Here is a 57,671-nt window from a genome sequence, read left to right on the forward strand (position 1 = left end):
ACGATCGGCGCGAAGTGAGTTGTCCCGATGCCGCCCAGGCTGGAGATGGTGAAGCAGCCGCCCTGCATCTCGCCCGCGGTCAGCTTGCCGTCGCGCGCTTTCTTGGAGATGGTCATCAGCTCGCGAGACAGCTCGGTGATGCTCTTCTTGTTCACGTCCTTGAACACCGGAACCACCAGGCCGTTCGGGGTATCTACCGCCACGCCGATATTGATGTATTTCTTCAGCGTCAGCTTCTGACCGTCTTCGGACAGCGAGCTGTTGAAGCGCGGCATCTGCTCCAAAGCGGCAGCGACGGCTTTCATGATGAACACGACAGGCGTGAACTTCACGTCCAGCTTGCGCTTGGCCGCTTCTTCGTTCTGCTGCTTGCGGAACGCTTCCAGATCGGTGATGTCGGTTTTGTCGAAGTGAGTCACGTGCGGGATCATCACCCAGTTGCGGCTCAGGTTCGCGCCAGAGATCTTCTGGATGCGGCCCATTTCGACTTCTTCGATCTCGCCGAACTTGCTGAAGTCCACTTTCGGCCATGGCAGCATACCTGGCAGACCGCCGCCGGCAGCAGCCGGGGCCGCTTCAGCGCGTTTCACCGCGTCTTTCACGTAAGCCTGAACGTCTTCGCGCAGGATGCGGCCTTTACGACCGGTGCCTTTCACTTTCGCCAGGTTAACGCCGAATTCACGCGCCAGACGACGAATGACCGGAGTCGCGTGCACGTAGGCCGCGTTCTCGGCGAACTCGCCTTTGTCTTCAGCTTTCGCAGCCGGAGCGGCGGCTTTAGCGGCGGCCGGCGCCGGCGCAGCGTCCGCTTTAGCGGCTGGAGCGGCGGCAGCGGCAGGCGCAGCGCCTTCCACTTCGAACACCATGATCAGGGAGCCGGTTTTCACTTTGTCGCCGGTCGCGATCTTGATCTCTTTCACGGTGCCCGCGAACGGCGCTGGCACTTCCATGGAGGCCTTGTCGCCTTCCACGGTGATCAGAGACTGCTCGGCGGCAACCTTGTCGCCCACCTTGACCATCACCTCGGTCACTTCGACTTCGTCACCGCCGATATCCGGCACGGCGACGTCTTTAGCCGCAGAGGCCGCAGGCGCTGCGGCGGCAGCCGGTGCTTGCGCCGCAGCCGGGGCCGCAGCGGAAGCGGCGCCGGCCACTTCGAACACCATGATCAGGGAACCGGTTTTCACTTTGTCGCCGGTCGCGATCTTGATCTCTTTCACGGTGCCCGCGAACGGCGCAGGGACTTCCATGGAAGCCTTGTCGCCTTCCACAGTGATCAGGGACTGCTCGGCTTCCACCTTGTCGCCCACTTTCACCAGGATCTCGGTCACTTCGACTTCGTCGGCGCCGATATCCGGCACGGCAACGTCTTTGGCCGCAGCGGCAGCCGGGGCAGCTGCTGCCGCCGGTTTTTCTTCCGCTTTCGCCGCCGGTGCAGCTTCCGCTGCGCCTGCCGCTTCGAAGATCATGATCAGTTTGCCGGTTTCGGTTTTATCGCCGACCGCCACTTTAATCTCTTTCACCACGCCCGCCTGCGGGGAGGGCACTTCCATGGAAGCCTTGTCGCCTTCCACGGTGATCAGCGATTGTTCCGCTTCAACTTTATCGCCGACCTTCACCAGAATCTCGGTGATTTCGACTTCATCTGCACCGATGTCCGGTACGTTGATTTCGATAGACATTATTCAGTACCTCTTAGGCCAGACGCGGGTTAACTTTTTCCGGGTTGATGTCGAATTTCTTGATTGCATCAGCAACCACGGAAGCTTCGATCTCACCGCGTTTAGCCAGTTCACCCAGAGCAGCAACCACCACGTAGGACGCATCGACTTCGAAGTGGTGACGCAGGTTTTCGCGGCTGTCCGAACGACCGAAGCCGTCGGTGCCCAGTACGCGATAATCGCTGGCCGGCACATAAGTACGAACCTGTTCGGCGAACAGTTTCATGTAGTCGGTAGAGGCTACCGCCGGCGCTTCGTTCATCACCTGAGCGATGTAAGGCACGCGTGGCGCTTCGGTTGGGTGCAGCATGTTCCAACGCTCGCAATCCTGGCCGTCGCGCGCCAGTTCGGTGAACGAGGTCACGCTGTAGGTGTCGGAACCCACGCCGTAGTCCTTCGCCAGGATCTGCGCAGCTTCGCGCACGTGGCGCAGGATGGCGCCGGAGCCCAGCAGCTGCACCTTGCCTTTGCTGCCTTCCAGCGTTTCCAGCTTGTAGATACCCTTGCGGATACCTTCTTCCGCACCCTGCGGCATCGCAGGCATGTGGTAGTTTTCGTTCAGCGTGGTCAGGTAGTAGTACACGTTTTCCGGGTTGTCGCCATACATGCGCACCAGACCATCGTGCATGATGACCGCCACTTCGTACGCGTAAGCCGGATCGTAAGAGATGCAGTTAGGGATGGTCAGAGACTGGATGTGGCTGTGGCCATCTTCGTGCTGCAGACCTTCGCCGTTCAGGGTAGTACGGCCCGAGGTCCCGCCGATCAGGAAGCCGCGCGCCTGTTGGTCGCCCGCTGCCCAGCACAGGTCGCCGATGCGTTGGAAACCGAACATCGAGTAGTAGATGTAGAACGGAATCATCGGCAGATCGTTGGTGCTGTAGGAGGTCGCTGCGGCAAGCCAGGAAGAGGCTGCGCCCAGTTCGTTGATGCCTTCCTGCAGGATTTGGCCTTTCTCGTCTTCTTTGTAGTAAGCAACCTGCTCACGGTCCTGCGGGGTGTACTGCTGGCCGTTCGGGCTGTAGATACCGATCTGACGGAACAGACCTTCCATACCGAAGGTACGCGCTTCGTCGGCGATGATTGGCACCAGGCGATCTTTGATCGACTTGTTCTTCAGCATCACGTTCAGGGCACGCACGAAGGCGATAGTGGTGGAGATCTCTTTGTTCTGTTCTTCCAGCAGCGAGCTGAAATCTTCCAGCGCCGGCATTTCCAGCTTCTGGGTGAACTCCGGCAGACGGGTAGGCACGTAGCCTTTCAGCGCCTGGCGACGTTCGTGCAGGTATTTGTACTCTTCGGAATCTTTCTCGAAGGTGATGTACGGCAGTTTTTCGATGTCAGCATCGGCAACCGGCACGTTGAAACGATCGCGGAAGTGGTGAACCCCTTCCATGTTCATTTTCTTCACCTGGTGAGCGATGTTTTTACCTTCCGCGGTTTCACCCATGCCGTAACCTTTGATGGTGTGGGCCAGGATAACGGTCGGTTTGCCTTTGGTGTCCTGCGCTTTTTTCAGTGCAGCGAAGATTTTCTTCGGATCGTGACCACCACGGTTCAGCGCCCAGATTTCGTCGTCGGTCATGTCTTTGACCAGCGCCGCGGTTTCCGGGTAACGGCCGAAGAAGTGCTCGCGCACGTAAGCGCCGTCTTTGGATTTGAAGGTCTGGTAGTCGCCGTCCAGGGTCTCGTTCATCAGCTGAACCAGTTTACCGCTGGTGTCTTTGCGCAGCAGCTCGTCCCAACGGCCGCCCCAGATCACTTTCAGCACTTGCCAGCCTGCGCCGGAGAAGATGCCTTCCAGTTCGTTGATGATCTTGCCGTTACCGGTGACCGGGCCGTCCAGGCGCTGCAGGTTGCAGTTGATGACGAACACCAGGTTGTCCAGCTTCTCGCGGGTGGCGATGGTGATGGCGCCTTTGGATTCCGGCTCATCCATCTCGCCGTCGCCCAGGAAGGCGTAAACGGTCTGCTCAGAGGTGTCTTTCAGGCCGCGGTGTTCCAGGTATTTCAGGAACTTCGCCTGATAGATGGCGCTGATTGGGCCCAGGCCCATGGATACGGTCGGGAACTGCCAGAATTCCGGCATCAGCTTAGGATGCGGGTAAGAGGACAGGCCGTTGCCGTGCACTTCCTGACGGAAGTTGTTCATCTGTTCTTCGGTCAGGCGGCCTTCAAGGAAGGCGCGCGCGTAAACGCCCGGAGAGATGTGGCCCTGGAAGTAGACCAGGTCGCCGCCGTCTTTCTCGTTGCGTGCGCGGAAGAAGTGGTTAAAGCAGACTTCATAGAAGGTCGCGGAAGACTGGAAGGAAGCCATGTGGCCGCCCAGCTCCAGGTCTTTCTTGGATGCGCGCAGAACGGTCATGATCGCGTTCCAACGGATCGCAGAGCGAATGCGGCGTTCCAGATCCAGGTTGCCTGGGTAAGCCGGTTCGTCTTCTACCGCGATGGTGTTGACGTAGTTGTGCGCTGCAGCACCGGCCGCAACGTTAACGCCGCCTTTGCGGGCTTCTCCCAATACCTGATCAATCAGAAACTGAGCTCGCTCAACACCCTCTTCACGGATGACCGATTCGATCGCCTGCAGCCAGTCGCGGGTTTCGATCGGATCCACGTCATTGTTTAAACGTTCTGACATGGTGGTATTCCTTATCTGTCTAATGGTTTGTTTGGAGCCTGTCTTCCTGTGTTCTGTGCCAAAACACACGAAGACAGGCCCATCAGTTTAGTTGCCGCTTAAGTACTTAACTAAGTACCTCGAACTTAACCCCCGCAGGCTGGTGTACCCTGAAGAGGACAGCTCTTAATCCTTGCGTTGCTGGAGACGCCGCAGCGATCTCTCGCGCCGAGTATGCTCCCGGCTGAGATCCAGCAAGATTTCCTCGATAAACGCCAAGTGGCGATGCGAGGCTTCACGGGCCTTTTCCGGCTCGCGTGCCACAATCGCCTCAAAAATTCCGGCGCGGTGGCTGCTCACTTTTGCCAACATCTCACGGCGCGAGTAGAGCAATTCAAAGTTCTGACGCACGTTCTGTTCCAGCATCGGCCCCATGCAGCGTAGCAGGTGAAGTAACACAACGTTGTGAGCGGCTTCAGTCACGGCGATTTGATACTGCATGACCGCATCGGCTTCGGCGTCGAGATCGCCGCTGTCTTGAGCCTGTTGAATCACGATGTGGCAGTCGCGGATGCGCGCCAGATCTTCATCGGTGCCGCGCAGCGCCGCGTAATAGGCGGCAATGCCTTCCAGCGCGTGACGGGTTTCCAGCAGATCGAACTGTGATTCGGGATGGTCGGCCAGCAGCTCGGCCAGCGGATCGCTGAAGCTCTGCCACAGATTAGTTTGCACGAAGGTGCCGCCGCCCTGACGGCGCAGGAGCAGCCCTTTCGCTTCAAGGCGCTGAATGGCCTCTCTCAGAGAAGGACGGGAGACATCAAATTGTTTCGCCAGCTCGCGCTCCGGAGGCAGTTTTTCGCCTGGGCGCAGTGTCCCCTCGAGGATCAGGTATTCGAGCTGTTGCTCGATAACATCTGACAACTTGGGTTGGCGGATTTTGCTGTAGGCCATGAGTGAATTCTTCTCTGCGAATGGCGCGGAGTCAATTGGTAATACCAATTTCAAAAACGTGACGGTAAAGTAACAAAGTATTCACCTCCTGTCCATACGGGCCTTGATCGAAATCAGGTTACCCGCACATTTTAACACCCCGCTGAAAACCCCGCTGCAAACCGGTAACGCCGTGATGGTATTACCATTTACGCGGCGGGTTGGGGATTTAACTTTTACCAAACCTTACGCAAGGCAGAGTGCAAACTTTTTGCCCGAGTTTTATTGCATGGTTATTACGCTTTAATGAATGGCTATTTGGCGAACAGCGCAACGGCGGTTCGTTCATTATTTGAACGCGGCCCACCGTTCAGATCTACGTTATTTTTGCGCATTATGTGATTTGTTGCTTATTTCATGCACTGAATCCCCCCTGCCGTCACACAACCCGCATTTTGTTTCCTAAACTGCTGCAATCTTAATCACTCACACGACAAAGCAGGTGCAAACCGACGCGCATAACATTATTCTCTGCCAAACGGTAGCGGCGCCGTGGAATTAATAGCTATAACGCCGTAAATAAAACAAAACACACATCGTAACCACTGCTTTACAGGCAGGTGGGCATTCACAACGACAGAGGGTTAGATTGATGGATGGTCAACAGCATGGTGACCAGCTGAAGCGCGGCCTGAAAAACCGCCATATTCAGCTCATCGCCTTAGGTGGCGCAATCGGCACCGGGTTATTTCTCGGTATCGCTCAAACAATAAAAATGGCCGGCCCGTCAGTGCTCCTCGGCTACGCCATCGGCGGCTTCATCGCGTTTCTGATCATGCGCCAGCTGGGGGAAATGGTGGTGGAAGAACCGGTCGCCGGTTCCTTCAGCCACTTCGCCTACAAATACTGGGGCAACTTCGCCGGCTTCGCCTCCGGCTGGAACTATTGGGTGCTGTATGTCCTGGTGGCGATGGCGGAGCTGACGGCGGTCGGCATCTACGTACAGTACTGGTGGCCGGAGATCCCCACCTGGGTTTCCGCCGCGGTATTCTTCCTGGCGATCAATGCCATCAACCTGGCCAACGTGAAAGTTTACGGCGAGATGGAGTTCTGGTTCGCCATCATCAAAGTGGTGGCGATTATCGGCATGATCGTGTTCGGCGCCTACCTGCTGTTCAGCGGCATGGGCGGCCCGGAAGCCACCGTCACCAACCTGTGGGCGCAGGGCGGGTTCTTCCCGAACGGCGTCATGGGCCTGGTGATGGCGATGGCGGTGATCATGTTCTCCTTCGGCGGCCTCGAGCTGGTCGGCATCACCGCCGCCGAAGCCGACAACCCGCAAAAAAGCATTCCGAAAGCCACCAATCAGGTGATCTACCGCATCCTGATCTTCTATATCGGTTCGCTGGCCATTCTGCTGTCGCTGTACCCGTGGGGCAAAGTGGTTGAAGGCGGCAGCCCGTTCGTGCTGATCTTCCACGCGCTGAACAGCAACCTGGTGGCGACCGTGCTGAACATCGTGGTGCTCACCGCCGCGCTGTCGGTCTACAACAGCTGCGTCTACTGCAACAGCCGCATGCTGTACGGCTTGGCGCAGCAGGGCAACGGCCCGAAAAGCCTGCTGAAGGTCGACGGCCGCGGCGTGCCGGTGGTAGCCATCGGCATTTCCGCCCTCGCCACCGCGCTGTGCGTGCTGATTAACTACCTGATCCCGGGCCGCGCCTTCGAACTGCTGATGGCGTTAGTGGTATCGGCGCTGGTGATCAACTGGGCGATGATCAGCCTGGCGCACCTGAAATTCCGCGCCGCCAAAAACCGCGAAGGCGTGGTGCCGAAGTTCAAAGCGTTCTGGTACCCGTTCAGCAACTACCTGTGCCTGCTGTTCATGGCCGGCATCCTGGTGATCATGTACCTGACGCCGGGCATTCAAATCTCGGTGCTGCTGATCCCGGTATGGGTGGCGATCCTGGCCGTCGGTTACGCCATCAAACAGCGCAGCCAACGTGTCGACGGCGTCACCAGCCGTTGAATCCCGTGACCGCGCAATAAAATGGCCCGCAGATGCGGGCCATTTTTTTCGTCTGAACGCCGCTTACTTGCGCAGCGCTTTCACCTGCTCGGCGGTGACGTCCGCCGGCAAACCGCCCCAGGTCACCCGCAGGTAATTCACCAGTTCCGCCACTTCAGCATCGCTCAGACGCTCGCCGAAGCCCGGCATACTCTGCATGCTTTCACCGTTCGGGAACTGCTGGGCCGGCAGGCCGTCCAGCACCGACACGATCAGGTTCTTGCCGTCCGCCTGGCGCAGCGTGGCGTTATCGCGCATCGCCGGTGCCACATGCGGTTTGCCCTCACCTTCGCGCGCATGGCAACCGGCGCACTGATCCAGATAGGTCATGCGCCCGGCATCGCTGCCCTGGCCCATTTTCACCGGCACCGCCGCCGGCGGCTGCTCGCCCATCAGATACAGCGCCAGCGCCTGATGATCTTCCGGCGTCAAATGACGGGTGCTGAGATCCACCACCATATGCATCTCACTGAAGGCCGAACCCTGCGGCGCGAGGCCAGTGCCGAGGAAGCGGCTGACGTCCTGCGGCGTCCAGCCGCGCTGCGCCAAGCCGTGCGGCGTAATGTCCGGCGCCATGAAGCGGCCGAGATCGCCGCCCTGCATCGGCTTGCCGAGATCCATCTGTCCCAGCGCGCCGCGCGGCGTGTGGCATTCGCCACAGTGGCCCAGCACGTCGGCCAGATAGCGGCCGCGCTGCCATTGCGGCGAGCTGCCCTGCGAACTGGCCGGCAGCGGATCCTGGCTGCGGAACAGCAGATTCCAGCCGATCAGCGCCATGCGCTGGTTGAACGGGAACGGCATGTCGTTGGCCGGAATGGCCACGTCCACCGCCGGGCGCGTCATCAGGTAAGCGTAGATGTCATCGGCGTCCTGACGCGAAATGCCCTTGTACGAGGTGTAAGGCATCGCCGGGTACAGGTGCCGTCCGCCCGGCGCCACGCCCTGCGTCAGCGCCAGGAAGAAGTCGTCCTTGCTCCAGCGCCCGATGCCGTGGTCGGCCGACGGCGTCAGGTTGCTGCCGTAAATCGTGCCGAACGGCGTGTCCAGCGGATAGCCGCCGGCCAACGGCGCCCCGCCGCTGGCGGTATGGCAGGCGGCGCAGTCGGCGGCCTGCGCCAGATAGCGGCCGCGCGCGATCTGTTCGGCGCTGGCGGTCACCTGCTGCACCGGGCCGTCGTAACGGCGGTTTTCCCGCCACCACAACAGCGCAATCACCACGATCGCCACCAGCACAATCAACATTGCGAGACGTTTTTTCATTGCGCCGTCTCCTTCAGCAGGCCCGGCGTTTTCAGCACCACGTCGCGCACCGCTTCGTAGTAGCGCACGTAGCCGGTGCAGCGGCAGATGTGGCTGTCCAGCGCCTGCTCGATGGCGTTCTCCAGCTGATCGCGGGCGATCGGCTCACGCTTGAGCTTTTCCACGAAGATGGTGGCGGCGTTGACGAAGCCTGGCGTGCAGTAGCCGCACTGGAAGCTGTAGTGCTCCAGAAACGCCTGCTGGATCGGCGACAGCTCAACCACCTCCCCCTGTTCGTCCACCCTGGCGTGGCCTTCGACGGTGCGCACTTTCTTGCCGTTGAAGAAATGCGCGCCGGTGATGCAGGTGCGCACCTCTTCGCTGGTGCCGCTCGGGTGATCGACAATAGCCACGCAGGCGTGGCAAATGCCCTGCCCGCAGCCGAGGCGCGAACCGGTCAAATCGAGATACTCGTGCAGGAAATCGATCATCATCAAGCCTTCCGGCACCTCGATCGGGCCGTACTGTTTCTCGTTGATGGTCAGGGAAATCGGCTGGGTTTTAATGCTCATTGTAATACCTCACGAATATTTTCTGCACGAACGGGCAAATCACGGAAACGGTGGCCGGTGGCGTCGGCAATGGCGTTGACCAGTGCGGCCACGATCGGGATCATCACCACTTCCGCCATGCCTTTCGGCGGATCGGTTTCCGACAGCGCCGGCAGGATGTCGCCGCTCTGTTTCCATACCGCCACGTCGCTGGCGCGCGGCAGGTGGTAACGGTTGAAGTTCCAGGTGCCGTTGCCCGGGCCGTCTTCGTACAGCGGTAAATATTCGTGCAGCGCATGGCCGATGCCCATCGCCAGCCCGCCCTGCAGTTGGCCGGAAACCAGTTCCGGCACGATCAGGTTGCCACACTCCATGATTGAGTGGTGATTCAGCAACTCCACCTGGCCGGTGGCGATATCCACCGCCACTTCCGCCAGCGTGCCGACGGCGCTGTAGTAGGTCACCGCCGCATTGTTGCGCTGGGTCGGCGGGTAGTAGACCTGCCCGCGCGCCAGCGGTTTGAATTCGCCGCCGGCGTTGCGCAGCGCCATGCCGTCGATCGGCAGGCGTTCGCTTTTGCCGTTCAACGTGAAATCGGCCTCCGCCCACTGCCAGCGGTTGAACACATGCACCGCCGCGCCGGTGACGCCGCCCATCTGATAAGCCGTCTTGGCCAGCAGCTCGAGGCTCAGCACCGACATGCCCGCCGCCGTCAGGCCGCCTTCGACCCAACGCGCATCTTCGCGCCGCACCACCAGCGGCGCCGCCTGGCCGCCGCCGATACCAGCCTGCCACAGCGCCATCGCCGCCGGCCACAGGCCGTGATCGAAGATCAGGCGCGCCGCTTCGCGGGTGCTGTGCGAGAAGTAATAGGCCGAGTTGCTGGCGCTCGACGGCGAACAGTAGCTCGGCGTCCAGTTGGGGTTGGTTTGCAGCTTGTCCTGCTCTTCCTGCGACATCAGGTAAGGATCGCCGCTGGTGACCATCGGCAATACCGACCAGTCGGTGACCGAGAAGTGCGCTTCGTCGGCCGGTTTGCCCAGCCACTGCGCGCACAATACCGACTGCGAGGTCGACATGCCGGTGCCCATCTCCGCGCCACTGTGATGCAGGATGATGCGGCCGTCTTCGCTCAGCTCCACCCGGGCGAACGAGGTTTCCGCCCCGGTGCCGAAGTCTTTCTGCACGCAGCCGAAGCCGACGCCATAGCGCTTGCCGGGATGACGGCTCTCAAACTCGGCCTTGCGTTCGGCGCGCTTAAGCCATATCTCATGCTTCGCCGCCTTTTCCAGTACTTCATCGGCGCGGATCGCACCGGCCGGGATCGCCCCCTGGGTGTTTTTCATGCCGGATTTCAGCACGTTGCGCAGGCGGAACTCGATCGGGTCAATCTTCAGCTCGGCGGCCAACTCATCCACCATCATCTCGGTGGCGGCCATGCTCTGCAGCGTGCCGTAACCGCGCGCCGAACCAGCGTCGATGGCGCGTGAAGCCAGCCCGACCGACGACAGATCGCTTTTCGGGAAGTAGTAAATCGACTGGGCGGCGGTTGCGCCGACCATCACCACCGAAGGGGTAAAGTTGCTGCGGCCGCCGCCGTCCGCGGTCATGTCACCGAGGAACGACTGCATGACGCCGGTCTGCTTATTCACCGCGATGCGGTAGTTCATGTCGAACGCGTGGCGCTTCAACGCCGTCTGGAACTGTTCGAAGCGATCGTTGGCCAGGCGCACCGGGTGACCGTCGCCGTACATCGCCGCCACCGCGCCGTAATACGGGAAGTTGTAGTGGTCTTTCGAGCCGTAGCCCACGGTGTAGCACGGGTGCAGGATCAGCTGTTTCACCGGCGGATTGCGCTTGGCCAGCATGCGCGGCATCTCGTCGGCCACTTCCTGCGGCGACTGCGTCGGCACCACCAGATGCAGGGTTTGCGTCTGCGCGTCGAACCAGCCGTTGGCGTTGTCCGGCTCCAGCGCCGAGGTGTCTATCGACTGCGTGGTGTAGCGGCGCGACATTACCAGCCAGTCGGCCGGCGGATTCGCCAACTCGTCGGCGATCATCCCTGCATAGCGCATGCCCTCCTGATCCAGCTTGCCGCCCTCGCGCCCTTCCGGCCACACCGGCAGGTGTTTTTTCATCGACACCGGGAAGATCGGCGTGTCCTTCAGGCTGGAGAAGCGATCGTCGTCGAACGGCTGTTCTCCCCCCACCCGCACATAGCGGAAGCTGCCCCAGGGATCGCGCTCGAGCGGGCCGGTCACCGCGCCGTATTTGATGGTTTCTTCGCGGAATTTCAGCTTGTCCTTGGCGAAGCGGAAACGGGCGAAGTCGTGATAGATCAGGATCGCCACCGCCTGGCCGAGGTAGGCCGGGGTTTTGCCGCTCGGCAGCAGCATGTCATCACCGTAGAACGCCGGAAAGGCCAGGCCGTCGCGCGCCAGATCTTCCGCCGTCACCAGGCGATCCGGCTGCAGATCGTCCCCCAACAGCGACAGATCGACCCCTTCGAACAACCGGTCGGCCTTGGTCACGCGCAGAATGAAGGCGTGCGCCTGTTTCTGCGGCCAGTGCGGCATGTCCACCGCGCGGATATCGCGCGCGAACACCTTCTGCCCCATGACCTTGGCGCGGCCGTCGATACGGAAACGCACGCGCTTGGCCTGCGGATCCCAATTGGGCGACTGGAGGATTTTTTGCTCGAACAGCGCGGCGTAGGCGCGGCTGTACAGGGGCGCGAGGTACACGGATACCCCCGCAATCACGGCGCTTTTGATAAAGCGACGCCGCGACGGGTTGAAATTGCTCATAAATAAGTCCTTCACGTCTTTCTTGTAATTGGTTTTTGTTCGCGGTGTTGTTGCGCAAACGCTGACGACCTTGCCGTAGACGTCATAAGCATATGCTTATAACTAAAATTATGTGATGATTAACAGGCTGTTTTCAACAAAAAAACATTTGCAAAACACATAAGGTTTGTACGCTAATAAATAATTTGCGCAAACGCGGGCTTGAACCATGATCACGGGCATCATTATTACCGCCGCCGGACGCGGGGAGCGCTTTATTCGGGCCGGCGGCCAGGGCAACAAACTGAACGCCGGGTTTGCCGATGCGGTGGGCGAGCGGCGTTCGCTGTTCGAACACACCCTGCGCCAGGCGCTGGCTTCCGAGCTGCCGGTGCAGGTGGTGACCCGTCCGGATAATCTGCCGGTGCTGGCAGCCTGCGCCGCCAATCAGGTGCCGGTTACCCTGCTCGCCAGCGCGGGCCTCGGCGACTCGATCGCCGCAGGCGTTGCGGCCACGCCGCACTGGCAAGGCTGGCTGATTCATCTGGCCGATATGCCGTTCGTCGGCGCCGATGTCTTCCGGCAGGTGGCGAGCGCCTTACGGCAACACGCGATCGTACGCCCCAGCTATGCGCAACAGCCCGGTCACCCGGTCGGCTTTTCCGCCCTATTGCGCAAACAACTTTGCCAACTGCGCGGCGATAATGGCGCCCGTGGGCTGCTGCAAGGCGCAACGGTGCACCTGTTGCCACTTGAGCACCCCGGCGTCGTGCAGGATATTGATCTTCCATCGCAACTTCCGGCCAGCGAGTAAATTCACCTATGCAACATCTTGATGTCACCGTGGTCAGCCAGGCGATAAGCTGGCTGCAACACCAGCCGGTCTGGTTATGCACCGTCCTCAGCACCTATGGTTCTTCGCCGCGCTCGCCGGGCGCGCTGATGGCGGCGACCCGCGACGGCCGCTACAGCGGTTCGTTGTCGGGCGGGTGCGTGGAGGAGGACTTTCTGCGCCGCGTAGCCGCCGGGGAGTATCAGGCGGCCAGCCAGGTGATCCGTTACGGCGAAGGCGGTATGACGCCCAACGTGGCGCTGCCGTGCGGCGGCGTGCTGGACGTGCTGATCGAGTATCTGCCGGCGGGAGAAGCCAGCGTCGCTTACCTGCGACGCATCGCCGGCGCGCTGGAAGGGCATCACGCGTTGATCAAACGCCTGACGCTGCCCCACGCCTGCCACAGCCTCGAGCAGAGTCATTTCACCAGCGCCACCCAGGTGGAACGCCGGCTCGAACAGATTACCCTGCATATCGCGGCTGCACCGCGCCTGCTGATCGCCGGGCTGTCCAGCGTGGCGCTGTACTGCGCCGATTTCGCCGTGGCGCTGGGGTTTGAGGTGCTGGTTTGCGAGAATCGCCCGGAGGCGCTGGATAACTTCGCCGCCGAGTTAAAACCGGGCGTGACGCTGCTGCGCCAGTTTCCGGCCAAGTTCATTGAGGACGGCGGTTGCCACGCCAATACCGCCGTCGTGGCGCTGACCCACGATCCGCGTATGGACGATCTAACGCTGATGGAAGCGATCCACACTCCGGCGTTTTACATCGGCGCCATGGGATCGCTGAGAAACAGCGCGCGGCGGCGCCAGCGGTTGCAGCAGATTGCCGAATTCACGCCGCAGGAGTTGGAACGCATCCATGCGCCGATCGGCCTGCCGCTGGGCAGCAAAACGCCCGCGGAGATCGCCCTGGCGGTGATGGCGGCGATCGTGCAGCAGAAAAACCGGCGGCCGGCCGCCGACGGGATCAGTGCAGCGGCACCACCGGCACCAGATGCTGCAGCTCCAGATGCAGCTCCTCTTTCCCGCTCAGCGAATAGCTGAACACCGTCATGTCCGGCCCGTCACCGCGGGCCAGCCCCATTTCGGGCAGCACCTGCGTGTAAATTTTAATGATGTGATCATTGAGCGCCACCGGCTTGCCGGAATAGCGAAAACGGCAAAACTCGCCGTGGATCTCCGGCAGCGGCTCCAGCGCCACGCCTTCACGCAGCGGATAGTCCGTCGTCACGCCCAGGGTATAGTCGACTCTGACCCGCTCGCCGTCCGGCACCAGTTGGGTAAACGAATAGGTTTGCGTCGGGCGCTCGCCTAACAAGGTGTAAAACTGCGCCCGCAGCGCGCTGCGCTGCGGCAGATGCGACTTATCCAACCTCTCTATGTCCAGGTGGTAAGCGTACTGCTTGCCGTGAAAAGCGTATTGCCCTCTGGCGATGCTGACGCGTTCAACCTCAATATCGCCGGGCTGGCTGGCCGCGAGTGAACGCACCAGATTGCTGAAGTCCTGTTTGCGGGCATGACGATAAACGCTGGGCGACTCGGCGAAGTGTTTCTTGAAACAGCGCGAGAACGTCTGCTGATTATCGAATTGATATTCAACCGAAATGTCCAGAATGCTCTTCTGCGTGAAGCGCAAGGCGAAGGCGGCGAGGTAGAGGCGACGAGCGCGGATGTAGGAGGCTAACGATAATCCGGTCTGCTTCTTGAACATGCGCTGCAGGTACCATTTCGTATAGCCTGACTTGGCGGAAACGATATCCAACGACAGCGGATTGGTCAGGTTATCTTCAATCCAGACCAGCAATTCCCTGATGTGACTTTCCTGCGTACCCATGTGCTTGCCGAACCTTATGTTACCGATATTCCATTAGTCGAATTTTAGTGCTATCCGCGTAGGGTATACAGGTTAAAACTCGCCGTCCAGCAAGCTACAGGACTTTACACAGTCCCCCTTCACCGCCCGCGAGCGGCGAAGGGGGCAACGCTTATTTCAGGCAGCTGGCGCATTGGCCAGCCTGGATCTTCTGGAAGAAGTCATTGCCTTTGTCATCCACCAGGATAAACGCCGGGAAATCTTCCACTTCGATTTTCCAGATCGCTTCCATGCCCAATTCAGGGTACTCCACGCACTCCAGGCTCTTGATGCTCTGCTGCGCCAGCACCGCCGCCGGGCCGCCGATGCTGCCGAGGTAGAAGCCGCCGTGCTTGTGGCAGGCATCCGTCACCTGCTGGCTGCGGTTGCCTTTCGCCAGCATGATCATGCTGCCGCCGTGAGATTGCAGCAGATCGACGTAGGCATCCATACGCCCGGCGGTGGTCGGCCCCAAGGAACCGGACGCATAGCCTTCCGGCGTTTTAGCCGGGCCGGCGTAGTAGATCGGGTGATCCTTGACGTACTGCGGCAGGCCCTCACCGCGATCCAAGCGCTCTTTCAGCTTGGCGTGCGCGATATCGCGGCCAACGATGATGGTGCCGCTCAGCGACAGGCGGGTGGAAACCGGGTACTGCGACAGCTGTTTGAGGATCTCGGCCATCGGACGGTTGAGATCGACCTTGATCGCCTCGCCTTCCCCGGCCTGGCGCAGCTCCTGAGGAATGAATTTACCCGGATTGTGCTCCAGTTTTTCCAGCCAGATGCCGTCGCGGTTAATCTTGCCTTTGATGTTGCGGTCCGCCGAACAGGAAACGCCCATGCCGACCGGGCAGGAGGCGCCGTGGCGCGGCAGACGCACGACGCGGATATCGTGCGCGAAGTATTTGCCGCCGAACTGCGCGCCCAGCCCCAGGTTCTGCGCCTCTTGCAGCAATTCCGCTTCGAGTTCCAGATCGCGGAACGCCTGACCATGCTCGTTGCCTTCGGTCGGCAGGCCATCGTAATACTTGGTCGAGGCCAGTTTGACTGTTTTCAGCGTCGCTTCCGCCGAGGTGCCGCCGATGACGAACGCCACGTGGTACGGCGGGCAGGCCGCAGTGCCCAGCGTGCGCATCTTGTCGACCAGGTAGTTTTTCAGCTTGCCCGGCGACAGCAGCGCCTTGGTTTCCTGATACAGATAGGTTTTGTTGGCTGAACCGCCGCCCTTGGCGATGCACAGGAACTTGTACTCTTCGCCGTCCACGCTGTAGAGATCGATCTGCGCCGGCAGGTTGCTGCCGGTATTGACCTCTTTGTACATATCCAGCGCGGCGTTCTGCGAATAGCGCAGGTTCTCTTCGATGTAGGTGTTGTACACCCCACGCGACAACGCTTCTTCATCGCCGCCGCCGGTCCAGACGCGCTGGCCCTTTTTGCCGACGATGATCGCCGTCCCGGTGTCCTGGCAGGTCGGTAAAATACCCTTGGCGGCGATTTCTGAGTTACGCAGAAATTGCAGCGCAACGTACTTGTCGTTTTCGCTGGCGTCCGGATCTTTGAGGATATCGGCCACCTGCTGTTGGTGCGCCGGGCGCAGCATGAACGACGCGTCGTGGAACGCATGCTGGGCAAGCAGGGTTAACGCTTCAGGGGCAACTTTCAGTATTTCCTGGCCTTCAAACTCGCTCACGGAAACGTGGTCGCGGCTCAGCAGGTAATATTCGGTATCGTCTTTCTTCAGCGGGAACGGATCTTGATAGTGGAACGGTTTATTCGACATTGATCTCTCACTTGCAACATCAGCTGCGTTAAATTCACACTTGCGGCGCGCGAGGCGGCGCCTTGTCAAAAAACTGCCTTCACCTTACGTATTTTTAATCAGTCAGTTATTGCGCCAAATCGCAAAATAACCGCTCTTTGCGTAAGGGATTGCCACAGGCGGCGTTTCAACCTTGCTCGGTGAGAACTGCGGGTACAGGCTCATCATGCACGCTTTATTATCCCGCAGTTAACACATTGATTACAATCCATCGGTGGCGATCGCTTTATCAATGTGGCGAAAAAGCGCCGGATGCGATTTGCGCCGGTGCGTATTGTCAGCCGCCGCGCCATTGCTTAAGCTAGCCGCAATGAACAAACCGAGAATCCCCATCGCGCTGCAACAAGCGGTGATGCGCTGCCTGCGAGAAAAGCTGCAGTTGGCCCGCCGGCATTTTGCCGTCGAGTTCCCCGAACCCAGCATCGTCTATCAGCAACGCGGCACCAGCGCGGGCACCGCCTGGCTGCAAAGCTGGGAAATCCGCCTGAACCCGGTGCTGCTGCTGGAAAACCAACAGCCGTTTATCGATGAAGTGGTGCCGCACGAACTGGCGCACCTGCTGGTGTTTCGCCAATTCGGCCGGGTGGCGCCGCACGGCCGCGAATGGCGCTGGATGATGGAAAGCGTGCTGCTGACGCCCGCCAGCCGCACTCACCGTTTCGAAACCGCCTCGGTGCAAAGCAAGACCTTCCCCTACCGCTGCGCCTGTGGGCAGCACCAGCTCACCATTCGCCGCCATAACCGCGTGCTGCGCGGCGAAAGCGAATACCGCTGCCGCCGGTGCGGCGAAAAACTGAAATTTCTTGCTAGCGAGAACCTTTAGTTAAACGATTTATACGTTAAAACAAGCAAATATCGCCATTTGCCACTACCGGCAAGTTCCGTTACCCTGCCTGCTTTTCCAATTTTGAGCTGTTTTGGAATATGCTTCGCAGAATTTTGTTTATGGCGGTTTTCGCCGCAGGCGCCGTACAGGCGCACGGCATCAATAACTTCTCTCAGGCCAAAGCGGCGGCGGCCAAGATTAACCGGGATGCGCCGGGCAGCTTTTACTGCGGCTGCCGCATCGACTGGCAAGGCAAGAAGGGCATCCCGGATCTCGCCGGCTGCGGCTATCAGGTGCGTAAAAACGCCCAGCGCGCGCAGCGCATCGAGTGGGAACACGTGGTGCCGGCCTGGCAGTTCGGCCACCAACTGCAGTGCTGGCAAGACGGCGGACGCAAAAACTGCAATAAGGACGCCACCTATCGCCAGATAGAAACCGATCTGCACAACCTGCAGCCGGCGATCGGCGAAGTGAACGGCGACCGCAACAACTTCATGTACAGCCAATGGAACGGCGGCGCAGGCCAATACGGGCAGTGCCCAATGAAGGTGGACTTCAAGAATAAACAGGCGGAGCCGCCCGCCCGCGCCCGCGGCGCCATTGCCCGCACCTACTTCTACATGCGCGATCGCTACCAGCTGCGGCTGTCACGCCAGCAAACCCAACTGTTCGAGGTGTGGAACCGGCAATATCCGGTGAGCCAATGGGAATGTCAGCGTGAAGCACGTATCGCCAAGGTGCAGGGCAACCACAACCCCTATATTCAACAGGCTTGTCAGCAGCGGAAAAGCTAACCTACTATAGCCTTTATCTTTCATGGCGCCGCCAACCCGCGGCGCCGTTTCGTCAGGATCAGACTACCCATGCGCATACCCCGCATTTACCATCCGCAGCCGTTGACCGACCGGGCGGAGATCGCCCTCAGCGAGGACGCCGCCAACCACGTCGGGCGCGTGCTGCGCATGAGCGCCGGCCAGGCGCTGCAGCTGTTCGACGGCAGCAACCAGGTGTTCGACGCCGAGATAGTCCGGGTGGACAAAAAGAGCGTGCTGGTGCGCCTTGGCGACGCCCGCGTGGAGGACATCGAATCGCCGCTCAACCTGCATCTGGGCCAGGTGATCTCGCGCGGCGAGAAGATGGAGTTCACCATCCAGAAATCCATCGAGCTGGGCGTCAACGTCATCACCCCGCTGTTTTCCGAGCGCTGCGGCGTCAAGTTGGACGGCGAGCGTCTGGCGAAGAAAATCCAACAATGGCAGAAGATCGCCATCGCCGCCTGCGAACAGTGCGGACGCAACCGCATTCCCGAAATCCGCGAGGCGATGTCGCTGGAGGCCTGGTGCGCCGAGCAGGACGGCAGCCTGAAACTCAACCTGCACCCGCGCGCCAGCCACAGCATCAACACGCTGCCGCAGCCGGTAGACCGCGTTCGCCTGCTGATCGGCCCGGAAGGCGGTTTGTCCGCCGACGAAATCGCCATGACCACCGACCACGGATTTACTGATATTCTGCTGGGACCACGCGTTCTGCGTACCGAAACCACAGCGCTCACCGCCATTACCGCTCTGCAGGTCCGCTTCGGCGACCTGGGTTAAAGGAGAAAAGATGATTAAGCTCGGCATCGTGATGGATCCTATCGATTCCATCAACATCAAGAAAGACACCAGCTTCGCCATGCTGCTCGAAGCGCAGCGCCGCGGTTACGAATTGCACTACATGGAGATGAACGATCTCTATCTGCACGCCGGTGACGGGCGCGCCCGCACCCGCCTGCTGAGCGTGAAGGAAGACAAGGAGAGCTGGTTCAGCTTCGGCGCCGAGCAGGATCTGGCGCTGCACGATCTGGACGTGATCCTGATGCGCAAGGATCCGCCGTTCGATACCGAATACATCTACGCGACCTACATTCTGGAACGCGCCGAAGTCAAAGGCACGCTGGTGGTCAACAAGCCGCAAAGCCTGCGTGACTGCAACGAGAAGCTGTTCACCGCCTGGTTCTCGGAACTGACGCCGGATACGCTGGTCAGCCGCAGCGCCGCGCACATCCGCAAATTCCACCAGCAGCACGGCGACGTCATCCTGAAGCCGCTGGATGGCATGGGCGGCGCGTCTATCTTCCGCGTGAAGCAGGACGATCCTAACCTGTCGGTGATCATCGAAACCCTGACCGAACACGGCAGCCGTTTCTGCATGGCGCAGAACTTCCTGCCGGCGATCAAGGACGGCGACAAACGCATTCTGGTCGTCGACGGCGAGCCGGTGCCTTACTGCCTGGCGCGCATTCCGGCGCAGGGCGAGACCCGTGGCAACCTGGCGGCCGGCGGCCGCGGCGAAGCGCGTCCGCTGAGCGAGAGCGACTGGAAAATCGCCCGCGCTGTCGCGCCGACGCTGAAAGAGAAAGGGCTGATCTTCGTCGGCCTGGACGTGATCGGCGATCGCCTGACCGAAATCAACGTGACCAGCCCAACCTGCGCGCGCGAAATTGAGGCGGCATTCCCGATCTCGATTACCGGCATGCTGATGGACGCGATTGAAAAGCGCCTGGCGGCGAAGTAATGCGTCATGCGGGCGGCCTGCCGCCCGCTATCCTGCATCGCGCCCGCCAAAGCACGCCTTTGAACGCGGCTTGAAAGGCGGCGGGTATAGCCGCATACTGGCGGCTGTTTATTTTCTCACCCATTGATTACCTTATACTAACGCCATGAATTTACAGCACCATTTTCTGATCGCCATGCCAACGCTGCAGGATCCTCGCTTCAAGCGCTCGGTGATTTACATTTGCGAGCACAATGAAGAAGGCGCCATGGGTTTGGTGATCAATAAACCGGTGGAGCAGTTCACGGTAGCCACGGTGCTGAGCAAGCTGAAGATCATGCCGCCTGCGCGCGATCCGGCCATCAGCCTGGACAAGCCGGTGTTCGCCGGCGGCCCCCTGGCGGACGATCGCGGATTTATCCTGCATACGCCGCGCCACGGCTTTGGCGCCAGCATTCAAATTTCCCCCAACACCATGATCACCACCTCGAAAGACGTGCTGGAAACGCTCGGCACGCCGGAGCAACCGGACGACGTGCTGGTGGCGCTGGGTTATGCGGGTTGGGAAAAGGGCCAGTTGGAGCAGGAAGTATTGGAAAACGCCTGGCTGACCATCGAAGCCAACACCGACATTTTGTTCCGCACGCCGATCGCCAGCCGCTGGCGCGAGGCGGGGAACCTTTTGGGTATCGACATTCGCAGCATCGCCAACCACGCAGGACACGCCTGATGAGTAACCGCACCATTATCGCCTTCGACTTTGGCACCAAAAGCATCGGCGCGGCCGTCGGCCAGGAGTTGACCGGCAGCGCCCGCGCCCTGCCGGCTTTCAAAGCGCAGGACGGTTCGCCGGACTGGCTGAAAATCGAAAAACTGCTGAAGGAGTGGCAGCCGGATTTGGTGGTGGTCGGCCTACCGCTGAACATGGACGGCACCGAACAGCCCGTTACCGCCCAGGCGCGCAAGTTCGCCAACCGCCTGCACGGCCGCTTCGGCATCCAGATCGATCTGCATGACGAGCGTCTGAGCACCGTGGAGGCGCGCGCCAACCTGTTCGATCGCGGCGGCTTCCGCGCGCTTGATAAAGGCAGCGTGGATTCCGCCTCCGCGGTGGTTATCCTCGAAAGCTGGTTCGAACGGCAGCTGGGCTAAACGCCCGTTCCCTCCCCCGCGCAGTCCCCCAACACACCGGCGTCGATCCGCTGCTGCAAACCTTGCTCAAAGGTTTGCATGCCGGACTGCGCGCCGGTTTGCAACACGCTTGCCAACTGATGCGTTTTCCCTTCACGGATCAGGTTGCTGACCGCCGCCGTCGCCGTCAGCACTTCAAAGATCGCCACTCGTCCGCCGCCGGGGCGCCTCATCAGCTTTTGCGCGATCACCGCTTGCAGGCTGCCCGCCAGCTGGGCGCGCACGTAGGGTTTCTCTTCCGCCGGAAACACGTCCACCAGCCGTTCTACCGCCTGCGGCGCGCTGCGGGTATGCAGCGTCGCCAGCACCAGGTGGCCGGTCTCCGTCGCAGTGAGCGCCAGCCGGATGGTGGCGGTATCGCGCAGCTCGCCCAGCAGGATCACATCCGGATCTTCGCGCAGCGCGGCGCGCAACGCCGCATCGAAGCTGTGGCTGTCGCGGCCGATCTCCCGCTGCTGGATCAGCGATCGCCGGCTGCGGTGCAGGAACTCGATCGGATCTTCCAGCGTCAAAATATGCCGCTGCTGGTGCCGGTTGATCTCGTCGATCATCGCCGCCAGCGTGGTGGACTTGCCGCTGCCGGTGGCGCCGGTGACCAGGATCAATCCGTCGGCGCGCCGCAGCAGCGCCGGGACGATGGCCGGCGCCGCCAGCTCGGCAAGCGAAGGCGATTGCCCGGCGATACGCCGCAACGCGAGAGAAATCCCCGCGCTTTGTTGAAAAACGTTGGCGCGCAACCGCTCCCCGCTCGGCCTGTGCAACGCCAGATCGACCTGCCCCAGCCGCCGCAGGCTCTCGCGCTGCTGCGCATTCAGCAATCCATCGCAGAGGGCCTGCGCGCCTTGCGCCGTCAGCGTTTGTGCCGCCGCCAGCGGCTGCAGTTCACCGTCGATGCGCAACATCGGCGGATGACCGGCACAAAGGTGCAGATCGGAAGCATTATGCTTTACACTAAGGGCCACGAATTCATCGATATCCATATCACTCTCCCGGGTCAATAATGAGCACTATCCAACAGAACCTGCAGGATGTCAGAAACCGCATCGCGGCCGCCGCGCAAAACTGCGCGCGGACGCCGGAAGACGTTGCTCTGCTTGCAGTCAGCAAAACCAAACCTGTGGCGGCGATCGAAGAAGCCATCGCCGCCGGCCAGCGCGCCTTCGGCGAGAACTACGTGCAGGAAGGGGTAGACAAGATCCGGCATTTCGCCGAGTCGTCGCAGGGCGGTGAGTTGGTGTGGCACTTTATCGGCCCGCTGCAATCCAATAAGAGTCGGCTGGTGGCGGAACATTTCGCCTGGTGTCATACCGTGGATCGGCTGCGCATCGCCCAGCGTCTGAGCGATCAGCGCCCGGCCGACATGCCGCCGCTCAACGTGCTGATTCAAATCAACATCAGCGATGAGCAGAGCAAATCCGGCATCGCGTTGAACGAACTGCCGGCGTTGGCCGACGCGATCGCGGCGCTGCCGAATCTGGCGCTGCGCGGCCTGATGGCCATCCCGGCGCCGGAAACGGATTATCAGCGGCAGTTGGCGGTATTCAGCCGGATGAACGACGCATTTCTCGCCCTGCGTCAGCGTTATCCGCAGGCCGATACGCTGTCGATGGGCATGACGGACGACATGGCGGCGGCGATCGCCGCAGGCAGCACCCTGGTGCGCATCGGCACCGCAATTTTTGGCGCCCGCGACTACTCGCAGGCCTGACAAACAGACGAGGGATTTGATGCAACATCGCAAGATTACCTTTATCGGCGCCGGCAACATGGCGCGTGCAATCATCGCCGGCCTGGTCGCGGGCGGCTATCCAGCCAAATCCATCAGCGTCTGCGCCCCGTCGCCGAAAAACCGTGACGCGTTGGCGGCGGACTACGGCATCGTCAGCAGCGGCGACAACGTCGCCTGCGCGCGTGAAGCCGACGTCGTGGTGCTGGCGGTCAAACCGCAAATGATGGCCGACGTGTGTCAGCCGCTGCACGAACAGGTCGATTTCGGCGGCAAACTGGTGCTGTCGATCGCCGCCGGCATTCAGGTCAGCCGTTTCTATCAGTTGCTCGGCGACCAACTGGACATCGTGCGCATCATGCCCAACACCCCGTCGCTGGTCGGCAAGGGCATGAGCGGGCTGTACGCGCCGGCGCAGGTCAGCCAACAGGATCGCGACTACACCGGCGATTTAATGGCCTCGGTCGGTAAAGTTTGCTGGGTAGATGACGAAAATGGCATCAACGGCGTGATCGCCGCCGCGGGCAGCGCCCCGGCTTATTTCTTCCTGTTTATGGAAGCGATGCAAAAAGAAGCCGAACGCATGGGCTTCGACAGCCAGACCGCGCGCGATCTGGTGCAGCAGGCCGCTACCGGCGCCGCCGCGCTGGTTGAAGCCAACCCGGATACGCCGCTGGGCACGCTGCGCGAGCAGGTGACCTCCAAAGGCGGCACCACCGCCGAAGCGCTGCGGGTGTTCAACGAACGCCAACTGCCGGAAACCGTGGCGCAAGCGATGCAGGCCGCCGTTTCCCGTGCGCAAGAAATGGAAAAATTATTTTAAATAACCCCGAGTTAAGGAGAAGGACCACTTCATGCTAACGCTGACTTTCCTGGTCAAGACCGTTATTGATCTGTACGTGATGGTGCTGTTGCTGCGCATTTGGATGCAATGGACGCGCACCGATTTTTACAACCCGTTCTCGCAGTTTGTGGTGAAGATCACCCAACCGGTGGTCGGCCCGCTGCGCCGCATCATCCCAGCGCTTGGGCCTATCGACAGCGCTTCGCTGCTGCTGGCGTTCCTGCTGATGACCATCAAGTACCCGCTGCTGCTGCTGATACAAAGCCACGCGCTGTCGCTCAGCCCGTATAACCTGCTGTTCGGCCTGATCTCGCTGGTCAAGTCCGCCGGCTACCTGATCTTCTGGGTGATGATCATTCGTGCGCTGATGAGCTGGGTAAGCCAGGGCCGCAGCCCGATCGACTACGTGATGTACCAACTGACCGAACCGTTGATGGCGCCGATCCGTCGCATCATCCCGGCGATGGGCGGCATCGATTTTTCCGCCATGGTAGTGATCCTGATCCTCTATCTGATCAACTACCTGGGCATGGATGTGTTCGGCGAGATCTGGTTCCTGCTGTGAGTGCAGTCACTCCCGTGCTGGACGGGCTGGCGATCAGGCTATATATTCAGCCGAAAGCCAGCCGCGACCAAATTATCGGCTTGCATGGCGACGAGCTGAAAGTCGCCATCACCGCCCCGCCGGTCGACGGTCAAGCCAACGCCCATTTGATCAAGTTTATCGCCAAGCAGTTCAAAGTGGCGAAAAGCAACGTCACCATCGAGAAAGGCGAACTGGGGCGGCATAAACAGTTACGCATCGTGAATCCGCAACAGATCCCCGCCGTGGTCGCGGCGCTCATCGAATAATTTTCAAGGTAGTCATTATGCAAAAAGTCGTTCTTGCCACCGGTAACCCGGGCAAAGTGCGCGAACTTGCCGACCTGTTGGCCGATTTCGGCCTGGACGTGGTCGCGCAAACCGATCTGGGCGTGGAGTCCGCCGAAGAAACCGGCCTGACGTTTATCGAAAACGCCATTCTGAAAGCGCGCCATGCGGCACAGGTCACCGGCCTGCCGGCGATCGCCGACGACTCCGGTCTGGCGGTAGATGCGCTGGGCGGCGCGCCGGGCATCTACTCCGCGCGCTACGCCGGTGAAGACGCCGACGATCGGCAGAACCTCGACAAGCTGCTGGCGGCGATGAAAGACGTGGCGCCGGGCCAGCGCGGCGCGCAATTTCACTGCGTGCTGGTCTATCTGCGCCATGCGCAAGATCCGACGCCGCTGGTGTTTCACGGCAGCTGGGCCGGTGAAATCACCGAACAGGCCGCCGGTGAAGGCGGTTTCGGTTACGATCCTATCTTTTACGTGCCGGAGCTGGGCCGCACCGCCGCCGAGCTGAGCCGCGACGAGAAGCGGGCGATTTCGCACCGCGGCAAGGCGCTGAAGCTGATGTTGGAAGCCATGCGCAATGCTTAAGCTGCCCCCGCTGAGTCTCTACATCCACATCCCGTGGTGCGTGCAGAAATGCCCGTACTGCGACTTCAACTCCCATGCGCTAAAGGGTGACGTGCCGCATCAGGAGTATGTCGATCATCTGTTGGCGGATCTGGATGCCGACCTGCCGCTGGCCGGCGGCCGGGAAATCAGCACTATCTTTATCGGCGGCGGCACCCCCAGCCTGCTGAGCGCCGAGGCGATGCAAGCCTTGCTGGACGGCGTGCGGGCGCGCATTCGCGTCGCCGACGACGCCGAAATCACCATGGAAGCCAATCCCGGCACCGTGGAGGCCGATCGCTTCAGCGGCTACCAGCGCGCCGGCGTCAACCGCATCTCCATCGGGGTGCAAAGCTTCAGTGCCGAGAAGCTGAACCGTCTGGGGCGCATCCACGGCCCGGAAGAAGCCAAACGCGCGGCGACGCTGGCGACCGGCCTCGGCCTGCGCAGCTTCAACCTCGATCTGATGCACGGCCTGCCGGATCAGTCGCTGGAAGAGGCGCTGGACGATCTGCGCCAGGCTATCGCCCTCAATCCGCCGCACCTGTCGTGGTATCAGCTGACCATCGAGCCGAACACCCTGTTCAGCTCGCGCCCGCCGGTTTTGCCGGACGACGATGCGCTGTGGGACATCTTCGAGCGCGGCCACCAGTTGCTGAGCGCCGCCGGCTATCAGCAGTATGAAACCTCGGCCTACGCCAAGCCGGGCTACCAATGCCAGCACAATCTCAACTACTGGCGCTTCGGCGACTATCTGGGGATCGGCTGCGGCGCGCACGGCAAGGTGACCTTCAGCGACGGACGCATCCTGCGCACCGCCAAGACCAAGCACCCGCGCGGCTTTATGCGCGGCGACTACATGGACAAGCAGCATGAGGTGGCGGCGGCGGATCGGCCGTTCGAATTCTTCATGAACCGCTTCCGCTTGCTGGAAGCCGCGCCGCGCGCCGACTTCGCCAACTACACCGGGCTGACGGAAAGCGTCATTCGCCCGCAGCTGGACGAAGCGCTGGCCAAAGGCTATCTGGAAGAAACCGCGGAGCACTGGCAGATCACCGAGAAGGGCAAACTGTTCCTCAACTCGCTGCTGGAACTGTTCCTGGCGGACGACGAGTAAAAAAAAGCGCTGAATGATCAGCGCTTTTTTATTGGTGTTAATCCGGGTAAAACGTCTGAGACAGAATCTGCTGAGTTTCCCAGATGCCGTTTTCCGGATACACATCCAGCCCGGTTTCGGCCGTGGCGAGCGCAACGGCCTTCGACCAGACGACATCCAGCCAATCGGCATCGCTCAGTTTACCTTTTAGGCTGGGCGACTCTTTCAAGCTGTAAAGCACCTCTTTGCGCTGCGCTTTAATCGTTCTTTCCCAGCTGGTTCCGCGCCTGGCCGGCTGATATTTCCATTTAAGCAAATGTGCAATCAGCACCGTCATCCGGCTAGCAAGTTCCCTTTGCTCGCTCTTCCCCACGTCCTCAATCTCCTCGGCGATCTTTTCAATATCGATCTCAGACAATTTTCCGGAGCGCAAAAGAGCGGCCTGTTCATTTGCCCAGGCAACAACATCGGTTTCGTAACGTGTATGGCTCATAGCGTCCTCCGTAAACATCCATAAATCTGTACGTAGTTTGATCAGTCTGTCAGATAAGCTTCAGAAGGTCAAAAAACGGTCTACCAAGAAGATTCTTAAATCACTTCAACGCGTTAAGCAGATCCTTGCGCTGGGTTTCCAGTGCGGTGACGCGGTTGCACACGTCATGACCGAAGTTCTGGAAGTCCTGTTCCTGGTTGTTCCATTCGTTCTGGATCGCCTTCTGCAAGCCGCCCAAATTGCCCATGATCGCCTGCAGCGGGTTGCCGCCGCTGTTGGCGGCCTGTTTGACGCCCATCTCGTTCAGGCTGTCCTGCAGCACGCCGCCCATGCTCTGCTGCACGATGTTGCGGCCATCCTGTTCCACTTGGTCAATCGCCTTGTGGTGGAAGGTCAGGCCGTCGCTGCGGTGCTCGATGATGCGGTTCATCTGCTGTTTCAGCTGGCCATTCAGGGTGGTCAGCCGGTTGCGCACGTTGCTGTTGCTGCCCAGCTCTTTGACGATCACCTTATCCAGCGCTGCGCGGGCTTTCTCCAGGTGTTTCTGCGCGCCGTCGTCGATCCACGGCAGCTGCTTGCGCAGCGCGCTCTGGTAACTGAAGGCTTTCTGCCGCTGGCTGTCGCTCAGGCTCAGCGCCTGACCGTTGCGGATCACGTCACCATCCGGCGAAATTTGCAGGTCGCCGCTGGCGCCTTTCACCTGCACGCTCTGCGGGCTGATGATCACATCGTCCTGGGGTTTAACGCTGCATTGGTACTCGGCGTGGGCCTGCGCGGCAGTCGCCGCCAGCAGCAGTAAGGCTAACCCGGTTTTCTTCAACATAGCTTCTCCTGACTCCCATCCAGATTGGGATTAAAAAATCGAACGACCGATACGTTGAGACAACAGTTCCAGCGCCGCAGTTCCCGCCAGCGAGTTGCCGGAAGCATCCAGCTCCGGCGACCAGACGACGATCGACAATTCGCCCGGCACGATGGCCACGATGCCGCCGCCCACGCCGGACTTGCCCGGCATCCCCACCCGATAGGCGAATTCGCCGGCGCCGTCGTACATGCCGCTGGTCATCATCAGGGCGTTGATCTGCCGGGCCTGCAGCGGGCTGATCACCGTCTCGCCGTTGAGATCGCGGCCGTGATTGGCCAGATAGACGAAGCTGCGCGCCAGCTCCACGCAGCTCATGCGCAGCGCACAGTAGTGGAAATAGGTTTGCAGCACGGTGATCACGTCGTTCTCGAAGTTGCCGAACGACTTCATCAGATAGGCGATGGCCGCATTGCGATCGGAGTGTTCGAACTCGGAGCGCGCCACCCGCAGGTCATAGGCCAGGTCGTCTTCGCCGGCCAGCTGGCGCACCACCTCCAGCATGCGCTGTTTGGGGGCGCTGAGCCGGGTTTGCAGCATGTCGCACACCACCAGCGCGCCGGGGTTGATAAACGGATTGCGCGGTTTGCCCTGCTCCATCTCCAGCTGCAGCAGCGAATTGAACGGCAGGCCGGAAGGCTCTTTGCCGACGCGCCGCCAGATCTCATGCTCCTGATAGCGCGTCAGCGCCAGCGTCAGACTCAGCACTTTGGAGATCGACTGGATGGAGAAGCGCTCCGCGGCGTCGCCGGCCTGGAACAGTTCGCCATCCACCGTACACACGGCGAGCGCCAGCCGATCGGCGGGCACTTCCGCCAACGCCGGGATGTAGTCGGCCACTTTTCCCTGGCCAATCAGCGGGCGCACCTGTTGCAGGATCTCTTCCAGCAACGCGTTATCCAATGTTGTTACCACCTCGGTCACACTCCAGGCAAAACAAAGGCGCCGTTAAGGCACCTTAAATCCATCCCCGTCATACTTGAATCCGCATCTGTGTTGGCTGCGAGCGCTCACCCCAGTCACTTACTGAAGTAAGCTCCTGGGGACTCACCCTCTTGCCGCCGTGATGCGAATCCAATTATTTAGGGGGAAATAAGCGGCGCGAAGCCGCGCTCATCGGGCAAGCGCGATCAATCCCACCAGATATCGAACAGATCGCTGACCTTAACGTCGGTCAGTTTGCGCGCTTCCAGCCAGTTTTTCACCAGTTCGCGATGCTCGTCGGTGCAGTGGCCGATCTTCTGCAGGCAGATCAAACCTTCCCACTGCAGGTAGCCGCTGCCGTCAAACGCCAGACCGTTCGGCTCGATCACTTCATCGATGAAGGTATCCAGCGTGCTGTCGATATCTTCCACCGACGTGCCTTCGGCGAAGCGCCAGGCTACGGAGAAACCCAACTCCTGAAATTCTTCAATGTGCAACTTTTTACGTAAACGACGACTGCGGTTCTTAGCCATTATTCTTTCCTCTCAAACATCAAGTCCCAAACGCCATGTCCCAGGCGCTGGCCGCGTAATTCAAATTTCGTCAGTGGGCGCGAATCCGGACGCGGCACATAATCATTATCGCTGGAAAGATTACGGTAGCCTGCGACCCCGTTCATAACCTCTAACATATGTTCCGCATAAGGTTGCCAATCGGTGGCCATGTGGAAGACGCCGCCGGTCTTCAGCTTGCGCAGCACCAGTTCGACAAACGGCGTTTGCACGATGCGGCGCTTGTTGTGGCGCGCCTTGTGCCACGGATCGGGGAAGAACAGCTGCACCATGTCCAGCGAGCCGTCCGGGATCATGTTTTCCAGCACTTCAACCGCATCGTGGCACATTACGCGCAGGTTGCTCAGCTTCGCCTCATGGGCGTCGGCCAGGCAGGCGCCCACGCCCGGCGAGTGTACTTCGATCCCTAAAAAGTTCTGCTGCGGGTTGTTGCCCGCCATGGTCACCAGCGAGGCGCCCATGCCAAAACCGATCTCCAGCACCGTCGGCGCTTCGCGGCCGAACAGCGCGGCGAGATCGACAGCGTCAGCCTGATACTCCACGCCCATCACCGGCCAATAGTTCTCCAGCGCGTGCTGCTGGCCTTTGGTCAGCCGCCCCTGGCGGCGGACAAAACTGCGGATACGGCGCATCGCGCGGCCGTTCTCATCAAATTCCGGGGAGATGACGTCATTAATCATAGTGCTTTCTGTCTGTTTGGCTGCCAATTAGGGAAACGCGCATTATGCAAAGATACATTGGTTTAGCAAGTGTTCATCTTCTGTACCCGCCGTGCGGCGTCGGAAAGTTCCGGTTTACAGCATCATGACTCTATGCTGCAATCTCGCTTCATTTTCTGCCGGATAACGACTCTTCATGATGCAAGCACAACAATTCGCACAGGTGGTGCTTGACTGGTACCAGCGCTACGGCCGCAAAACCCTGCCATGGCAGCTGGAGAAAACCGCCTATCAAGTATGGCTCTCCGAAGTGATGTTGCAACAGACCCAGGTTGCCACCGTCATTCCTTATTTTCAGCGCTTTATGGCCCGTTTTCCCAACGTGCGCGCGCTGGCGGAGGGCCCGCTGGACGAAGTGCTGCATCTGTGGACCGGCCTCGGCTATTACGCCCGCGCCCGCAACCTGCACAAAGCGGCGCAGACCATTGTCGCACAGCACGGCGGCGAGTTCCCGACAACCTTCGCAGAAATCGCCGATTTACCGGGCGTCGGCCGCTCCACCGCCGGCGCGGTGCTATCGTTGGCGCTGGGCCAGCACTATCCGATCCTCGACGGCAACGTGAAGCGCGTGCTGGCCCGCTGCTACGCGGTGGAAGGCTGGCCGGGCAAAAAAGAGGTCGAAAACCGGCTGTGGAAAATCAGCGAAGAAGTCACCCCGGCCCAGGGCGTCGGCCAGTTCAACCAGGCGATGATGGATCTGGGCGCCATGGTCTGCACCCGCTCCAAGCCCAAGTGTGAGCTCTGCCCGCTCAACGTCGGCTGCCTGTCTTACGCCAACCACAGCTGGGCCAACTACCCCGGCAAGAAGCCCAAGCAGACCCTGCCGGAAAAAACCGCCTACTTCTTATTGCTGCAGCACGGCGACCGCGTGTGGCTGGAGCAGCGCCCGGCGGTGGGCCTGTGGGGCGGCCTGTTCTGCTTCCCGCAGTTCAGCGCGCGCGTGGATTTGGAACTCTGGCTGCAGCAGCGTGGTCTGAAAGGCAAGCGCCTGGAACAGCTGACCGCGTTTCGCCACACGTTCAGCCATTTCCATCTCGATATCGTGCCGATGTGGCTGTCGCTCGACGCGGCGGGCAGCGGCATGGATGAGGGCGCGGGTCTCTGGTATAACTTAGCGCAGCCGCCGTCGGTCGGGCTGGCAGCGCCGGTGGACCGCCTGTTGCAACAGCTGGCGAAGCAGCCCCCGATCCAACAAAACTTATATGGCGATAGCGCCATCGATGAGGAATTAGCATGAGCCGCACCATTTTTTGTACTTTCCTTCAACGCGACGCCGAAGGCCAGGACTTCCAGCTTTATCCCGGCGACGTCGGCAAGCGCATCTACAACGAGATCTCCAAGGAAGCCTGGGGCGAGTGGATGAAGAAGCAGACCATGCTGATCAACGAGAAGAAGCTGAACATGATGAACGTGGATGACCGCAAACTGCTGGAAGAGGAAATGATCAAATTCCTGTTCGAAGGGCACGACGTGCACATCGAAGGCTATACGCCGCCGAGCGAATAACGCTGTTGGGGCCAGGCGCTGGCCCGCTTCAATCCTCTTATACTTCTTCCAAACGGCTTTAAGATGAAGAAAATTTTAGCTTTGCTCGTAATAGCGCCTTTGCTGATCTCCTGTTCCGGCAAAAAAAGTGAAGAAATCAACGAAGCCTGGATCAAAGACACCAACGGCTTCGACATTCTGATGGGCCAATTCGCTCACAACATCGAGAACATCTGGGGTCTGAACGAAGTTCTGATCGCCGGGCCGAAAGACTACGTCAAGTACACCGACCAATACCAAACCCGCAGCCACATCAACTTCGACACCGGCGCCATCACCGTCGAGACCATCGCCACCACCGATCCGGCCGCGCACCTGCGCCAGGCGATCATCAGCACGCTGCTGATGGGTGACGATCCGGGTTCGATCGACCTCTATTCCGACGCCAACGATATCCAGATCAGCAAAGAGCCGTTCCTGTACGGCCAGGTGCTGGATAACAAAGGGGCGCCGATCCGCTGGGAATGGCGCGCGGCGCACTTCGCCGATTACCTGCTGCAGACCAAGCTGCAAAAACGCACCTCCGGCCTGCACGTCATCTACTCGGTCACCATCCAACTGGTGCCGAACCACCTGGACAAACGTGCGCATAAATATCTGCCGATGGTGCGCAAGGCGTCGGAAAAATATGGCGTGGACGAGTCGCTGATCCTGGCTATCATGCAGACCGAATCGAGCTTCAACCCGTATGCGGTGAGCGGTTCGGACGCGCTGGGCCTGATGCAGGTGGTGCAGCACACCGCCGGTAAGGATGTGTTCCAGATGCGCGGTAAATGGGGCACCCCGAGCCGCAGCTACCTGTTCGATCCGGAGAACAACATCGATACCGGCACCGCCTACCTGGCGATCCTGCAGAACAACTACCTGGGCGGCATTCAGAACCCGACCTCGCGCCGCTATGCGGTGATCACCGCTTACAACGGCGGCGCCGGCAGCGTGCTGCGGGTGTTCTCCAGCGACAGAACGCGCGCGGTGGGCATCATCAACGGCATGCAGCCGGGCGACGTGTACCAAACGCTGACCACCAAGCACCCGGCAGCCGAGTCGCGCCGCTATCTGGTGAAAGTGAATACCGCGCAGAAGAGCTACCGCAGAAAGTAGCGCTTCCCGCGTGGATAGAAGAAGGGCCGGTGCGAACCGGCCCTTTTTTCATGGCTTGATCATATAGCCGAAGATGCGCTTCCAGCCGTGATCTTTTTTCTCGATGTAGACCCCCTGCAGCTCCGGCGAGAAGCCCGGCAGGCGGTTGATGCCCTCCTCGAGCGCCAGGAAGTAGCGCTGCACCGCGCCGCCCCACACTTCGCCCGGCACCACGCACAGCACGCCCGGCGGATACGGCAGGGCCCCTTCCGCCGCGATGCGCCCTTCCGCCTGGCCGATCGGCACCAGCTCGACGTTGTCGCGGATAAACTCCACGTTGGCGTCCTGCGGGTTCATCACCACCGGCGGGAAATGATCCTGACGGAACATCTCCTTTTGCAGCTGCTTAACGTCAAAGCTGACGTACAGATCGTGCATCTCCTGGCACAGCCGGCGAATGCTGTAGCCGCGGTAACGCTGCTCGTTCTTGCGGTACACCGTCGGCAGCACCACGCTCAGCGGCGCATCCTCTTCGACATAGCGTTCGAACTGCGCCAGCATCTCCACCAGCTGTTCCATCTTGGCCGGGTTCTCCGCCGGGGTCAGCAGGAACAGGATCGAGTTGAGATCGCACTTCTCCGGCACGATGCCGTTCTCGCGTAGGAAGTTGGCCAGAATGGTGGCCGGCACGCCGAACTCGGTGTATTGGCCGGTCGCGGCGTCAATCCCCGGCGTGGTCAGCAGCAGCTTGCACGGATCGACCAAATACTGATCCTGGGCGTAACCTTCGAAGCCGTGCCACGTCTCCCCCGGTACGAAGGTGAAGAAGCGCGCGTCGTTGGCGATCAGATCGGTATCGTAATCCTGCCAGTCCTTGCCCGCCACCTGCAGCGGAATAAACGGCTTCAGCTGCGAGCAGCGCGTGAGCAGCTGTTTGCGCGTCTCGATGCCCAGCTTGACGCAGTCCATCCACATGCGGCGCCCGGCGGGGCCGGCGTGCATCTTGGCGTTGACGTCCAGCGCGGCGAACAGCGGATAGAACGGGCTGGTCGACGCATGCAGCATGAACGCATTGTTCAGATGCTTATGGTTGCAGTGGCGCTTTTGCCCTTTGATATGGTCGTCTTTCTTATGGATCTGCGACGTCTGCGAGAACCCCGCCTGCTGTTTATGCACCGACTGGGTGACGAAGATGCCCGGATCGTGCTCGTCCAGCTCAAGCAGCAGCGGCGAACACTCTTTCAGCATCGGGATAAAACCTTCGTAGCCCACCCAGGCGGAGTCGAACAGGATGTAATCGCATAGGTGGCCGATGGTGTCGATCACCTGGCGAGCGTTGTAAATCGTGCCGTCGTAGGTGCCAAGCTGAATGATCGCCAGCCGGAACGGCCGCGCCGCCGTGGCCTTCTCCGGCGCCACCTCGCGGATCTGCTCGCGCAGGTAGCGCTCGTCGAAGCAGCGCGCATCGATGCCGCCGATAAAGCCGAACGGGTTGCGGGCGGTTTCCAGATAGACCGGCGTGGCGCCGGCCTGGATCAGCGCCCCGTGGTGGTTGGATTTGTGGTTGTTGCGATCGAACAGTACCAGATCGCCGCGGGTCAGCAGCGCGTTGGTCACCACCTTGTTGGCCGCCGAGGTGCCGTTGAGCACAAAGTAGGTTTTATCGGCGTTGAACACCCGCGCCGCATGCTTTTGCGCATCCTTGGCCGAGCCTTCGTGGATCAGCAGATCGCCCAGCTTGACGTCGGCGTTGCACATATCGGAACGGAACAGGGTTTCACCGTAGAAATCGAAGAACTGCCGGCCGGCCGGGTGTTTGCGGAAGAACTCGCCGCCCTGGTGCCCTGGGCAGGCGAAGGTCGAATTCTCCATCTCGACGTAGGTCTTCAGCGTTTTGAAGAACGGCGGCAACAGCGCCTGCTCGTAGGCGTCGGCGGCGGCCTCCAACTGCGCCATGTAGAACGGCTTGCTGGCGCCGGCCAGCAGCGCGAAAACCCCACTGACAAACGGCAGATAGTCCGGCGAGAGATGCTCATCCCCTTCCACCGCCACGAAGGTCGGAATGTCGAATCCTGTCGCCTGCAAGCGCGCCAGAATACCGGCGTTCACGTCGGCGACCGATACCACTACCGCCGCCACGTCGGTGTAGTCCGTCTGCTCTACGCGCACGATCTGGCGCAGCGTCTCAATGGTGGCGACCAGGCTGGCGCTGGTCGCGATTTTCAATTCTTTCATCATGCTGACTCTCAAACGGTGAAGGATGAGGGTGTGCCATCGGCACGGTAATGAGATAACGCGGTTATCCCGGTAAAAGCGATGCCCGGGCACGGCAGCATAAGCGGCGTACGTGACCAGCTCATGATCGGGGATCATCAGGCGGCTATCGGGGGAACTGATCATGGCAGCGTCCGACAGGCATCAGTAAAATCAGGGCCGCAGCGCTGGCTTTACGCATGCCTAACAGCGAGCATCAGGCGGCCTTACCGCATGATCGGCAGGCGTATTCGGACGGATGGCGTTCGGAGCAAGCAAAGACGGAACGGTGGCGTCAGAGGTCTGGTGCGCGACAGCGCTTGAGCGACAAAACCAGTCATGCCAATAACCCTCTGACTTATAAGAAGCGGGAACACCGTCAGGGAACGGAGAGTGCTAAAATTTGCGCAATGATTGCATGATTCGTTACGAGGTTCAAGCGAGAATCACCTGGGTTGAGCCTGCGTTAATGCAAAGGTAATGTATTGTTATTTAACAACAAAAATAAAAAACAATATTGACAAAGTGGTATAAATACACGTTTTTTATGCATATTTATTGGGTGGCGATATCGCCACAGGCTCTAGCGCTTCGGGTTCGCTGCCTGAAAATAGAGCAACCGATCGGCTTTGTGACAGAAAGCGATTGACGCCATCCGGCCAATACGGTTTAATGCGCCCCGTTGCCCGGATAGCTCAGTCGGTAGAGCAGGGGATTGAAAATCCCCGTGTCCTTGGTTCGATTCCGAGTCCGGGCACCATATTTAGAAGAACCCGCCTATGGCGGGTTTTTCGCTTTCTGAGATACGGACTCTCCATCGAACTGCGTTCGATTATTCGGCCAAAGGCCTCACCCTGCGGGCCAGCGCTAAAGCGCTGTTCAACGCGGCGCCAGCGCCGGTTGTCCGAGTCCGGTCGCCCTATTCAGAGAACCCAGCCTATGGCTGGGTTTTTGCTTTGCAGGGACAGGACTCTCCATCGAACTGCGTTCGATTATTCGGCCAAGGGCCTCACCCTACGGGCCAGCGCTAAAGCGCTGTTCAACGCGGCGCCAGCGCCGGTTGTCCGAGTCCTGGCACCATATTTAGAGAACCCAGCCTATGGCTGGGTTTTTCGCTTTCTGGGGTACGGACTCTCCATCGAACTGCGTTCGATTATTCGGCCAAGGGCCTCACCCTACGGGCCAGCTCTAAAGCGCTGTTCAACGCGGCGCCAGCGCTGAGACCTTGAATACCGAGCAGAAGTGCTCCTGTTCCTATCTCTTTAACCTAAATCTCGGCCTTTATATTCGCAGTCTTAATTGATGCTCGCCCCCTGCCCTGTGTTTACGGCACTGTATTATTTCCATTTGCGCCATAACCCAACCCTCCTTATTTTCGCCGTCATTTGAATTAATACGCAAACACGGGATACCATTAATGTTTTCATTCTGCGCCTGATAAAAACCCACAGCCACAAACCGATAAAAACATTAAATAACAATCAATTAAACAGAGCCCCATCACATAATCCCCTGCCGTTATTAAAAATAAACCAAAAATGCGGTCGGCACTCACCTTGTGATTTTTTGATAAATACCGTCCGTTGCCGCTGCTAATTTACCGACAGGCGTTCTTAAAACATCACATCGGTGAAGATCGTCATATCACCGTAATAGAACGCTTAATTTAGCCTGCTCACCCACTGATATTTTGGCCTTTTTTGGCTCTGGCATTAAACACCCGTTGAGAAAAAACATATGGAATATGGTTTATCAGACAATGGCGAACAGCCGGATCAACATGGCAAGGGCGTCAGCCGCAGAAATGTCTTGCTCGGCCTGGCGTCAACGCTTGTCGCCACCGCATTGGCCGGCGCCCCATTCCTCACGCTGGCGGAACAGCATACCGCCGCGCAAAACCCCCTGCTTTTTGCCCGTTTCTTCGCGCTCTCCCTGCAATTGACAGAACGTCAGGATATTGACCCTGGCCTTTCGGCTCGTATTTTCACTGCGTTGAGCCTCGCAAACCCGCAATTCTCATCACAGGTTGAGCGATTAAGCGCACGCGTGAAGGCCGGACAAAGCGCCCGGCAACTTCAGCAAATCGCCGGCCAACTGGGGCTCTCGGCATTGGTCTCGGCCATCGTCACCGCCTGGTATACCGGTACCGTGGGCCAGGGGGCAAACGCCAGTCTCATCGCTTATAAAGATGCCCTGATGTATCGCCCGGTTAAAGACGCCTTGATTGTGCCCACCTATTGCGGCAACGGCCCGCTTTGGTGGACCGTCGCCCCACCTGAGGTTAACGCCTTACTGCCCTCTGAGAGCTGAATCATGAAAAAACCGGTATTCACGGCTGATGGCGATGCCTCGGCCGATATTGTCATCGTCGGCTCGGGGATCGTCGGCGGCATGATGGCGGACCAGTTGGCCGGCCAAGGCTATTCCGTGCTGGTATTGGAGGCGGGCCTGCGTATCGATCGCGCGCAGGCCGTCGAAAACTGGCGCAATATGCCGTTTGATAACCGTGCGGGCTCCGATTTTCAAGGCTTGTACCCGCAATCAGCCTACGCCACCGCGCCGCTCTATTTTCCGCCAAACGATTATGTCGCGTTAAGTGGCCCAAGCGCGGACAGCTTTAAGCAGGGCTATTTACGCACCGTGGGCGGCACGACCTGGCACTGGGCGGCCTCCTGCTGGCGCCATCTGCCAAACGATTTCAAAATGAAAACGCTGTACGGGGTTGGCCGCGACTGGCCCATCGCCTATGACGATCTCGAGCCCTACTACTGCCGCGCGGAGGAGGCGATTGGCGTCGCCGGCCCAAACGATCCGGCCAAACAATCGCCTTCAGCGCGCAGCAAGCCTTATCCCATGGATATGGTGCCCTGGGCCCACGGAGATACGCGGTTCGCCGAAGTGGTCAACCCGCACGGTTACCGCTCCGTACCGATCCCCCAAGGGCGCAGCACGCGACCATGGCAGGGGCGGCCCACCTGCTGCGGCAACAATAACTGCCAACCTATCTGCCCGATTGGCGCCATGTATAACGGCATCCATCACATCGAACGCGCCGAAATGAAAGGAGCGCTCGTGCTGGCGGAAGCGGTGGCGTACAAAATCGATACCGATGGGCAAAATCAGGTTACCGCCGTGCATTGGCTGGACAACCAAAAGCGGTCGCACAAAGCCAGCGCCAGCGCGTTCGTCCTGGCATGCAATGGCATCGAAACCCCGCGCCTGCTGTTGATGGCCGCCAATGCGCAAAACCCGAATGGGATCGCCAACAGCTCCGATCAGGTTGGCCGCAATATGATGGATCACTCCGGCTTTCACTGCACCTTCCTGGCGAAAGAGCCGCTGTGGCCAGGACGCGGCCCGGCGCAGAGCAGCTGTTTGGTCGGCCCGCGCGATGGGGATTTCCGCAAGCATTACTCAGCCAACAAGATGATCCTCAATAACATCAACCGCGTTTTGCCGGCTACGCGTCATGCCCTGGCGCAGGGCCTGGTGGGGAAAGCGCTGGATGACGAGATCCGCCGCCGCGCGGCGCACGGCGTCGATTTGTCCATCAGTCTGGAACCGCTGCCCGATCCCAATAACCGTCTGACGTTGAGCGCAACGCGCAAAGACGCCCACGGTTTGCCTTGCCCGGACATTTACTATGACGTGGGGGACTATGTGCGAAAAGGGGCTGAAGCGGCGCACCGGCAGCTCAAGCATATTGGCCAATTGTTTGATGCCGATGAATTCAACATCACCACCAGCCTGAATGCCAATAATCACATTATGGGCGGCACCATCATGGGCAACGATGAGAAAAATTCCGTGGTGAACGGCGATTGCCGTGCGCACGATCATCCGAACCTGTGGCTGCCCGGCGGTGGCGCCATCCCTTCAGCCAGCGTGGTGAACAGCACGCTGACGATGGCGGCCCTGGGCCTTAAAGCGGCGGACGACATTGCCCGCAAACTGGCGGTGAAATCATGAGAAAACCTGCAAGGATAGCCTGGCTGGCGCTGCTCCTCGCGGCGGGCGGCGGCTCGGCGTTCGCCGCCGACGAAGGACCGTATTTCAGCGCCGAGCTGATTGAAAAAGGCGAGCGGCTCGCGGTGGCAGCGGACTGCCAGGCCTGCCACACCCAAACGGGAGGCGGCGAGCGATTTGCCGGCGGTTACAGCATCGCCACGCCGGTAGGCGTGATTTACACCACCAACATCACCCCCGACAAGGAAACCGGCATTGGCCGCTACAGCGAAGCGCAATTCGCCCGCGCCGTGCGTGAAGGCATTCGCGCGGACGGCACCCCGCTGTACCCGGCAATGCCTTATACGTCATACGTCAAATTGAACGACGAGGACATTCACGCGCTGTACGCCTACTTTATGAACGGCGTCGCCCCCGTCGTTCAGCACAACAGGCGAACCGAACTGCCCTTCCCCTTTAACCTGCGCTTTATCATGCCGGCCTGGAACAGTTTGTTTCTGGAAGAGGGGCATTTCAGCGCCGACAGCAGCGAAGATGCGCAATGGAACCGCGGCGCCTACCTGGTCAACGGCCCTGGACACTGCGATACCTGCCATACGCCGCGCAACGTGTTACTGGCTGAATACAGCGGGCAACCGCTTTCCGGCGCCATGGTCGGCAGTTGGTATGCGCCCAATATTACTTCCGACCCGATCAGCGGCATTGGCGGATGGAGCCAGGCTGAGCTAATCCAGTATTTGAAAACCGGGCGCGCGGCGGGAAAAAACCAGGCGGCGGGGGGCATGGCAGAAGCGATAGAAAACAGCCTGCAATATTTGTCGGACGACGATCTGGCCGCGATTGCCGCTTACCTGAAAAACAGTCCGCCGATCAGAGATCGACGCGATACGCGGCCGGCAGACAGCTTTGGCAAACCGTTCAACGTTGAACCCGAGCTGCGCGGCGCGCATCCGCCGACCGCCAACGAGACGGTGATTGACGGCGCCGCCTTGTTTAGCGGCAACTGCGCCAGCTGCCACCAACCCGACGGCAGCGGCAGTCAAAACCAGGCCTATCCATCGCTGTTCAACAACACGGCGACGGGCTCGCGCAATCCCTCCAATCTGATCTCGGCCATTTTGTTCGGCGTCGAGCGCCGCGTCGGGGATCAACATATCCTGATGCCGAATTTCGGCCCGCAATCCTATGTCAATCCCTTGAACGACCAACAGATTGCGGCGATCGGCAACTATGTCTTGCAACATTACGGCAACCCCGCGGCGCACGTCACCGCCGAAGACGTTGCGATCCTCAGACGAGGGGGCCCGGCGCCGTTGCTGGCCGAGATGCAGCCCTATATGGCACCGGGGTTGGGCGGCGGCGCGCTGGCGCTACTGGCCGCCATCGCGTGGCGGGTGCGCAAACGCCGCGGCGCGTGATTCATGCCAATTAAAGCTCCCTACGCTGGCGGCCGCAGGGAGCTTGTCTGCCGGCGCGCAAGGCTCTGATGCCATACGCCAATGATGTGCTAAAAATAGGCCCCGCCGGCGTTTTGCACTATTTTGGTTATGTCTGCCTGTTCATTCTGGGCGGTGCCTCGCTACGACGATAAACCCTGTACACCGTTCGCCTCGGTCACAAAACACAGTCAATCACGCCAGGAGCCCGACCATGAAAAACGCAACGTTCCCCAGCATCGCCAAGTTTTCCTTTCTGTCTTTATTATTGCCGGCCTGGATCACCCAGGCCGCTCCCCCGCAGCCGCAGCCGGGCAGCACCGCGCAAATCGTTTTGATTGGCACCTGGACAGGGGAAAGAGACGGCGATCGGGTTCAGCCGCCCGTTTATCCCAGCCAGGGGATGTATCGGTTGGCGCTCAACGAAGACGGCAGCCTGCTGCCATTGAATCGCATAAAAATGGACAGCCCTTCCTGGATAGTTCTGAGCAAAAATCGCCAATTTGCCTATACCACCAATGAAACTCAGCAAGGCCAAATCAGCACGCTCAAGCTCGGCAAAGGCGGCGACCCGCAACGCATCAGCGGCATCGACTCGCAGGGACAAGAGCCGACGCATGCCGCCATCAGTCCAGACGGGCGCTACTTATTGGCCGCCAATTACTCCAACGCCCCCGGGCATGCCAGCGTCATCGTGGCCCCCATTCTCCAGAACGGTGAACTCGGCGAGGTGCTGCAGCGCTTTCCCTTCACCAAGGGCTCAGAGGCCGTTGCCGAGCGGCAAGCCAGCGCCCATATTCACTCCGTCAACTTCACCCCCGACGGGCGCATGATGTACGCCGCCGATTTGGGCGGCGACATCATTCATGCCTTCTTCTACGACGCGGCAAATAAGGCCGCGCCGTTCAGGCTCGCGCCGGATTACGATTTGTCGTTTCCACCGGGCACCGGCCCGCGACATATGATCTTTTCCGCAAATGGCAGATTCGCCTACGTGATCAGCGAAATGTCGGCGAATATTTTTGCCTACCAGATTAATAACGATCGGTTGGAGAACATCCAGACATTAGCGCTGACGGAAAGCGCCCGCGCGGATGCAAAGGGCGGCGGCGGGCTGGCGTTTTCCCCTGACGGAAAATACCTCTATGCGAGCAATCGCCAAAAAACCAACGAAATCGTGGGTTATAAAATTAACCTGGAGAATGGCAAACTCACACTGATTGGCCGCACGCTTTCCGGCGGAATCGAACCGCGCGCTTTCGCCTTCGATAAAAGCGGAAAGTTTTTGCTAGTCGCCAATGTGTTTAGTAATAACGTTACCGTATTACAACGCGATCTGGATACCGGCGAATTATATGGCAACGGCGTAAGCGTCCAGATAGGTACGCCAACTGACGTTAAATTTATCCACGAGTAAATTATTGCTGCGGCAATCCGTTTGTCGCAGCGCCAACATCGATTCTCTTGCCCACGAGCGCCATACTTTACCCCATTCCCATGGCGTTTAACGCTCAGGTAATGAGAATCATCATCAGCGGCAAAGGAATTATAAAAGAGAAACGCCAAAACAATTCAAACCGGGTTGATATCATGGCGGCTACATTCAGGTAAGTTCCGGCGGCACACGGATATCCTTGCACGTCACGCCGTCGCTGAACCTAAACGAACCTAAACGTCCAACTGTCGGCCAATCGGTTTTTAATTGGCGCTTTTCCAACGCCAACAGGCGCCTCTGTATATAACATGAACATTCACTCATTGAAATTAATGCATATAGGGATAATTTCCCGCCGCACAGGCCCGCAAACAACAAAACTGGGCGCATTGGCCGATGTGAAAGCGGATACCCCCATGCCGCCCAGACGCAATAGCTCTCGCATCCAAAATATAATAACACATTGAATATAATGATGAAAATATCATCAAAACGGCCTGATTTCATAATTTCACTTTAATTTCATCTTTTCAAAAAGCGCTCAACGCCTAATATCATGTTATTTCACCTTCCCAGAATCCTTTTTAACGCTATTCTAAGCAGCGAATACCTGATTCAAGAAACACAAGCCGAACGCAGAACGGCGTATACACGTTAACAGTCAATAGTCGATGCCAATCCCATGCGGCTTATCCTCTTTGCAGAGTGTCGTTTACATGGAATGATGAACGCGGTTTCTAAGATTATTGCTTAAGAATATTAATTAAACACATACGCAAGCTTTCGCAGGGACTTTCATGGAAAGAAATACACCCGTAGCCTTTACCTGATGTGCTACCGAATTCTAAACGGGCATTTAAAAATGACGCATTTTTAACCCGCATATCTTTTAATTATTTTTAATTCATGTCGTTTACTTATAAGAAAAAGGCAGCCTGGTTGCTATAAGCCAACCCCTTTGCAGCCGTATTTCTGGGTATTATTCTCATTATACTGGAGCTTATTAATGAATCAGCGTTTCGATATCATCGGCATTGGCCTTGGCCCGTCGAATCTTAGCCTGGCGGCCTTAGGGAGCGAAATCGAGGGATTTACGGGGCAATTCCTTGAGCGCAAACCTCATTTCTCCTGGCACCCGGGCATGATTTTGGCTGACTGCAACATGCAAACCAACTTTTTAAAGGATTTGGTGAGCGCGGTTGCCCCAACCAATCCCTACAGCTTTCTCAACTATCTGGTAAAAAACCGAAAATTCTACCGTTTCCTGACGACCGAACAGCGTACCGCATCGCGTGAAGAGTTCGCCGATTACCTCACCTGGGCCGCAAGCGGGATGGGATCGTTGGCGTTCAATCAAGACGTTCAGCGAGTCGAGTTTGACGATCGGCAACGCCAGTTCGTGGTGACCACCTCACGGGAAATCTTCCACGCCAGACACGTAAGTATCGGTATTGGCAAGAAAATAAAGTTACCGGACTGCGTGACGGCGCAAAACGATCGCTGTTTCCACGCCAGCGAAATGATGCTGCGCAACCCTAATCTGGCAGGCAAACGCGTGGCGATCGTCGGCGGCGGCCAGAGCGGCGCCGATCTGTTCCTGAATATTTTTAAAGGGGAATGGGGGCAGCCAGAACAACTCGACTGGATATCGCGGCGCAACAATTACAACGCGCTTGATGAGGCGGCCTTTGCCAATGAATATTTCACGCCAGATTACGTCGAGAGTTTCTACTCACTGGACAGCGCGGCCAAGCGGCATATGCTGGCCGAACAAAAGATGACCTCAGACGGCATCACCAGCGAGTCGCTGCTGGCCATCTATCGCGCCATGTACCACCGCTTCGACGTACTGCGCGAGAAATTATGGGTGCGCCTGCTGCCCAGCCGTTCGCTGACGGCCGTAAAACACACGCTGGATAACGCCTACCAACTCGAAACGCGTCATCATCTCGATCACGGCGAGGAAACCTTCAAGGCGGACGTGGTGATCTTTGCTACCGGTTATCAATCGGCGACGCCTGAATTCCTTGCGCCTCTGGCCCACCGACTGTTGACCACGGCGGACGGCGAGTACCGCATAGCCCCGGACTTTACCTTTGAGTGGGAAGGCCCGGCGGAGAACTGCTTATTTGCGATGAACGCCAGTATGCATAATCACGGCATTGCCGATCCTCAGCTGAGCCTGATGGCGTGGCGTTCGGCCCGCATTCTTAATCGGGCGTTAGACCACCAGCCATTTGATTTGGGAACAACGCCGACAGCCATTCAATGGCGCAGTGAAGGCGCGCCACCCGCGTTTTAAATACAAGAACGTCTTAATCATTGTCACTATGCTTTGATGGAATTACGTATATGAAAAGACAAATAAACAAGTTCATTATGAATCAGTTGGCCGTATTGGCCCCCGAATTCAAGGCCAGATTGATCTACAAAAGAGCATTTGGCAAACCGCTGAACTTGCAGGCGCCATCGACCTGGAATGAAAAAATCAATCACCTTAAGTTGAATGACTACAGTAAAAATGCCTTAGTCACTCAATGCGCAGATAAATATGCGGTTAGAGAGTACATCAAGGCAAAAGGATGTGAAGAGATCCTTAATGAGCTGTACTTTGCCTGTGATTCGGTACAGGAGATCCCATGGGAAACGCTGCCTGAGAAATTTGTCATCAAGGGAAATCACGGCTCAGGATATAATTTAATTTGCCAGAATAAACAATCGTTGAACATTAAAAGCGCCTCCCAGCTGATCGATGGCTGGATGAAAGACGATTACTGGAAAACCTATGTAGAACTCAACTACAAAGGGATACAAAAAAAGATCATTGGAGAAAAGTATATCGAATCGGCCAATGGTCACGGGCCTGAAGACTACAAAATTTATTGTTTTCGCGGCGTGCCTTACTGCACCTTGCTGTGCGTCGGCAGGGATACCGGGACGCCGAAATATTACTTCTTCGACAAAGATTTCAAGTTCCTTTGCTATAGCGAGGACTGCCTGGCGTTGAGCCAGGAGGAGATAGACGCCTTCGTGAAACCGGAGGGATACGATGAGCTGTTTGAGTATGCCGCTCGTTTGTCAGCGCCCTTCGAGTTCGTACGCGTTGATTTCTACATCTCTCAGGGCCAAATCATTTTCGGTGAGCTGACCTTTACCCCCTCGGCCGGGCTGGATACGGATATTCTGCCACCGACCGATGTTTTGCTTGGCAAGATGCTGACGCTGCAACAGCACTGATTATCATCAACAAAAGGCGGCGCAATTCCCCTGCGCATCCATCAAACAGGAGATACCGGCCGGCGTTTTCGCAGGCCGCCCGCCGGCATCTCACTGTGGGGCGGCGGGCCGGCACCGCCCCGCCACCTGCGCTTTATCCACTGCGGAGTGGCTTGCACCGCCATCGGGAACGTTCCCCCTTGGGCGACATAACCCCTTGAAAAACAATGGCATTAGAACATTAATAAGAATCGTTTACATATTTATAATAAAATGTTCTATATGTATAGGAAGCTATAATATAAGATACCGGAAAGTTTCCCTGGTGTTGTTGTGTGTCTTTGCCCTATTTTATAGGGCTTTTTTTTCGCTAACACCCATTGATGATTGAGTGTTTTTGCACCCATCAGCAGATTACCCCCTCAAAAAAACATAATCATTTCTAATTAATCGTAACCCTTCTTATTCCTGACTTGCCAATAATAACAATGAGTTGCTATTAACCCTGCGAAGCATCAGGCAGCCACCGCCTGACCCCGGCCGCACTTCGCCACTGAAATACCCGCCCGAAGGAGAGGTTTTTACTGGGCGCGTACCGATGCTAATATCGGCCTTTTTCGAGGACGCTGACCCGCATGTTATTGTCTCACCGGCATTTTATCTGCACGCTTCTGGCGCTCGCCATCGGCTTTTGGTTGCCGGGGGCCGTGCAGGCCAGGCCCGATCTGGAACGCAGGATCGGCGTGACCGTCGCCGATAGCGACTCTGCGGATTACCGCTTCAGCGATCTGCGCTTCACCTCCGCCGATGGTCAACGGCGTTACCGCGTCCGTATCGCCCAGCCGCGTCGGGCGCCTGCGCCTGACGGCTATCCGACGATTTATTTCCTCGACGGCAATGCGGTGCTGATGGAGCTGAACGCCAGCTTACTGGCCAGATTGGCGACGGCGAAGCGGCCACCGGTGCTGGTGATGATCGGCTATGACAACGATCTGCGCATCGATGCCGCCGGCCGCGCCTACGACTATACGCTGCCTCTGCCGACGGGCATGAAGAAACCGCCGCAGGCGGGCGGGGGCGCGGAGGCCTTCCTGCAATTGATTGAAACGCGGATCAAACCGGCGATCGCCGCCAAACTGGCGGTCGATCAGCAGCGGCAAACGCTGTGGGGCCATTCCTACGGCGGGCTCTTCGTTCTGCATACGTTATTCGCCCATCCCGCCGCCTTCCAGCATTATATCGCCGTGGAACCCTCGCTGTGGTGGGGCAACGGCATGATCCTGCAAGAGGCGCAGCAGTGGGCGGAACGGCATCCGACGCCGGCGGCAAGGCTGCAGTTGTGGGTGGGTCTGGCGGAGCGCGAGCGCGCGGCCCCGCCCGGCGTGAAGAGCCCTGCACTGCCGGCGAACGCGGCGCAAATGCTGGCGGAACGCCTGGCAAAGCTCGACGGTCTTACCGTCGGCTATCGGGAGTGGCCCGACTTGGGACACGGCGCCATGCTGGGTGCCGCCATCGAGCCGGCACTGAGCAGCGTGGCATATGAAGACTAAAGGAGGGTATCGACCGCATTTTCATCGGCGGCTCATATCTTCTGATAAGAAGAGCGTTTAATATCTGAGACAGCGCGCAGTCATCGCGGAACGCATGCGCAAAAACAAAGTGGCTCCCCCGTCGGCAAGTTAGCTTGCTCTATCCGGTGGAGCCGTACAGTACTGCAGTTTTCCCGGTGGGGCCCTGGTGAGGCGCAAGTAGGAAAAGATGGTGTTGGCAGGGCATTTCAGCGTTTTAATACTGCCTGTTTCGCTATTTTCTTCACCCTGTGATGCTTACTATAAGCGCCCGCCTGCACGGCGGAAAAGGGTGAAAACCACCCTTGAAATACATTAATAAAAGTGATAATAGAAGCGGTTGGGGCGAAAGCGTCTAGTTCAGATTTGAATAATTAAATCAGGGAATTATATTAAAAATGAATATTAATATCACCGACAAACCCAACCCGCAGGATGAAGAGTTCGTTATCGACAGCCTCTGGGCGCACAACCATAAAACCCAGCCCGTAGACATTCACCCGCTGTTCCTGACCGTCACCGACGACAACCAGCAGATCGTCGGCGGTCTGGTCGCACGTACCTGGTGGGGCGGCCTGGAAGTACAGTATCTTTGGGTCGGCGATCAATGCCGCAAAAGCGGTTACGGTCGCCAACTGATGCAGCTAGCCGAAGAAGAAGCCCGCAAGCGCGGTTGCCATATGGCCTACGTCGATACCTTCGATTTCCAGGCCAGAGGCTTCTACGAAAAACTGGGCTACCGAGTCTATGGCGAGCTGGGTGACTATGCGCATCGCCATACCCGCCATTACCTGGCTAAAAGCCTGTAACGCGGCCTGAGCGGCGCAGAGGTGGGTATGGGTTCATCGCATAAAAATAATGAATCTTATTTCAAGGGCCTCATCACCATGATGGAGCACCTGAGCGAGCCCTGGGGCATCAAAGACCAGCTGTCCCGCCACCTCTATATGAACCGCGCCGCTTATCTCTATACCAATACGCCGCTGAATTTCGACGTCGCCGGAAAATATGACCACGAATTCCCCGCCGACTGGGCCGATTCCGCCGCCGACTTTATCGAGCATGACAAGATGACCGAAGCGGCGCGCGATCGGGTCACGGTCATCGAGACGCACTACTGGTATGGCAAAGACAGCCTGACGCCGTTTATCAGCGAAAAGCTGCCGGTCTACAACGATGACAAACAGGTGATCGGCGTGATCTGGAACGCCAAGCCGATGAACAGCCTGTCGCCGCTGAAATACATCAATCAGCAAAAACCCAGCATTTTGACCACCGAAGTTAACAACGAGCTGTTCACCCGCGCCGAGCTCGATGTCATTTTCCTTATGCTGCAGCGATTTACGGTGAAAGAGATCGCCAAAATCTATAACGTCAGCAATAAGACCATCGAAAACCGCATTTATAATATTTACCAGAAGGCCAACGTGCATACTCAGCAACAGTTTGAGGAGTATTGCAAATACGCCAACCTGGATAACTATATTCCCGATCGCCTGATAACCAAGGGCATTCAGTTTATTTGAACCGCAAGGAAGATCTCACCGTGATAAAGATCGAAGATTATCCGCTCACCCGGGTGCCGCAGGATAAAAGAGTCTCGTTTTTAAGCGTGGCCATCGTGCATATGGGCATGCTGACCGCGCTGGACCAGTTCATGCTCGGCGCCGTGCTCGGCAACTCCATGACGCTGATTGACGCCTTCACCGCCATTTTCGTCGGCAGCCTGATCTTCGGCGTGGTGACCTATGGGCTTGGGATGGCGGGCATGCGCGAAGGGATTTCCGGCAGCCTGCTGGCGCGCTGGTGCGGCTTTGGCCGCCTGGGCTCGGTGCTGATCGGCGTGGTCGTGGCCGTCAGCCTGCTGGGCTGGTTCGGCATTCAAAACGCCATTTTCGCCAAGTCGCTCGATTTCGCGCTCGGCAATAAGCTGGGCTTTGGCCTGGCCGCCGGGCTCTCGGGCACGCTGTTGACCATCCTGGTGGCATTCGGCTTCAAGGCGTTGCGCATCGCCGCCCGTATCGCGGTGCCGATGTTCATTATGCTGGTGGCCTATATTTCGGTGACCGCGCTTTCCGGCCATAACCTGCAGGAGATCATCCAGCTGGCGCCGCCGGGTGAACCATTGACCATCAGCGCCGGCATCACCATCGTCGTCGGCGGCGCCATCGTGGCCAGCCTGATGACGCCCGATCTGACCCGTTACTCCAAAAACGGCAAACACGTGCTCGGCGTTACGATCTTCACCATCGTCGCCGGCGAGTTCGTGGTGAATGGCCTGGCTATCTTGATCGCCAAAACCCTGGGCACCGCGGATGTGGTCACCATCATGTCGCAAGCGGCCGGCGGCGCCGGTTTGCTGGTGGTGGTGTTTTCCACCCTGCGCGTCAACGATCTCAACCTGTACTCCTCTTCGCTGGGCATCGTCAACGCGGTGGAAGGCATCACCGGCAAAAAGCTGAAGTACACCTACACCACGTTGGCGATCGGTATTCTGGGCACCACGCTGTCGGTGCTGGGCATTCTCGACCGCTTCGTCGACTTCCTGACGGTGCTTGGCGTGGTCTTCCCGCCCATTATCGGCATCATGCTGGTGGACTATTACCTGCTGCGCAGCCACCGCAAAATCCTGGACGAGAGCCGCCGTACGGGCCAGTTGCCGAACGAAACCCCAACCATCGGCTGGGCGGCGATCGTCGCCAGCATCGCCGGCGGCGCCGTTGGCCTGGCGACCGAATGGGGCGTACCGACCATCAACTCACTGGTGGCCGCCAGCCTGCTGTATTGGGTGCTCAAGCTGGCCTTCAGTCGGGCGCAAAAACCCCTGGCCTCGCAGAAGTCGCTCTGATTTTCGCACAGGCGTTAACGCACTCCTCCGATGACGGGGGAGTGTTTTATTGCTCGCAAAGTGCGGAGTTCAGCGCAAAGGAATAGGCCGATCGTGCAGACAAACGGCCGTGGTGATGAGGGTCCCTGGTGTCGGTAGCAAGCTATCCATTATGCTCAGAGTGCGGGAACATCCCCCTCTGAGCTTTTTATTATAAAAGTCGTTAGCTTCAGTGTTTTGATCGTAAAGAAAAACTTCAGCTTGCATGAACAGTAGCCCATGAAATCGCCTTTGGTCAACATAAAAGTGAACATAAAATTGGCTTTTGTGTTCACTTTTCCATAAGCAAAAGCTAATCAATTGATTTGCACAGCTTTATCATTTCCCCAAACCGCCTTCCGCATCCACGTCGCCCGCCCCCCGCCAAGCCGCTGACAGAAAGCAATAATTAACGAAAATAATCAGTCTGTTATCCTATTCCCTGCGCCTTTTTATCTGGACAACGCCAACGCGTAAGATATAGTGAAGCCAGCGTAATGTTTGTAAGGACAGCCTATGAAAACCCCCAACGCACAGCGCAAAATCAACATCATTAAAAATATTGAATATCTAATGCGTACCCGCGGTGAAACCAAGGCTTCCTTTTCCAACCGCAGCGGCCTGACGCGCACTACCCTATACAAAATTCTTGATGGAAGAGTGAACAACGTTCAGCAATCCACCGTTAATCGGATTTCCGATTTTTTCGGTGTCTCCTGTGAAGAGATCGAAGACTACGATCTGGAAAAACTGGAGCTGCTCAACGAAACGTTGTCCACCGAAGGCAACAAGAACCCTTCCGCCATTCCGGTGATCCCGCAGTCGCGCTATCTGGCCGTCTCGCAGCGCAAGATCGGGCAACTGGTCACCGAGTTTCCTTTGACTTATTTCTTCGGCGATGAGTCGAACATGTTGGCAATGAAAATAGAGACCGAAATTAAAGGGTCATTCATTCCGGGCGAAGTCATTATCATTAAACGTCCGCCGGTACTGATTTGCGATTCACCTTTGCTGTATCACTCGGGAAAAAGCGGCTTCTTTGTGGTTGACGACAAAGACAGCGAAAGCATGGACAAACGCCTTCAGGAGACGGTGCAATTCCTGGGTTATATCGTTGGAGAAAGGTTATAAATGGAACCGAATCAGAAGTTCAAGCTGTTGGGCTTCACCCGACATGGCACCATCGCGGCCAATGTCATGGTATTGGCCACCGGCAAAACCATTACCATGGGGCTCAATGAGCTGGCCGACAGCGAAATATCGGAAGATCTGAGCCGGCACGAGCTGCAGGCGCTGTACCGTAAACTCTACGGCGACAATCAACAAAAAACCGCCTATGAGCTCAGCGATCGCCATGAACGTTCCTGGTACGCCTACCTGATTATTACCGTGGCGCTCAGCGTGATTTATATCTTCTCGACGCTGTGCGGCGTCAAGCCGATCCAAATTCCGGTGCTGAATCTCATCACGCCGCCGGCGATCTTCATCTATCCGCTCACGTTCATTCTGGTGGACATTCTCAACGAGTTCTATGGGTTGCGGCTGGCCAGACGCACCATCATCATCTCGTTCATCGCCAACCTGACCTTCGTTCTCGGCGTCTGGGTGACGACGCTGGTGCCGAGCATTCCACAGTGGGAGTACAGCGAGACCTACAACGGCATCGTGCACAGCATCATGGCGGTGCTGGTGGCCTCTTCGGCGGCCTATCTGATCTCCGAGAACGTCAACTCCTATCTGCTTTGCAAGATCAAGGAGTTGACCAACTCCCGCTACCTGTTCGTGCGCGTGATCACCAGCACCGTAATCGCATCGGCCATCGACAGCGTGGTGTTCTGTACGCTGGCGTTCTACAACGTGCTGAGCTGGGACATCATCAAAACCATGATCCTGTCTCAGTTCCTGATCAAGGTGGTTTACGCCCTGCTGGGCGTCGGGCCGATTTACGCCACCCGCAGTCTGTTTAACCGCTACATCAATACCGAACAAGCAAAGGGCAATGAATATGCATATCCAAAAGCAAGATAAGATCACCCATCTTGGCGCGAACTCCGATTATCCGGACCAATATGCTCCCGCATTGCTCGAAGCCTTGCCGCGCGCACGCGGCCGCGATCTGATCGGCGTGGACGAACGGCAGCTGCCGTTCAGCGGCTTTGATCTGTGGACCGCCTTCGAGTTGTCGTGGCTCAACGGCAAGGGCAAACCGGTGGTGGGCATCGGCGAATTTACCTTCCCGCACTCCTCTTCCAACCTGATCGAATCCAAATCGTTCAAGCTGTATCTCAACAGCTTCAACCAAACGCGCTTCGACAGCGTGGAACAGGTGAGCGCCGCCATGCAGAAGGATCTGTCGCAGGCGGCCAATGGCCAGGTCACCGTCAAGCTCTATCCGGGTCTGGAGGGTTATCCGGCGCAGATCGATCGTCTGCCGGGCATCAACATCGACGATCTGGATATCGCGGTCGACGACTTCGCCTTCAAACCGGAATACCTGAGCGGCGCGGCCGATCAAGGGGAGCACGTAGCGGAGACGCTGTCTTCCAATCTGCTGAAATCCAACTGCCTGGTCACCAACCAGCCGGACTGGGGCAGCGTGGTGATCCGCTATGAAGGCCGCAAAATCGATCGCGAAAGCCTGCTGCGCTACCTGATCTCCTTCCGCCAGCACAACGAATTCCACGAGCAGTGCGTCGAGCGCATTTTCAACGACATCAAGCAGAGCTGCCGCCCGGAAAAACTCAGCGTGTTCGCGCGTTACACCCGCCGCGGCGGCCTGGACATCAACCCCTTCCGCAGCGATTTCGAAACGGCGCCGACGCTCGGCCGCCTGATCAGACAGTAAGCCTCATCCCCCAATGCTCCCGCCAGGGAGCATTGTTTCTCTCGCTTTCATCTCCCTGTTATTTTTCGCCATTATCGTCGTCAGCGGCTATCTTCAAAGCACACTGACGGAGATTAACGACGCATGCCTGACCTTTCTCGCAGAGACATCCTGCGGGCTGCCGCCATCGGATCGGCGTTCTCGCTGTTGCCCGCCTCGATTCGCAAAGCGCTGGCCATTCCCGCCAATAACCGCACCGGCACCCTGCGCGACGTCGAACACGTGGTGATCCTGATGCAGGAGAACCGCTCTTTCGATCACTACTTCGGCACCTTGCCGGGCGTGCGCGGCTTCAGCGATCGATTTACCATTCCACTGCCCGGCGATCGCCTGGTCTGGCAGCAACAAGGCGCCGAACGGCTGGTGCTGCCCTACCATCTGGACAGCAAACGCGGCAACGCCCAGCGCGTCACCGGCACGCCGCACTCGTGGGTGGATGAGCAAGCCGCCTGGGATCACGGCCGCATGAGCGCCTGGCCCACCTACAAAACGCCGGCCTCGATGGGCTACTTCCGCCAGCAGGAGCTGCCGTTCCAGTTCGCGCTGGCCAACGCCTTCACCCTGTGCGATGCCTATCACTGCTCCATCCACGCCGGCACCAACACCAATCGGCTGTTCCACTGGACCGGCACCAACGGCCCGTCCGCCGCCGACGTGGCGGTAGTGGTCAACGAATGGGACAGCCCCGGCCCGGCAGAGATCGGCTACCGGTGGACCACCTATCCGGAACGGCTGGAGGCGAGCGGCGTCAGTTGGAAGGTGTACCAATTCCTGCCGGACAACTTTACCGACAATCCGCTGGCGGGCTTTCGCCAATACCGCGCCGCCAGCATTCAGGTGGGCAACCCAGCTCGGCCGCCAAAAGACTTCAACGCCTTCGTGCCTTATCGCGACGAGCTCAACGCGACCGCGCCGCTGTACAAAGGCAACGGCAACACCCTGCCGGCCGCCGACGGCAACGATCTGGACACCATGCTGGCCGGATTCCGCACCGACGTGCAGCAGGGCAAACTGCCGCAGGTCAGTTGGATCATCGCGCCGGCGGCCTATTCGGAACATCCCGATCCCTCCAGCCCGGTGCAGGGCGGCTGGTTCACCCAAGAGATCCTCAACGCGCTGACCGACAACCCGGAGGTGTGGAGTAAAACCGTCCTGCTGGTCAACTACGACGAAAACGACGGCTTTTTTGACCATATGCCTTCGCCTTCCGCGCCGTCGCTGCGCGAAGACGGCAGCTTCGCCGGTAAATCGACCGTACCGTTCGACACCGAGATCTTCCAGCACGTGGCGCCGCCCGGCTCGCAGAACCAGCCGCCGCCGGACGGCCGCATCTACGGCCCCGGCCCGCGGGTGCCGATGCTGGTGCTGTCGCCCTGGAGCCGCGGCGGCTGGGTCAATTCGCAGGTCTTCGATCACACCTCGGTGCTGCAATTCCTGGAAAAGCGCTTTCAGGTGCATGAACCCAACATCAGCGCCTGGCGCCGCGCGGTGTGTGGCGATCTCACCTCGGCGTTCAACTTTGTCGATCCTAACGGCGAAGCATTGCCGAGCCTGCCCGCCACCAGCCGCCACGCCGCCGACGGTCTGCGTCAACGCCAGGAGCAGCTGCCGCAGGTGCCGCTGCCGCCGCCCGCCCGCCAGCGTTTGCCACACCAACGCCGCCTGGCGCGCCCTTCTCGCGCACTGCCCTATCAGCTGCACGTCGAGGCCAGCGTCGCGGCCGAGCAGCGGCGCGTAACGCTGAACCTGTTCAATACCGGCGAGCAAGGGGCGGTGTTTCACGTCTACGACCGGCGAGATCTGACGCAGATCCCACGCCGCTATACCGTCGAGGCCGGCAAGGCGGTCAGCGACGACTGGCAGACGGAGGACGAGTACCATCTGTGGCTGCTCGGCCCCAACGGCTTTCATCGTGAAATGCGCGGCGCGCTGAGCCGGCCGCAGCCGGAAGTACGTTTGCGCCCGACGGGCCGCAGCCTGCTGCTGCAGTTGGATAACCCGGGTGCCGAAACGGTGACGGTCACTCTCGACCGCTGCCCTTACACGCAACAAGGCCCGTGGCCCATCACGCTGCCTGCGGGCGGCAGCCACCGCCAAACGTTTGACGCCCGCGCCAGCGGCGGTTGGTATGATCTTGCGCTGCACAGCGCCGGAGGCTGGCGGCGCCGCCTGGCGGGCCGACTGGAGGATGGCGAACACAGCGTCAGCGACCCGCTGATGGGCCAGGAGTAGCCTATCGACAGCGAAGAGGTTCAAAAAGCGAAAGGATATCGCTTATCATTGCGTTCTCGTTCCTAGCCGATTACTCAAGGATCTCCATGTCCGCTGTTCTTATCGCCAAAGCCGGCCGCTGGCTGGCCGCCTGCGTTTTGCTGTTGGCCGGCGCCGCTCAAGCCGCGCCGATCGTCGTTACCGATGTCGCCGGCCGTCAGGTTACGCTGCCGCAACCGGCCAAGCGCGTTATCCTGGCCGACGCCCGCGCGCTGTTGGCGCTGAATATTCTGCATCCGCAGGAGCCGCTGAAAAACATCATCGCCTGGGACAACTCGCTGAAGGTCAAAGCCCCGGATCTGGTTGAGGCCTATGCGAAAAAATTCCCGCAGGTCATGCAAATCCCCACCTTCGACAACCCCTACACCAGTGACTTCAGCGTGGAGAGCGCGGTGGTGCGCCAACCGGACCTGATCATTTTCGACATCGGTCTGCTGAGCAAATTGAAGGACAGCGGCGTACTGACCCAGCTGGAAAAAGTCGGCATCCCGGTGCTGATCATCGATTTCCGCCAGCAGCCGCTGACCAACACCGTCGCCAGCATGGCGCTGTTGGGCAAAGTGTTTGACGAGCAGCCCAACGCCGACGCCTTTATCCGTTTCTATCAGCAACGCCTCGAGCTGGTGCGCCAGCGCGTCGCCACGCTGAAACCGGAGCAGCGCCCCAGCGTCTTCATCGAACGCAGCGCCGGCATCAAAGGCGAGCAGTGCTGCAATACCTTCGGCAAAGGCAGCTTCGGGCAGTTTATCGATACCGCCGGCGGCGACAATATCGGCAGCAAACTGTTTTCAGACATGGGCGGTGAAGTGAACGTCGAACAGGTGATCGCCAGCAATCCGGATTTCTATCTGCTGACCGGCGCCGACTGGAGCCGTGGCCATCGCGGTACGCTGGCCGTGCCGCTGGGCTACACCACCGATATGGCCACCAGCCAAAAGAAACTGGCGCATCTGCTGGATCGCACCGGCATTAACGTGTTGAAAGCGGTGAAAGAAAAACGCGTGATGGCGATTTATCATCAATTTTACGACACGCCGCTCAACTTTATCGCGGTCGAGGCGATCGCCAAATTCCTGCACCCGGCGCTGTTTAAAGATATTGATCCGCAAGCGGATATCGAAAGCGTGCACCAGAAATTCACCGCGCTGGATTACAGCGGGGTCTTCTGGCTTACGCCGCAATAATCCCCGCCAGGGCCCGCCAACCGGGCCCTGCTACCGGCATCCTTCATGTAGTTACCCGCTTAACTATTCCATAACAATTCTATTTACTTGCCAATAATTATCATTAAGATTGTCGTTTCTAAAAAAACACATCCGGGTCTGAAACTTCTAAGGCATTATTATGTCAATTCTTTTTCGCCTCTCCCTGCTGGCGACCTCTATCGCCGTTGCTTTCCCCATCCTTGCTGCTGATAACTCATCTCAAAACGATGCCGATACGGTAACCGTCGTCGGCAACTGGCTGGACAACCCTGATACCAGTTCGGTGCTGCTCAACCATCCGGGCGCGCGATCCATCGTCACTCAGCAGCAGATGCATGAGCAAGGCGACCAAACCATCGCCGACAGCCTGCGCGGTGTGCCCGGCGTGCAGGTGCGCGACAGCAACGGCACCGGCGGCAGCGACATTTCGCTCAACGTCGGCGTGCGCGGCCTGACCTCACGCCTTTCTCCGCGATCCACCATTCTGATGGACGGCGTTCCGTTGGCCGTCGCGCCTTACGGCCAGCCACAGCTGTCGATGGCGCCGCTGTCGATCGGCAACCTGCAATCGGTTGACGTGGTGCGCGGCGGCGGCGCGGTGCGTTACGGGCCGCAAAACGTCGGCGGCGTGATCAACTTCGTCACCCGCGACATTCCAAAAGCGTTTGGCGGCACCGCCGGCGTGCAAACTCAGGGCGCCAGCCACGGCGGCCTGAAGACCCTGACCAGCGCCTCGGTGGGCGGCACCGCAGATAACGGCTTCGGCGCCGAGCTGCTTTACTCCGGCCTGCACGGCCAGGGCTACCGCGACAACAACGACAACACCGACATCGACGATTTCATGCTGAAAACGCGTTATGCGTTCACCGATCGTGACGAACTGCTGGCCAATTTCCACTACTACGACGCCAAAGCCGGCATGCCGGGCGGGCTGAGCAGCGCGCAATACGCGCAGAACCCGTTCCAGTCCACGCGTCCCTGGGACCAGTTCGAAGGCCGCCGCAAGGATATGTCGTTCAAATACAAACATCAGGAAGACGACAAACAGTTCGAAGTGTTGACCTACTTCACCGACAGCTACCGCGGCAGCAACATCGAGTCGGAAGGCACCGGCAAAAATGCCGGGTTGCGGCGCATGGTGTCCTATCCGCGCCACTATTCGACCTGGGCGATCGAACCAAGCTATTCGCAACTGTTTCGCTTCTGGGATATGGCGCACGAGATCACCCTCGGTTACCGCTACCTGAATGAAACCATGGATGAAAAGGCGTCGCGTTCGGCCTGGTATAACCCGGCGAATGTCGGCGCCACGCCGGATACCCCGGACTATTACCAGCACACCTCCGGCGGCACCGCAGCCAACGCGTTCTATATCGACGATACCATTAACGTCGGCAACTGGACGGTCACGCCGGGCCTGCGTTATGAAAGCATTCGCACCCACGTGGACGATTCGTTCAACAACATCAGCCGCGAGAAAAGCTACAGCGAACCGCTGCCGTCATTGAACGTGATGTACCACCTGTCCGACGCCTGGAAACTGTTCGCCAACGCCAACACCTCGTTCGGCAGCATGCAGTATTTCCAGCTGACCAAAGGCGGCAACGGCAACCAGCCTGCGCCGGGGCTGACGGCGGAAAAAGCGCATACCTATGAGTTCGGCACCCGCTACGACGACACCGTGGTCAAGGCCGAAGCCACGCTGTTCTATATCGACTTCGATAATCAGCTGCAATACATCAGCAACGATGTGGGCTGGACCAACATGGGCGCCACCAAGCACAAAGGCATCGAGTTGGCGCTCAGCTACGATCTCAGCGAGCTGAACCGCGCGCTCGACGGCGCCAGCGTCTACACCAGCTATACCTACACCAAGGCCAGCACCGACAAGGGCGACTTCGCCGGTAAAGACCTGCCGTTCTACTCGCGCCAGGTCTATACCGTCGGCACGCGCTACGCCACCGGCAACTGGGTATGGAATCTGGACGGTTACGCGCAGTCCAAACAGCATTCGCCGGGCACCGGGCCGGAGTACGTCACGCAGGAAAGCGCCGATGGTCAATTCGGCAATATCGCCGGTTACATGGTGTGGAACATGCGCGGGGAATATAATTTCGGGCCGCAGCTATCGAACCTGACGCTGGGCGCCGGGGTGAAAAACCTGTTCGATCAGCGCTACTTTACCCGCTCCAACGACAATAACTTCGGCAAGTACGTCGGTGAACCGCGCACCTTCTTCGTGCAGGGTTCCGTCGCATTCTGA

The 57,671-nt window shown here is 58.8% G+C and carries 50 protein-coding genes and 1 tRNA gene (1 of these 51 only partly in view); 35 read left to right on the plus strand and 16 right to left on the minus strand.

What is annotated here, in order from left to right; genetic code table 11:
- The 3 genes from aceF to pdhR form a co-directional block, all read right to left on the minus strand.
- Positions 1-1,682, minus strand: the 5' portion of a protein-coding gene (gene aceF / locus ACJ8M3_RS16795; protein ID WP_033644691.1) for a pyruvate dehydrogenase complex dihydrolipoyllysine-residue acetyltransferase. It extends 199 nt beyond the left edge of the window; the window shows 1,682 of its 1,881 coding nt (coding positions 1-1,682); its start codon is at positions 1,680-1,682; its stop codon lies beyond the left edge, outside the window.
- 13 nt (positions 1,683-1,695) lie between these two features.
- Positions 1,696-4,359: a pyruvate dehydrogenase (acetyl-transferring), homodimeric type gene (gene aceE, locus ACJ8M3_RS16800; RefSeq protein WP_089197421.1), complete on the minus strand. Its 2,664-nt coding sequence runs from the start codon at positions 4,357-4,359 to the stop codon at positions 1,696-1,698.
- Between the two features lie 165 nt (positions 4,360-4,524).
- Positions 4,525-5,289 carry a pyruvate dehydrogenase complex transcriptional repressor PdhR gene (gene pdhR / locus ACJ8M3_RS16805; RefSeq protein ID WP_004937490.1) on the minus strand — a complete coding sequence of 255 codons (765 nt, stop codon included), beginning with the start codon at positions 5,287-5,289 and terminating at the stop codon, positions 4,525-4,527.
- A 631-nt stretch (positions 5,290-5,920) separates the two neighbouring features.
- Here pdhR and ACJ8M3_RS16810 point away from each other — a divergent pair.
- Positions 5,921-7,297: an amino acid permease gene (locus ACJ8M3_RS16810; protein ID WP_004937488.1), complete on the plus strand. Its 1,377-nt coding sequence runs from the start codon at positions 5,921-5,923 to the stop codon at positions 7,295-7,297.
- A gap of 63 nt (positions 7,298-7,360) precedes the next feature.
- Here the strand turns inward: ACJ8M3_RS16810 and ACJ8M3_RS16815 are convergent, their stop codons facing one another.
- The 3 genes from ACJ8M3_RS16815 to ACJ8M3_RS16825 are packed head-to-tail and all read right to left on the minus strand — an operon-like array spanning position 7,361 to position 11,933.
- A complete protein-coding gene (locus ACJ8M3_RS16815; RefSeq protein WP_033644689.1) occupies positions 7,361-8,596 on the minus strand; it encodes a cytochrome c in 1,236 nt (411 codons plus the stop codon).
- Entirely contained in the window at positions 8,593-9,147 is a 555-nt protein-coding gene (locus ACJ8M3_RS16820) for a (2Fe-2S)-binding protein (RefSeq protein ID WP_015379038.1), read from the minus strand. The genes ACJ8M3_RS16815 and ACJ8M3_RS16820 overlap by 4 nt, the downstream gene beginning before the upstream one ends.
- A complete protein-coding gene (locus ACJ8M3_RS16825; RefSeq protein WP_047026450.1) occupies positions 9,144-11,933 on the minus strand; it encodes a xanthine dehydrogenase family protein molybdopterin-binding subunit in 2,790 nt (929 codons plus the stop codon). Before ACJ8M3_RS16825 ends, ACJ8M3_RS16820 begins: the two co-directional genes overlap by 4 nt.
- A gap of 208 nt (positions 11,934-12,141) precedes the next feature.
- Here ACJ8M3_RS16825 and ACJ8M3_RS16830 point away from each other — a divergent pair, with 208 nt between their 5' ends.
- Positions 12,142-12,726 carry a nucleotidyltransferase family protein gene (locus tag ACJ8M3_RS16830; protein WP_089197422.1) on the plus strand — a complete coding sequence of 195 codons (585 nt, stop codon included), beginning with the start codon at positions 12,142-12,144 and terminating at the stop codon, positions 12,724-12,726.
- A gap of 8 nt (positions 12,727-12,734) precedes the next feature.
- Positions 12,735-13,787 carry an XdhC family protein gene (locus tag ACJ8M3_RS16835; RefSeq protein ID WP_047573689.1) on the plus strand — a complete coding sequence of 351 codons (1,053 nt, stop codon included), beginning with the start codon at positions 12,735-12,737 and terminating at the stop codon, positions 13,785-13,787.
- On the opposite strand, the gene ACJ8M3_RS16840 is transcribed toward ACJ8M3_RS16835, so the two are convergent.
- On the minus strand, positions 13,711-14,577 hold the full coding sequence (locus tag ACJ8M3_RS16840) for a helix-turn-helix domain-containing protein (RefSeq protein ID WP_033644684.1): 867 nt from the start codon (positions 14,575-14,577) through the stop codon (positions 13,711-13,713). The genes ACJ8M3_RS16835 and ACJ8M3_RS16840 overlap by 77 nt on opposite strands.
- 151 nt (positions 14,578-14,728) lie before the next feature.
- Positions 14,729-16,375, minus strand: coding sequence for a class I fumarate hydratase FumA (gene fumA / locus ACJ8M3_RS16845; protein WP_442514709.1), 1,647 nt, complete (start codon positions 16,373-16,375; stop codon positions 14,729-14,731).
- A gap of 349 nt (positions 16,376-16,724) precedes the next feature.
- Between fumA and ACJ8M3_RS16850 the strand changes: the two genes are divergently transcribed.
- The 6 genes from ACJ8M3_RS16850 to ruvX all read left to right on the plus strand — a co-directional run bounded on the left by ACJ8M3_RS16850 (position 16,725) and on the right by ruvX (position 20,927).
- Positions 16,725-17,237: a SprT family zinc-dependent metalloprotease gene (locus ACJ8M3_RS16850; protein WP_033644682.1), complete on the plus strand. Its 513-nt coding sequence runs from the start codon at positions 16,725-16,727 to the stop codon at positions 17,235-17,237.
- Positions 17,238-17,338: 101 nt separating this feature from the next.
- The gene (gene endA, locus ACJ8M3_RS16855) at positions 17,339-18,034 is read left to right on the plus strand and encodes a deoxyribonuclease I (protein ID WP_033644681.1); all 696 of its coding nucleotides are present in this window, start codon (positions 17,339-17,341) and stop codon (positions 18,032-18,034) included.
- Positions 18,035-18,103: 69 nt separating this feature from the next.
- Positions 18,104-18,835 carry a 16S rRNA (uracil(1498)-N(3))-methyltransferase gene (rsmE, locus tag ACJ8M3_RS16860; RefSeq protein WP_033644679.1) on the plus strand — a complete coding sequence of 244 codons (732 nt, stop codon included), beginning with the start codon at positions 18,104-18,106 and terminating at the stop codon, positions 18,833-18,835.
- Positions 18,836-18,845: 10 nt separating this feature from the next.
- Positions 18,846-19,796 (plus strand): glutathione synthase, encoded by a 951-nt coding sequence (gene gshB / locus ACJ8M3_RS16865; protein WP_033644677.1) that lies wholly within the window; start codon positions 18,846-18,848, stop codon positions 19,794-19,796.
- Between the two features lie 145 nt (positions 19,797-19,941).
- Entirely contained in the window at positions 19,942-20,505 is a 564-nt protein-coding gene (locus tag ACJ8M3_RS16870) for a YqgE/AlgH family protein (protein WP_004937452.1), read from the plus strand.
- Positions 20,505-20,927: a Holliday junction resolvase RuvX gene (gene ruvX, locus ACJ8M3_RS16875; protein ID WP_015379046.1), complete on the plus strand. Its 423-nt coding sequence runs from the start codon at positions 20,505-20,507 to the stop codon at positions 20,925-20,927. The genes ACJ8M3_RS16870 and ruvX overlap by 1 nt, the downstream gene beginning before the upstream one ends.
- On the opposite strand, the gene ACJ8M3_RS16880 is transcribed toward ruvX, so the two are convergent.
- Positions 20,924-21,946, minus strand: coding sequence for a type IV pilus twitching motility protein PilT (locus ACJ8M3_RS16880; RefSeq protein ID WP_089197423.1), 1,023 nt, complete (start codon positions 21,944-21,946; stop codon positions 20,924-20,926). The two genes, ruvX and ACJ8M3_RS16880, sit on opposite strands and share 4 nt — an antisense overlap.
- A 20-nt stretch (positions 21,947-21,966) precedes the next feature.
- Here ACJ8M3_RS16880 and ACJ8M3_RS16885 point away from each other — a divergent pair, with 20 nt between their 5' ends.
- Genes ACJ8M3_RS16885 through hemW form a run of 6 tightly spaced genes read left to right on the plus strand, consistent with a single transcriptional unit; the run spans position 21,967 to position 26,134 of the window.
- Positions 21,967-22,674, plus strand: coding sequence for a YggS family pyridoxal phosphate-dependent enzyme (locus tag ACJ8M3_RS16885; protein WP_089197424.1), 708 nt, complete (start codon positions 21,967-21,969; stop codon positions 22,672-22,674).
- Between the two features lie 19 nt (positions 22,675-22,693).
- Positions 22,694-23,515: a pyrroline-5-carboxylate reductase gene (gene proC / locus ACJ8M3_RS16890; protein ID WP_089197425.1), complete on the plus strand. Its 822-nt coding sequence runs from the start codon at positions 22,694-22,696 to the stop codon at positions 23,513-23,515.
- Between the two features lie 31 nt (positions 23,516-23,546).
- Positions 23,547-24,101, plus strand: a complete 555-nt coding sequence (locus ACJ8M3_RS16895; RefSeq protein ID WP_033644671.1) for a YggT family protein — start codon at positions 23,547-23,549, stop codon at positions 24,099-24,101.
- Positions 24,098-24,388 carry a DUF167 family protein YggU gene (gene yggU / locus ACJ8M3_RS16900; RefSeq protein WP_004948014.1) on the plus strand — a complete coding sequence of 97 codons (291 nt, stop codon included), beginning with the start codon at positions 24,098-24,100 and terminating at the stop codon, positions 24,386-24,388. Before ACJ8M3_RS16895 ends, yggU begins: the two co-directional genes overlap by 4 nt.
- A 17-nt stretch (positions 24,389-24,405) precedes the next feature.
- Positions 24,406-24,999, plus strand: coding sequence for an XTP/dITP diphosphatase (locus ACJ8M3_RS16905; RefSeq protein ID WP_089197426.1), 594 nt, complete (start codon positions 24,406-24,408; stop codon positions 24,997-24,999).
- Positions 24,992-26,134, plus strand: a complete 1,143-nt coding sequence (hemW, locus tag ACJ8M3_RS16910) for a radical SAM family heme chaperone HemW (protein WP_033644669.1) — start codon at positions 24,992-24,994, stop codon at positions 26,132-26,134. Before ACJ8M3_RS16905 ends, hemW begins: the two co-directional genes overlap by 8 nt.
- A gap of 37 nt (positions 26,135-26,171) precedes the next feature.
- Here the strand turns inward: hemW and ACJ8M3_RS16915 are convergent, their stop codons facing one another.
- From ACJ8M3_RS16915 to trmB, 5 genes are all read right to left on the minus strand, one after another.
- On the minus strand, positions 26,172-26,606 hold the full coding sequence (locus ACJ8M3_RS16915; protein WP_016930094.1) for a DUF29 domain-containing protein: 435 nt from the start codon (positions 26,604-26,606) through the stop codon (positions 26,172-26,174).
- Positions 26,607-26,706: 100 nt separating this feature from the next.
- On the minus strand, positions 26,707-27,429 hold the full coding sequence (locus ACJ8M3_RS16920; RefSeq protein ID WP_046687803.1) for a DUF2884 domain-containing protein: 723 nt from the start codon (positions 27,427-27,429) through the stop codon (positions 26,707-26,709).
- A 30-nt stretch (positions 27,430-27,459) separates the two neighbouring features.
- Positions 27,460-28,383 (minus strand): glutaminase B, encoded by a 924-nt coding sequence (gene glsB, locus ACJ8M3_RS16925; RefSeq protein ID WP_046688541.1) that lies wholly within the window; start codon positions 28,381-28,383, stop codon positions 27,460-27,462.
- Between the two features lie 215 nt (positions 28,384-28,598).
- Entirely contained in the window at positions 28,599-28,925 is a 327-nt protein-coding gene (locus ACJ8M3_RS16930; RefSeq protein WP_004937412.1) for a YggL family protein, read from the minus strand.
- Positions 28,925-29,644 carry a tRNA (guanosine(46)-N7)-methyltransferase TrmB gene (trmB, locus tag ACJ8M3_RS16935; protein WP_004937410.1) on the minus strand — a complete coding sequence of 240 codons (720 nt, stop codon included), beginning with the start codon at positions 29,642-29,644 and terminating at the stop codon, positions 28,925-28,927. Before trmB ends, ACJ8M3_RS16930 begins: the two co-directional genes overlap by 1 nt.
- A 175-nt stretch (positions 29,645-29,819) precedes the next feature.
- Here trmB and mutY point away from each other — a divergent pair, with 175 nt between their 5' ends.
- The 3 genes from mutY to mltC all read left to right on the plus strand — a co-directional run bounded on the left by mutY (position 29,820) and on the right by mltC (position 32,329).
- Positions 29,820-30,920: an A/G-specific adenine glycosylase gene (mutY, locus tag ACJ8M3_RS16940; RefSeq protein ID WP_089197427.1), complete on the plus strand. Its 1,101-nt coding sequence runs from the start codon at positions 29,820-29,822 to the stop codon at positions 30,918-30,920.
- On the plus strand, positions 30,917-31,189 hold the full coding sequence (locus tag ACJ8M3_RS16945; RefSeq protein ID WP_004937404.1) for an oxidative damage protection protein: 273 nt from the start codon (positions 30,917-30,919) through the stop codon (positions 31,187-31,189). The genes mutY and ACJ8M3_RS16945 overlap by 4 nt, the downstream gene beginning before the upstream one ends.
- A gap of 63 nt (positions 31,190-31,252) precedes the next feature.
- On the plus strand, positions 31,253-32,329 hold the full coding sequence (gene mltC, locus ACJ8M3_RS16950; RefSeq protein ID WP_033644661.1) for a membrane-bound lytic murein transglycosylase MltC: 1,077 nt from the start codon (positions 31,253-31,255) through the stop codon (positions 32,327-32,329).
- A 48-nt stretch (positions 32,330-32,377) separates the two neighbouring features.
- Here mltC and speF read toward each other — a convergent pair whose 3' ends face one another.
- Positions 32,378-34,543, minus strand: coding sequence for an ornithine decarboxylase SpeF (speF, locus tag ACJ8M3_RS16955; protein ID WP_163966516.1), 2,166 nt, complete (start codon positions 34,541-34,543; stop codon positions 32,378-32,380).
- Positions 34,544-35,245: 702 nt separating this feature from the next.
- Here speF and ACJ8M3_RS16960 point away from each other — a divergent pair.
- From ACJ8M3_RS16960 to ACJ8M3_RS16980, 5 genes are all read left to right on the plus strand, one after another.
- Positions 35,246-35,321, plus strand: a tRNA-Phe gene (locus tag ACJ8M3_RS16960).
- A 977-nt stretch (positions 35,322-36,298) separates the two neighbouring features.
- A complete protein-coding gene (locus ACJ8M3_RS16965) occupies positions 36,299-36,871 on the plus strand; it encodes a sorbitol dehydrogenase family protein (RefSeq protein ID WP_033644660.1) in 573 nt (190 codons plus the stop codon).
- Between the two features lie 3 nt (positions 36,872-36,874).
- On the plus strand, positions 36,875-38,530 hold the full coding sequence (locus ACJ8M3_RS16970) for a GMC family oxidoreductase (RefSeq protein WP_442514710.1): 1,656 nt from the start codon (positions 36,875-36,877) through the stop codon (positions 38,528-38,530).
- A complete protein-coding gene (locus ACJ8M3_RS16975; RefSeq protein WP_047026457.1) occupies positions 38,527-39,945 on the plus strand; it encodes a cytochrome c in 1,419 nt (472 codons plus the stop codon). The genes ACJ8M3_RS16970 and ACJ8M3_RS16975 overlap by 4 nt, the downstream gene beginning before the upstream one ends.
- Before the next feature lie 232 nt (positions 39,946-40,177).
- The gene (locus tag ACJ8M3_RS16980; protein ID WP_089197430.1) at positions 40,178-41,380 is read left to right on the plus strand and encodes a lactonase family protein; all 1,203 of its coding nucleotides are present in this window, start codon (positions 40,178-40,180) and stop codon (positions 41,378-41,380) included.
- 186 nt (positions 41,381-41,566) lie between these two features.
- On the opposite strand, the gene ACJ8M3_RS16985 is transcribed toward ACJ8M3_RS16980, so the two are convergent.
- Positions 41,567-41,905, minus strand: a complete 339-nt coding sequence (locus ACJ8M3_RS16985) for a hypothetical protein (RefSeq protein ID WP_142076063.1) — start codon at positions 41,903-41,905, stop codon at positions 41,567-41,569.
- A gap of 499 nt (positions 41,906-42,404) precedes the next feature.
- Here ACJ8M3_RS16985 and ACJ8M3_RS16990 point away from each other — a divergent pair, with 499 nt between their 5' ends.
- The 12 genes from ACJ8M3_RS16990 (at position 42,405) to ACJ8M3_RS17045 (ending at position 57,671) form a co-directional block, all read left to right on the plus strand.
- A complete protein-coding gene (locus ACJ8M3_RS16990) occupies positions 42,405-43,700 on the plus strand; it encodes a lysine N(6)-hydroxylase/L-ornithine N(5)-oxygenase family protein (RefSeq protein ID WP_072626982.1) in 1,296 nt (431 codons plus the stop codon).
- A gap of 50 nt (positions 43,701-43,750) precedes the next feature.
- Positions 43,751-44,635, plus strand: coding sequence for an ATP-grasp fold amidoligase family protein (locus tag ACJ8M3_RS16995; RefSeq protein ID WP_033651313.1), 885 nt, complete (start codon positions 43,751-43,753; stop codon positions 44,633-44,635).
- 614 nt (positions 44,636-45,249) lie between these two features.
- Positions 45,250-46,164 (plus strand): alpha/beta hydrolase, encoded by a 915-nt coding sequence (locus ACJ8M3_RS17000; protein ID WP_089195188.1) that lies wholly within the window; start codon positions 45,250-45,252, stop codon positions 46,162-46,164.
- A gap of 416 nt (positions 46,165-46,580) precedes the next feature.
- Complete coding sequence (locus ACJ8M3_RS17005) at positions 46,581-46,991, plus strand: GNAT family N-acetyltransferase (protein ID WP_019453029.1); 411 nt, start codon at positions 46,581-46,583, stop codon at positions 46,989-46,991.
- A 27-nt stretch (positions 46,992-47,018) separates the two neighbouring features.
- Positions 47,019-47,708, plus strand: coding sequence for a helix-turn-helix transcriptional regulator (locus ACJ8M3_RS17010; protein WP_033644646.1), 690 nt, complete (start codon positions 47,019-47,021; stop codon positions 47,706-47,708).
- Between the two features lie 20 nt (positions 47,709-47,728).
- The gene (locus ACJ8M3_RS17015) at positions 47,729-49,030 is read left to right on the plus strand and encodes a cytosine permease (RefSeq protein ID WP_033644921.1); all 1,302 of its coding nucleotides are present in this window, start codon (positions 47,729-47,731) and stop codon (positions 49,028-49,030) included.
- A gap of 534 nt (positions 49,031-49,564) precedes the next feature.
- Positions 49,565-50,179 carry a helix-turn-helix domain-containing protein gene (locus ACJ8M3_RS17020; RefSeq protein ID WP_033644644.1) on the plus strand — a complete coding sequence of 205 codons (615 nt, stop codon included), beginning with the start codon at positions 49,565-49,567 and terminating at the stop codon, positions 50,177-50,179.
- Positions 50,180-51,076: a queuosine precursor transporter gene (locus ACJ8M3_RS17025; protein WP_033644642.1), complete on the plus strand. Its 897-nt coding sequence runs from the start codon at positions 50,180-50,182 to the stop codon at positions 51,074-51,076. It begins immediately after the preceding gene.
- Positions 51,054-51,893 carry an NADPH-dependent 7-cyano-7-deazaguanine reductase QueF gene (queF, locus tag ACJ8M3_RS17030; RefSeq protein ID WP_047575474.1) on the plus strand — a complete coding sequence of 280 codons (840 nt, stop codon included), beginning with the start codon at positions 51,054-51,056 and terminating at the stop codon, positions 51,891-51,893. The genes ACJ8M3_RS17025 and queF overlap by 23 nt, the downstream gene beginning before the upstream one ends.
- A gap of 123 nt (positions 51,894-52,016) precedes the next feature.
- The gene (locus ACJ8M3_RS17035) at positions 52,017-54,164 is read left to right on the plus strand and encodes a phosphocholine-specific phospholipase C (protein ID WP_089197433.1); all 2,148 of its coding nucleotides are present in this window, start codon (positions 52,017-52,019) and stop codon (positions 54,162-54,164) included.
- Positions 54,165-54,250: 86 nt separating this feature from the next.
- Positions 54,251-55,387 carry an ABC transporter substrate-binding protein gene (locus ACJ8M3_RS17040; RefSeq protein ID WP_033644639.1) on the plus strand — a complete coding sequence of 379 codons (1,137 nt, stop codon included), beginning with the start codon at positions 54,251-54,253 and terminating at the stop codon, positions 55,385-55,387.
- Between the two features lie 160 nt (positions 55,388-55,547).
- Positions 55,548-57,671 (plus strand): TonB-dependent receptor family protein, encoded by a 2,124-nt coding sequence (locus ACJ8M3_RS17045; protein WP_033644638.1) that lies wholly within the window; start codon positions 55,548-55,550, stop codon positions 57,669-57,671.

This window comes from Serratia sp. CY55921 (assembly GCF_052167655.1).
GTDB lineage: Bacteria > Pseudomonadota > Gammaproteobacteria > Enterobacterales > Enterobacteriaceae > Serratia > Serratia ureilytica.

Bases quoted from the DNA above. Each gene is read 5' to 3' on its own strand.
- ACJ8M3_RS16840 (WP_033644684.1), bottom strand. From the start codon at position 14,577: ATGGGTACGCAGGAAAGTCACATCAGGGAATTGCTGGTCTGGATTGAA.
- ACJ8M3_RS16970 (WP_442514710.1), top strand. From the start codon at position 36,875: ATGAAAAAACCGGTATTCACGGCTGATGGCGATGCCTCGGCCGATATT.
- ACJ8M3_RS16965 (WP_033644660.1), top strand. From the start codon at position 36,299: ATGGAATATGGTTTATCAGACAATGGCGAACAGCCGGATCAACATGGC.
- ACJ8M3_RS16995 (WP_033651313.1), top strand. From the start codon at position 43,751: ATGAAAAGACAAATAAACAAGTTCATTATGAATCAGTTGGCCGTATTG.
- ACJ8M3_RS16895 (WP_033644671.1), top strand. From the start codon at position 23,547: ATGCTAACGCTGACTTTCCTGGTCAAGACCGTTATTGATCTGTACGTG.
- ACJ8M3_RS16880 (WP_089197423.1), bottom strand. From the start codon at position 21,946: ATGGATATCGATGAATTCGTGGCCCTTAGTGTAAAGCATAATGCTTCC.
- ACJ8M3_RS17000 (WP_089195188.1), top strand. From the start codon at position 45,250: ATGTTATTGTCTCACCGGCATTTTATCTGCACGCTTCTGGCGCTCGCC.
- ACJ8M3_RS16980 (WP_089197430.1), top strand. From the start codon at position 40,178: ATGAAAAACGCAACGTTCCCCAGCATCGCCAAGTTTTCCTTTCTGTCT.
- ruvX (WP_015379046.1), top strand. From the start codon at position 20,505: ATGAGTAACCGCACCATTATCGCCTTCGACTTTGGCACCAAAAGCATC.
- ACJ8M3_RS16815 (WP_033644689.1), bottom strand. From the start codon at position 8,596: ATGAAAAAACGTCTCGCAATGTTGATTGTGCTGGTGGCGATCGTGGTG.
- queF (WP_047575474.1), top strand. From the start codon at position 51,054: ATGCATATCCAAAAGCAAGATAAGATCACCCATCTTGGCGCGAACTCC.
- mltC (WP_033644661.1), top strand. From the start codon at position 31,253: ATGAAGAAAATTTTAGCTTTGCTCGTAATAGCGCCTTTGCTGATCTCC.
- ACJ8M3_RS17040 (WP_033644639.1), top strand. From the start codon at position 54,251: ATGTCCGCTGTTCTTATCGCCAAAGCCGGCCGCTGGCTGGCCGCCTGC.
- ACJ8M3_RS16990 (WP_072626982.1), top strand. From the start codon at position 42,405: ATGAATCAGCGTTTCGATATCATCGGCATTGGCCTTGGCCCGTCGAAT.
- ACJ8M3_RS17020 (WP_033644644.1), top strand. From the start codon at position 49,565: ATGAAAACCCCCAACGCACAGCGCAAAATCAACATCATTAAAAATATT.
- ACJ8M3_RS17010 (WP_033644646.1), top strand. From the start codon at position 47,019: ATGGGTTCATCGCATAAAAATAATGAATCTTATTTCAAGGGCCTCATC.
- ACJ8M3_RS17025 (WP_033644642.1), top strand. From the start codon at position 50,180: ATGGAACCGAATCAGAAGTTCAAGCTGTTGGGCTTCACCCGACATGGC.
- ACJ8M3_RS16885 (WP_089197424.1), top strand. From the start codon at position 21,967: ATGAGCACTATCCAACAGAACCTGCAGGATGTCAGAAACCGCATCGCG.
- ACJ8M3_RS16945 (WP_004937404.1), top strand. From the start codon at position 30,917: ATGAGCCGCACCATTTTTTGTACTTTCCTTCAACGCGACGCCGAAGGC.
- ACJ8M3_RS17005 (WP_019453029.1), top strand. From the start codon at position 46,581: ATGAATATTAATATCACCGACAAACCCAACCCGCAGGATGAAGAGTTC.
- mutY (WP_089197427.1), top strand. From the start codon at position 29,820: ATGATGCAAGCACAACAATTCGCACAGGTGGTGCTTGACTGGTACCAG.
- rsmE (WP_033644679.1), top strand. From the start codon at position 18,104: ATGCGCATACCCCGCATTTACCATCCGCAGCCGTTGACCGACCGGGCG.
- ACJ8M3_RS16810 (WP_004937488.1), top strand. From the start codon at position 5,921: ATGGATGGTCAACAGCATGGTGACCAGCTGAAGCGCGGCCTGAAAAAC.
- ACJ8M3_RS16920 (WP_046687803.1), bottom strand. From the start codon at position 27,429: ATGTTGAAGAAAACCGGGTTAGCCTTACTGCTGCTGGCGGCGACTGCC.
- hemW (WP_033644669.1), top strand. From the start codon at position 24,992: ATGCTTAAGCTGCCCCCGCTGAGTCTCTACATCCACATCCCGTGGTGC.
- speF (WP_163966516.1), bottom strand. From the start codon at position 34,543: ATGAAAGAATTGAAAATCGCGACCAGCGCCAGCCTGGTCGCCACCATT.
- ACJ8M3_RS16870 (WP_004937452.1), top strand. From the start codon at position 19,942: ATGAATTTACAGCACCATTTTCTGATCGCCATGCCAACGCTGCAGGAT.
- ACJ8M3_RS17045 (WP_033644638.1), top strand. From the start codon at position 55,548: ATGTCAATTCTTTTTCGCCTCTCCCTGCTGGCGACCTCTATCGCCGTT.
- fumA (WP_442514709.1), bottom strand. From the start codon at position 16,375: ATGTCGAATAAACCGTTCCACTATCAAGATCCGTTCCCGCTGAAGAAA.
- ACJ8M3_RS16850 (WP_033644682.1), top strand. From the start codon at position 16,725: ATGAACAAACCGAGAATCCCCATCGCGCTGCAACAAGCGGTGATGCGC.
- ACJ8M3_RS16985 (WP_142076063.1), bottom strand. From the start codon at position 41,905: ATGAAATCAGGCCGTTTTGATGATATTTTCATCATTATATTCAATGTG.
- endA (WP_033644681.1), top strand. From the start codon at position 17,339: ATGCTTCGCAGAATTTTGTTTATGGCGGTTTTCGCCGCAGGCGCCGTA.
- pdhR (WP_004937490.1), bottom strand. From the start codon at position 5,289: ATGGCCTACAGCAAAATCCGCCAACCCAAGTTGTCAGATGTTATCGAG.
- gshB (WP_033644677.1), top strand. From the start codon at position 18,846: ATGATTAAGCTCGGCATCGTGATGGATCCTATCGATTCCATCAACATC.
- ACJ8M3_RS17035 (WP_089197433.1), top strand. From the start codon at position 52,017: ATGCCTGACCTTTCTCGCAGAGACATCCTGCGGGCTGCCGCCATCGGA.
- ACJ8M3_RS16905 (WP_089197426.1), top strand. From the start codon at position 24,406: ATGCAAAAAGTCGTTCTTGCCACCGGTAACCCGGGCAAAGTGCGCGAA.
- ACJ8M3_RS16835 (WP_047573689.1), top strand. From the start codon at position 12,735: ATGCAACATCTTGATGTCACCGTGGTCAGCCAGGCGATAAGCTGGCTG.
- aceE (WP_089197421.1), bottom strand. From the start codon at position 4,359: ATGTCAGAACGTTTAAACAATGACGTGGATCCGATCGAAACCCGCGAC.
- ACJ8M3_RS16830 (WP_089197422.1), top strand. From the start codon at position 12,142: ATGATCACGGGCATCATTATTACCGCCGCCGGACGCGGGGAGCGCTTT.
- ACJ8M3_RS16930 (WP_004937412.1), bottom strand. From the start codon at position 28,925: ATGGCTAAGAACCGCAGTCGTCGTTTACGTAAAAAGTTGCACATTGAA.
- ACJ8M3_RS16820 (WP_015379038.1), bottom strand. From the start codon at position 9,147: ATGAGCATTAAAACCCAGCCGATTTCCCTGACCATCAACGAGAAACAG.
- ACJ8M3_RS16915 (WP_016930094.1), bottom strand. From the start codon at position 26,606: ATGAGCCATACACGTTACGAAACCGATGTTGTTGCCTGGGCAAATGAA.
- proC (WP_089197425.1), top strand. From the start codon at position 22,694: ATGCAACATCGCAAGATTACCTTTATCGGCGCCGGCAACATGGCGCGT.
- ACJ8M3_RS16825 (WP_047026450.1), bottom strand. From the start codon at position 11,933: ATGAGCAATTTCAACCCGTCGCGGCGTCGCTTTATCAAAAGCGCCGTG.
- ACJ8M3_RS16975 (WP_047026457.1), top strand. From the start codon at position 38,527: ATGAGAAAACCTGCAAGGATAGCCTGGCTGGCGCTGCTCCTCGCGGCG.
- trmB (WP_004937410.1), bottom strand. From the start codon at position 29,644: ATGATTAATGACGTCATCTCCCCGGAATTTGATGAGAACGGCCGCGCG.